The 50,162-nt window shown below is 71.8% G+C and carries 44 protein-coding genes, 1 tRNA gene and 1 pseudogene (1 of these 46 cut by a window edge); 29 read left to right on the forward strand and 17 right to left on the reverse strand.

What is annotated here, in order from left to right:
• Positions 1 to 578, forward strand: the final stretch of a protein-coding gene (locus ACFWYM_RS21075; RefSeq protein ID WP_384839085.1) for a uroporphyrinogen-III synthase. The gene continues 622 nt to the left of window position 1, outside the view; 578 of the gene's 1,200 nt are visible here — the last part of the coding sequence; the start codon falls outside the window, past its left edge; the stop codon is at positions 576 to 578.
• Here ACFWYM_RS21075 and ACFWYM_RS21080 read toward each other — a convergent pair.
• The gene (locus tag ACFWYM_RS21080; protein ID WP_384839088.1) at positions 527 to 1,111 is read right to left on the reverse strand and encodes a DUF1772 domain-containing protein; all 585 of its coding nucleotides are present in this window, start codon (positions 1,109 to 1,111) and stop codon (positions 527 to 529) included. The two genes, ACFWYM_RS21075 and ACFWYM_RS21080, sit on opposite strands and share 52 nt — an antisense overlap.
• Before the next feature lie 121 nt (positions 1,112 to 1,232).
• Here ACFWYM_RS21080 and ACFWYM_RS21085 point away from each other — a divergent pair, with 121 nt between their 5' ends.
• From ACFWYM_RS21085 to ACFWYM_RS21110, 6 genes are all read left to right on the forward strand, one after another.
• Positions 1,233 to 1,853 (forward strand): CGNR zinc finger domain-containing protein, encoded by a 621-nt coding sequence (locus tag ACFWYM_RS21085; protein WP_384839091.1) that lies wholly within the window; start codon positions 1,233 to 1,235, stop codon positions 1,851 to 1,853.
• Positions 1,854 to 1,947: 94 nt separating this feature from the next.
• Entirely contained in the window at positions 1,948 to 2,550 is a 603-nt protein-coding gene (locus tag ACFWYM_RS21090; protein ID WP_384839094.1) for a sigma-70 family RNA polymerase sigma factor, read from the forward strand.
• Positions 2,547 to 3,371: an anti-sigma factor family protein gene (locus ACFWYM_RS21095; protein WP_384839097.1), complete on the forward strand. Its 825-nt coding sequence runs from the start codon at positions 2,547 to 2,549 to the stop codon at positions 3,369 to 3,371. Before ACFWYM_RS21090 ends, ACFWYM_RS21095 begins: the two co-directional genes overlap by 4 nt.
• Positions 3,372 to 3,477: 106 nt before the next feature.
• Complete coding sequence (locus ACFWYM_RS21100) at positions 3,478 to 5,808, forward strand: HelD family protein (RefSeq protein WP_384839099.1); 2,331 nt, start codon at positions 3,478 to 3,480, stop codon at positions 5,806 to 5,808.
• Positions 5,809 to 6,198: 390 nt separating this feature from the next.
• The gene (locus tag ACFWYM_RS21105; RefSeq protein WP_384839102.1) at positions 6,199 to 7,653 is read left to right on the forward strand and encodes an NAD-dependent malic enzyme; all 1,455 of its coding nucleotides are present in this window, start codon (positions 6,199 to 6,201) and stop codon (positions 7,651 to 7,653) included.
• Between the two features lie 360 nt (positions 7,654 to 8,013).
• Positions 8,014 to 8,295 (forward strand): HU family DNA-binding protein, encoded by a 282-nt coding sequence (locus ACFWYM_RS21110; protein WP_384839105.1) that lies wholly within the window; start codon positions 8,014 to 8,016, stop codon positions 8,293 to 8,295.
• A 78-nt stretch (positions 8,296 to 8,373) separates the two neighbouring features.
• Here ACFWYM_RS21110 and murA read toward each other — a convergent pair whose 3' ends face one another.
• Positions 8,374 to 9,717: a UDP-N-acetylglucosamine 1-carboxyvinyltransferase gene (gene murA, locus ACFWYM_RS21115; protein WP_384839108.1), complete on the reverse strand. Its 1,344-nt coding sequence runs from the start codon at positions 9,715 to 9,717 to the stop codon at positions 8,374 to 8,376.
• A gap of 253 nt (positions 9,718 to 9,970) precedes the next feature.
• Here murA and ACFWYM_RS21120 point away from each other — a divergent pair, with 253 nt between their 5' ends.
• Positions 9,971 to 10,528, forward strand: a complete 558-nt coding sequence (locus ACFWYM_RS21120) for a YqgE/AlgH family protein (RefSeq protein WP_384839111.1) — start codon at positions 9,971 to 9,973, stop codon at positions 10,526 to 10,528.
• 1 nt (position 10,529) lies between these two features.
• Here the strand turns inward: ACFWYM_RS21120 and ACFWYM_RS21125 are convergent, their stop codons facing one another.
• Positions 10,530 to 11,387, reverse strand: a complete 858-nt coding sequence (locus ACFWYM_RS21125) for a LysR family transcriptional regulator (RefSeq protein WP_384839114.1) — start codon at positions 11,385 to 11,387, stop codon at positions 10,530 to 10,532.
• Between the two features lie 114 nt (positions 11,388 to 11,501).
• On the opposite strand from ACFWYM_RS21125, the gene ACFWYM_RS21130 reads away from it, so the two are divergent.
• The 7 genes from ACFWYM_RS21130 to ACFWYM_RS21160 all read left to right on the forward strand — a co-directional run bounded on the left by ACFWYM_RS21130 (position 11,502) and on the right by ACFWYM_RS21160 (position 20,701).
• Complete coding sequence (locus tag ACFWYM_RS21130) at positions 11,502 to 12,698, forward strand: MFS transporter (protein WP_384839117.1); 1,197 nt, start codon at positions 11,502 to 11,504, stop codon at positions 12,696 to 12,698.
• Positions 12,685 to 12,984: a DUF3039 domain-containing protein gene (locus ACFWYM_RS21135; RefSeq protein WP_037825937.1), complete on the forward strand. Its 300-nt coding sequence runs from the start codon at positions 12,685 to 12,687 to the stop codon at positions 12,982 to 12,984. The genes ACFWYM_RS21130 and ACFWYM_RS21135 overlap by 14 nt, the downstream gene beginning before the upstream one ends.
• 185 nt (positions 12,985 to 13,169) lie before the next feature.
• The gene (locus ACFWYM_RS21140; RefSeq protein WP_384839122.1) at positions 13,170 to 14,789 is read left to right on the forward strand and encodes a beta-N-acetylhexosaminidase; all 1,620 of its coding nucleotides are present in this window, start codon (positions 13,170 to 13,172) and stop codon (positions 14,787 to 14,789) included.
• 317 nt (positions 14,790 to 15,106) lie between these two features.
• Positions 15,107 to 16,009: an FAD binding domain-containing protein gene (locus ACFWYM_RS21145; RefSeq protein ID WP_384839126.1), complete on the forward strand. Its 903-nt coding sequence runs from the start codon at positions 15,107 to 15,109 to the stop codon at positions 16,007 to 16,009.
• Positions 16,006 to 17,811, forward strand: coding sequence for a 2Fe-2S iron-sulfur cluster-binding protein (locus tag ACFWYM_RS21150; RefSeq protein WP_384839129.1), 1,806 nt, complete (start codon positions 16,006 to 16,008; stop codon positions 17,809 to 17,811). The genes ACFWYM_RS21145 and ACFWYM_RS21150 overlap by 4 nt, the downstream gene beginning before the upstream one ends.
• The gene (locus tag ACFWYM_RS21155; RefSeq protein ID WP_384839132.1) at positions 17,808 to 20,147 is read left to right on the forward strand and encodes a xanthine dehydrogenase family protein molybdopterin-binding subunit; all 2,340 of its coding nucleotides are present in this window, start codon (positions 17,808 to 17,810) and stop codon (positions 20,145 to 20,147) included. Before ACFWYM_RS21150 ends, ACFWYM_RS21155 begins: the two co-directional genes overlap by 4 nt.
• Positions 20,144 to 20,701 carry an AAA family ATPase gene (locus tag ACFWYM_RS21160; RefSeq protein WP_384839135.1) on the forward strand — a complete coding sequence of 186 codons (558 nt, stop codon included), beginning with the start codon at positions 20,144 to 20,146 and terminating at the stop codon, positions 20,699 to 20,701. The genes ACFWYM_RS21155 and ACFWYM_RS21160 overlap by 4 nt, the downstream gene beginning before the upstream one ends.
• A gap of 65 nt (positions 20,702 to 20,766) precedes the next feature.
• Here the strand turns inward: ACFWYM_RS21160 and ACFWYM_RS21165 are convergent.
• The 3 genes from ACFWYM_RS21165 to ACFWYM_RS21175 all read right to left on the reverse strand — a co-directional run bounded on the left by ACFWYM_RS21165 (position 20,767) and on the right by ACFWYM_RS21175 (position 21,663).
• A tRNA-Cys gene (locus ACFWYM_RS21165) sits at positions 20,767 to 20,838 on the reverse strand.
• Between the two features lie 109 nt (positions 20,839 to 20,947).
• A complete protein-coding gene (locus ACFWYM_RS21170) occupies positions 20,948 to 21,397 on the reverse strand; it encodes a type II toxin-antitoxin system VapC family toxin (RefSeq protein ID WP_384839137.1) in 450 nt (149 codons plus the stop codon).
• On the reverse strand, positions 21,394 to 21,663 hold the full coding sequence (locus ACFWYM_RS21175) for a CopG family transcriptional regulator (RefSeq protein WP_384839140.1): 270 nt from the start codon (positions 21,661 to 21,663) through the stop codon (positions 21,394 to 21,396). The genes ACFWYM_RS21170 and ACFWYM_RS21175 overlap by 4 nt, the downstream gene beginning before the upstream one ends.
• A 171-nt stretch (positions 21,664 to 21,834) precedes the next feature.
• On the opposite strand from ACFWYM_RS21175, the pseudogene ACFWYM_RS21180 reads away from it, so the two are divergent.
• The 6 genes and pseudogenes from ACFWYM_RS21180 to ACFWYM_RS21205 all read left to right on the forward strand — a co-directional run.
• A pseudogene (locus ACFWYM_RS21180) lies at positions 21,835 to 21,960 on the forward strand (transcriptional regulator); the annotation flags it as partial.
• Positions 21,957 to 22,208: a DUF397 domain-containing protein gene (locus tag ACFWYM_RS21185; protein ID WP_384839143.1), complete on the forward strand. Its 252-nt coding sequence runs from the start codon at positions 21,957 to 21,959 to the stop codon at positions 22,206 to 22,208. The pseudogene ACFWYM_RS21180 and the gene ACFWYM_RS21185, both read left to right, overlap by 4 nt.
• Positions 22,209 to 22,649: 441 nt before the next feature.
• Positions 22,650 to 24,104: an MFS transporter gene (locus tag ACFWYM_RS21190; protein ID WP_384839146.1), complete on the forward strand. Its 1,455-nt coding sequence runs from the start codon at positions 22,650 to 22,652 to the stop codon at positions 24,102 to 24,104.
• Between the two features lie 147 nt (positions 24,105 to 24,251).
• The gene (locus tag ACFWYM_RS21195; RefSeq protein WP_384839149.1) at positions 24,252 to 26,048 is read left to right on the forward strand and encodes a DEAD/DEAH box helicase; all 1,797 of its coding nucleotides are present in this window, start codon (positions 24,252 to 24,254) and stop codon (positions 26,046 to 26,048) included.
• Between the two features lie 462 nt (positions 26,049 to 26,510).
• Positions 26,511 to 27,152 carry an IclR family transcriptional regulator gene (locus tag ACFWYM_RS21200; protein ID WP_384839152.1) on the forward strand — a complete coding sequence of 214 codons (642 nt, stop codon included), beginning with the start codon at positions 26,511 to 26,513 and terminating at the stop codon, positions 27,150 to 27,152.
• A 234-nt stretch (positions 27,153 to 27,386) separates the two neighbouring features.
• Positions 27,387 to 28,193, forward strand: a complete 807-nt coding sequence (locus tag ACFWYM_RS21205) for a S16 family serine protease (protein ID WP_384839155.1) — start codon at positions 27,387 to 27,389, stop codon at positions 28,191 to 28,193.
• Between the two features lie 163 nt (positions 28,194 to 28,356).
• Here ACFWYM_RS21205 and ACFWYM_RS21210 read toward each other — a convergent pair whose 3' ends face one another.
• The 6 genes from ACFWYM_RS21210 to ACFWYM_RS21235 form a co-directional block, all read right to left on the reverse strand.
• A complete protein-coding gene (locus tag ACFWYM_RS21210; protein ID WP_384839158.1) occupies positions 28,357 to 28,944 on the reverse strand; it encodes a helix-turn-helix domain-containing protein in 588 nt (195 codons plus the stop codon).
• 89 nt (positions 28,945 to 29,033) lie between these two features.
• Positions 29,034 to 30,023, reverse strand: coding sequence for a glycine betaine ABC transporter substrate-binding protein (locus ACFWYM_RS21215; protein WP_384839161.1), 990 nt, complete (start codon positions 30,021 to 30,023; stop codon positions 29,034 to 29,036).
• The gene (locus tag ACFWYM_RS21220; protein ID WP_384839220.1) at positions 30,020 to 30,811 is read right to left on the reverse strand and encodes an ABC transporter permease; all 792 of its coding nucleotides are present in this window, start codon (positions 30,809 to 30,811) and stop codon (positions 30,020 to 30,022) included. The genes ACFWYM_RS21215 and ACFWYM_RS21220 overlap by 4 nt, the downstream gene beginning before the upstream one ends.
• 131 nt (positions 30,812 to 30,942) lie before the next feature.
• On the reverse strand, positions 30,943 to 32,202 hold the full coding sequence (locus tag ACFWYM_RS21225; protein ID WP_384839223.1) for a betaine/proline/choline family ABC transporter ATP-binding protein: 1,260 nt from the start codon (positions 32,200 to 32,202) through the stop codon (positions 30,943 to 30,945).
• A gap of 37 nt (positions 32,203 to 32,239) precedes the next feature.
• Positions 32,240 to 32,887, reverse strand: coding sequence for an ABC transporter permease (locus tag ACFWYM_RS21230; protein ID WP_384839226.1), 648 nt, complete (start codon positions 32,885 to 32,887; stop codon positions 32,240 to 32,242).
• Positions 32,888 to 32,917: 30 nt separating this feature from the next.
• Entirely contained in the window at positions 32,918 to 33,388 is a 471-nt protein-coding gene (locus ACFWYM_RS21235; RefSeq protein WP_384839164.1) for an Lrp/AsnC family transcriptional regulator, read from the reverse strand.
• Between the two features lie 121 nt (positions 33,389 to 33,509).
• Between ACFWYM_RS21235 and hppD the strand changes: the two genes are divergently transcribed.
• From hppD to ACFWYM_RS21250, 3 genes are all read left to right on the forward strand, one after another.
• Entirely contained in the window at positions 33,510 to 34,658 is a 1,149-nt protein-coding gene (hppD, locus tag ACFWYM_RS21240; protein WP_384839166.1) for a 4-hydroxyphenylpyruvate dioxygenase, read from the forward strand.
• 137 nt (positions 34,659 to 34,795) lie between these two features.
• The gene (locus tag ACFWYM_RS21245; RefSeq protein WP_384839169.1) at positions 34,796 to 35,548 is read left to right on the forward strand and encodes a hypothetical protein; all 753 of its coding nucleotides are present in this window, start codon (positions 34,796 to 34,798) and stop codon (positions 35,546 to 35,548) included.
• Positions 35,545 to 37,056: a DUF4331 domain-containing protein gene (locus ACFWYM_RS21250; protein WP_384839171.1), complete on the forward strand. Its 1,512-nt coding sequence runs from the start codon at positions 35,545 to 35,547 to the stop codon at positions 37,054 to 37,056. The genes ACFWYM_RS21245 and ACFWYM_RS21250 overlap by 4 nt, the downstream gene beginning before the upstream one ends.
• 57 nt (positions 37,057 to 37,113) lie before the next feature.
• Here ACFWYM_RS21250 and ACFWYM_RS21255 read toward each other — a convergent pair whose 3' ends face one another.
• Genes ACFWYM_RS21255 through ACFWYM_RS21265 form a run of 3 tightly spaced genes read right to left on the reverse strand, consistent with a single transcriptional unit; the run spans position 37,114 to position 41,596 of the window.
• Positions 37,114 to 38,604, reverse strand: a complete 1,491-nt coding sequence (locus tag ACFWYM_RS21255) for a nickel/cobalt transporter (protein ID WP_384839174.1) — start codon at positions 38,602 to 38,604, stop codon at positions 37,114 to 37,116.
• A gap of 26 nt (positions 38,605 to 38,630) precedes the next feature.
• Positions 38,631 to 39,983, reverse strand: coding sequence for a hypothetical protein (locus tag ACFWYM_RS21260; protein WP_384839177.1), 1,353 nt, complete (start codon positions 39,981 to 39,983; stop codon positions 38,631 to 38,633).
• A 14-nt stretch (positions 39,984 to 39,997) separates the two neighbouring features.
• The gene (locus ACFWYM_RS21265; protein ID WP_384839180.1) at positions 39,998 to 41,596 is read right to left on the reverse strand and encodes a tetratricopeptide repeat protein; all 1,599 of its coding nucleotides are present in this window, start codon (positions 41,594 to 41,596) and stop codon (positions 39,998 to 40,000) included.
• Between the two features lie 98 nt (positions 41,597 to 41,694).
• Here ACFWYM_RS21265 and ACFWYM_RS21270 point away from each other — a divergent pair, with 98 nt between their 5' ends.
• Complete coding sequence (locus ACFWYM_RS21270; RefSeq protein WP_384839182.1) at positions 41,695 to 43,065, forward strand: FAD-binding oxidoreductase; 1,371 nt, start codon at positions 41,695 to 41,697, stop codon at positions 43,063 to 43,065.
• A 40-nt stretch (positions 43,066 to 43,105) separates the two neighbouring features.
• On the opposite strand, the gene ACFWYM_RS21275 is transcribed toward ACFWYM_RS21270, so the two are convergent.
• The gene (locus ACFWYM_RS21275) at positions 43,106 to 43,576 is read right to left on the reverse strand and encodes an SsgA family sporulation/cell division regulator (protein WP_384839185.1); all 471 of its coding nucleotides are present in this window, start codon (positions 43,574 to 43,576) and stop codon (positions 43,106 to 43,108) included.
• Between the two features lie 267 nt (positions 43,577 to 43,843).
• Between ACFWYM_RS21275 and ACFWYM_RS21280 the strand changes: the two genes are divergently transcribed.
• A complete protein-coding gene (locus tag ACFWYM_RS21280; protein ID WP_384839188.1) occupies positions 43,844 to 45,430 on the forward strand; it encodes an RDD family protein in 1,587 nt (528 codons plus the stop codon).
• A 154-nt stretch (positions 45,431 to 45,584) separates the two neighbouring features.
• Positions 45,585 to 46,313 carry an RDD family protein gene (locus tag ACFWYM_RS21285; RefSeq protein ID WP_384839191.1) on the forward strand — a complete coding sequence of 243 codons (729 nt, stop codon included), beginning with the start codon at positions 45,585 to 45,587 and terminating at the stop codon, positions 46,311 to 46,313.
• A gap of 39 nt (positions 46,314 to 46,352) precedes the next feature.
• Here the strand turns inward: ACFWYM_RS21285 and ACFWYM_RS21290 are convergent, their stop codons facing one another.
• A complete protein-coding gene (locus ACFWYM_RS21290; RefSeq protein WP_384839193.1) occupies positions 46,353 to 46,685 on the reverse strand; it encodes a hypothetical protein in 333 nt (110 codons plus the stop codon).
• 498 nt (positions 46,686 to 47,183) lie between these two features.
• Between ACFWYM_RS21290 and ACFWYM_RS21295 the strand changes: the two genes are divergently transcribed.
• The gene (locus ACFWYM_RS21295) at positions 47,184 to 49,604 is read left to right on the forward strand and encodes an immune inhibitor A domain-containing protein (RefSeq protein ID WP_384839196.1); all 2,421 of its coding nucleotides are present in this window, start codon (positions 47,184 to 47,186) and stop codon (positions 49,602 to 49,604) included.
• A 147-nt stretch (positions 49,605 to 49,751) separates the two neighbouring features.
• Positions 49,752 to 50,066, forward strand: a complete 315-nt coding sequence (locus ACFWYM_RS21300) for a hypothetical protein (RefSeq protein WP_384839199.1) — start codon at positions 49,752 to 49,754, stop codon at positions 50,064 to 50,066.
• Positions 50,067 to 50,162: the final 96 nt, after the last annotated feature.

Consider the following 50,162-nt stretch of genomic DNA (forward strand, 5'->3'; position numbering starts at 1 on the left):
TGCTCGACCAGACCGTGGCGCGCGGCGTCGACGCCCTCACCTTCACCAGCGCGCCCGCCGCCGCGTCCCTGCTGGCCCGGGCGGAGGAGCGCGGGATGGGAGGGGAGCTCGTGGATGCGCTTTCGCACGATGTCGTGGCCGCTTGTGTGGGGCCCGTCACCGCGGTGCCGCTGCAGGCCCGGGGCGTCGGCACCGTCCAGCCGGAGCGGTTCCGGCTCGGGCCGCTCGTGCAGCTGCTGTGCACCGAACTCCCGTCCCGGGCGCGGACGTTGCCCGTCGCCGGGCACACCGTGCAGATCCGCGGCAACGCCGTCGTCGTCGACGGTGCCCTGCGCCCCGTACCGCCCGCGGGCATGGCCCTCCTGCGCGCCCTGGCCCGCCGCCCCGGCTGGGTCGTGGCCCGCGCCGAGCTGCTGCGGGCCCTGCCGGGGGCGGGCCGGGACGAGCACGCGGTGGAGACGGCGATGGCCCGGCTGCGGACGGCGCTCGGGGTGCCCAAGCTGATCCAGACGGTGGTCAAGAGGGGCTACCGGCTCTCGCTCGACCCGGCGGCGGACGCCAAGTACGCGGACGGCTGAGCGGCCCCGGAGCCGGCCCGGCGCGCCCTGCCGAAGCGGCCGTGCAGGACCAGCGCCCGCGCCAGGCAGACCAGCGCGATCGTGCACAGCGCCGCCCGCACCGCGTTCCACGCCACCCACGCGTCCTCGAACGTGTCCCGCACCGCCGCCGGATCGGCGATCCGCGCCGGGTCGCCCGCGTCCGCGAGGTCGTTGTTGAGCGGCACGTTCACCCCGGACGTGAGCACGAACGCCACCACGTACACGATCAGCGCCGCCCACACCCACCACCGCCAACTCGCCCCGCGCAGCTGCCAGGAGGAGACCGCGGTCAGCACCAGCGCCCCGAAGAAGCTGAGGAAGAAGACGGGATTCTCGATCACGTCGTTGATGTTCTGCATGACCTCGATGAAGACCCGGTCGTCGCTGCGCCCGAGCGCGGGCATCACCGCGCACGAGAAGACGTAGAAGGCCCCGGCGATCAGGCCCATGGCGACCGTGGCCGCCCCAAGAACCACCCCTGCGGCACTGTGCCGCTCCTTGTTCTCTGTCATGCGGATCAGTCAACCGGAGCGGGCCGGAACCAGCCATGGCCGTGCGGTGCATCTCCATAAGCGAGCGTCCACGCACGGCCGTTGGGTTCCGACAACGTGGCCGGAGGGGCACTGTAAAGGTATGGCCCCCACCGCCACGCCACCGTCCCCGACACCGTCCCAGTCGCCGACCCCGTCCCCGTACGAGCTGCGCTTCGACTCCGGCCGCTGCTGCCTGGACCTCCTCGCGACCGCGCACCCCGACGAACGCCTCGACCAGGTGGAGCGGCTCGCGGCCTGGCTCACCGGCTCCGGACTCCTCCCCGAGGGCACCCCGCTGCGCCACGCGGGCCCCGAGTGGCTCGATGCCTTCCATGAATTACGGGCCGACATAGGCGAGTTGGTCCGCGGCGAGCTCGAAGGGCGGCCCGCACCCGGCGCCCTCGACCGGGTCAACGCCCGCGCCCGCCCGGCCCCGCCCGCCCCGCGGGCCGCCCGCGCCGCCGACGGCAGCCTCACCCGCGCCCTGCACACGGCCCCCACCTGTACGGCGCTGCTCGCGGCCGTCGCCCAGGACGCCGTCCTGCTGCTCACCGACCCGGCGGCCCGCGCCCGGCTGCGGCGCTGCGCGGGCGACAACTGCCCGATCATCTACCTCGACACGTCCCGTGGGCGCCGCCGCCGCTGGTGCTCCAGCGAAGTGTGCGGCAACCGTGAACGGGTGGCCCGGCACCGGCGCCGGGCGGCTCTCGCGCAACCCTGAACCCGCCTCTGCGTAAGAGGCGTTGAACGCACGCACGTCGGCGTACGTAACTCGGGAGTGAGCAGCGACCGAACCGCGGACACCGGAGGCAGACGTGCGCAAGGATTCCGCCGTGGCCGATGAACGCCCGCCACGGGCCCGGCGTACTCGACAGCACCGGCAGCCTTCTCATCGAGCACCCCGACCGATGGGCGCCGATGAGGAGTTGATGCACGCCCTGTACCGCGAACACGCGGGCCCACTTCTCGCCTATGTGCTCCGACTGGTGGCGGGAGACCGGCAGCGCGCCGAAGATGTCGTACAGGAAACACTCATCCGTGCCTGGAAGAACGCCGGTCAGCTCAACCGGGCTACCGGTTCGGTCCGCCCCTGGCTGGTGACGGTCGCCCGCCGCATCGTCATCGACGGCCACCGCAGTCGGCAGGCCCGGCCGCAGGAGGTCGATCCGTCACCGCTGGAGGTCATCCCCGCGGAGGACGAGATAGACAAGGCGCTGTGGCTGATGACGCTCTCGGACGCGCTCGACGATCTGACCCCCGCGCACCGCGAGGTACTTGTCGAGACCTACTTCAAGGGGCGTACGGTCAATGAAGCGGCACAGACGCTGGGCATCCCCAGCGGGACGGTGCGCTCACGGGTCTTCTACGCGCTGCGCTCGATGAAGCTGGCGCTCGAGGAGCGGGGGGTGACGGCATGACCGAGTCCTACGGCCGACCGGCGCGCGGCGAGCGCGTCGGCGACATCCACGAGACGGTCGGCGCCTACGCACTCGGCGTCCTCGACGACGCCGAGGCGACGGCGTTCGAACAGCACCTGGCGGACTGCGAGTTGTGCGCGCGGCAGCTGGAGGAGTTCTCCGGCATGGAGCCGATGCTGGCCGCGCTCGCCGGACTGCCGGACGGGCCGGGCGCCATGGGCCCCGGCGAGCAACCCGTGACCGAGCCGAGCCCGAGCCCGCGCCTCGTGACCGAGCCGAGCCCGCGCCTCGCGGACGGGCTCATGGACGAGGTGGCGGCCAGGCGCGCCCAAAAGCGCAGGCGCGGCCTCTACCTGGTGGCGGCCGCGGCCGCGCTGATCATCGGCGGCCCGCTCACCGTCGTCGCCGTGACCGACGGCGGCGGCACGGACCAGGTCGCCGAGCCGCACTCCACCAGCCCGGCGAAGGACGCCTTCTTCCACCACATGACACAGAAGGTCCACGGCACCGACCCGGACACCTTGGTCACCGCCACGGTCGGCACGGAGGACAAGCCCTGGGGCACCCACACGGTCCTGGAGCTGAAGAACGTCAAGGGCCCTCTGAAGTGCTCGCTCATCGCGGTCGGCAAGAACGGGGAGAGGGAGACCGTCACGTCCTGGTCCGTCCCGAAGTGGGGCTACGGGATCAAGGACAGCCCGCACGAGGACTCCCGCTACCCGCTGTACGTGCACGGCGGCGCCGCGTTCGACCGGAACCAGATCGACCACTTCGAGGTGCAGACGTTCGAAGGCAAGCGTCTGGTGGAGGTGGACGCATAGCGGTGCGGCAGGCACGCACGCAAGACAGGTGCACATGAGGGGTCCCTTTCGCGTACGGTAGACGGCTGCTCAACAGGGGCAGCAGCACGTCAGGAAAGGGGCCCCGGTGGCCGACGTACGCGACCGCGAGATCAGCGTCGAACAGGACCATCTCGACCAGGTCTACCGCCGCCTCGAGGAGAAGATCCACGAGGCGGAGTTCCTGATGAACGACGCGGCCAAGCGCTCCCAGGTCGGCACGCCCGGCGCGCTCGCCGAGCGGGACGCGCAGGTCTTCCGCGCGGGCGTCCACCTCAACCGCCTCAACAACGAGTTCGAGGACTTCCTCTTCGGCCGCATCGACCTGCTCCTCGGCAAGGACGGCAAGAAGGGCCCGGACGGCGCCTACACCTCCGTCGAGCCGGCCGCGGACGCGGTGGGCGAGAACAATACGGCGGACATCGCCGAGACCCTCCACATCGGCCGCATCGGCGTCCTGGACGCCGACTACTCGCCCCTGGTCATCGACTGGCGCGCGCCCGCGGCCGCCCCCTTCTACCGCTCCACCCCGGTCGACCCCGGCCGGGTGGTCCGCCGCCGGGTCATCCGCTCCAAGGGCCGCAAGGTCCTCGGTGTCGAGGACGACCTTATGCGCCCCGAACTCACCGCGTTCCTGGACGGCGAGGAGCTCCCCGTCATCGGCGACGGCGCCCTGATGGCGGCGCTCGGCCAGGCCCGCTCGCACTCGATGCGGGACATCGTGGCGTCGATCCAGGCGGAGCAGGACCTGGTGATCCGGGCCCCCGCCGCCTCCGTCACGTACGTGGAGGGCGGCCCCGGCACCGGCAAGACGGCCGTCGCCCTGCACCGCGCGGCCTACCTCCTCTACCAGGACCGCCGCCGGTACGCGGGCGGCATCCTCATCGTCTCCCCGACCCCGCTCCTGGTGGCCTACACGGAGGGCGTCCTGCCGTCCCTGGGCGAGGAGGGGCAGGTCGCGATCCGTGCGGTCGGCTCGCTGGTGGACGGCGCGGAGGCCACGGTCTACGACTCCCCGGCGGTGGCCCGCGTCAAGGGTTCGTCGCGGATGCTGAAGGTGCTGCGCAAGGCGGCGCGGGGCGCGTTGGAGGGGACGTCGGCTCCCGCTTCCGCGCCCGCTCCCGCTTCCCGCGACGGGCAGCTGGCCTTCGGTGACGAACCCTCAACTCCGTCGACGAGCCGCCTGAGGGTCGTCGCGTTCGGCCGCCGCCTGGAGCTGGAGGCCGACGACCTCGCCCGCATCCGCCGTACGGCGCTCAGCGGCACCGCCCCGGTGAACCTGCTGCGCCCCCGCGCACGGAGGCTCCTCCTGGACGCCCTCTGGGACCGGTCGGGCGCCGCCTCCCGCCACAACGACCCCGAACTCGCCGCCGAACTCCGCTCCTCCTTCGACGAGGACATCACCTCCGAGGACGACTTCATCGCCTTCCTCGACGCGTGGTGGCCCGAGCTCACCCCGCGCGGCGTCCTGGCCGCGATGGCGGACGAGAAGCGCCTGGGCCGCTGGTCGCGCCGCGTGCTCAACCCCGGCGAGGTCCGCAAGGTCGCCCGCTCCCTGAAGCGCGACGCCCTCTCGGTGCACGACGTCGCCCTCCTGGACGAGCTGAACTCCGTCCTCGGCACCCCCGCGCGCCCCAGGAAGAAGCGCGAGCTCGACCCGCTGGACCAGCTCACCGGGCTCGACGAACTGATGCCGCAGCGCGAGGAGTCGCAGCGCGAGCGCGCCGAGCGCCTGGCGGCGGAGCGCACCGAGTACGCCCATGTCATCGTCGACGAGGCGCAGGACCTCACGCCCATGCAGTGGCGCATGGTGGGCCGCCGGGGCCGGCACGCGACGTGGACCGTGGTGGGCGACCCGGCCCAGTCCTCCTGGTCCGACCCGGACGAGGCGGCCGCCGCCCGCGACGAGGCCCTCGGCACCCGCCCCCGGCGCCGCTTCACGCTCACCGTCAACTACCGCAACCCCGCCGAGATCGCGGACCTCGCGGCGAAGGTCCTGGCCCTCGCGATGCCGGGCTCGGAGTCCCCGTCGGCGGTCCGCTCGACGGGCATCGAGCCGCGCTTCGCCGTCGTACGGGACAAGGACCTCGGCCAGTCGGTGCGGGACGAGGCGGCCCGCCTCCTCGACCGGGTGGACGGCACCGTCGGCGTCGTCGTCGCGATGAACCGCCGCGAACAGGCGGCCCGCTGGCTCGCCGGACTCGGGGAACGCGTCGTGGCGCTCGGCAGCCTGGAGGCCAAGGGCCTGGAGTACGACGCGACGGTGGTCGTCTCGCCCGCGGAGATCGCCGACGAGTCCCCGGCGGGCCTGCGCGTCCTGTACGTCGCCCTGACCCGGGCCACGCAGCAGCTGACGGTCCTGTCGGGGGAGCGCGACGAGCCGGACGCGGGCGGGGTCCCGGACCTGCTCAGGGACTGACCGCCACTGAGCCGCCAGGCACGTACAACTGTCTTCCGGGACGGGAATTGCCTTACGGGGATCGTTTGTTACCTTGGATGTGGCACCGGCTCGATCCAAGCCCCCGGGCCCAACCTTCGTCGCTACGAGCGACCACTTGCCGCGAGGCGAGCATGGCGGGTCGGTGTCATAGAAGTACGAGAGAGGTCCACGTCACCTGGTGACGTGGACCTCTCTTCGTTTCATCGTGAACCTCTTTCCGTTTCCGCGCGCTTCTCGTATGGTGGAAGTCGTTTTCCGAAAGCGCATGAACTCAACGATCGCAATCCGGTCCAGCTACCACGTACTCAGAGGTAGGTGCGACTATCGGTGCGTATCAGCGACACAAGGTGAAAGCAGAGGAAGCCCGCCATGGCAACGGCGCCCAGCGTCTCCTACTCGATGACGGTCAGGCTGGAGGTGCCCGCGAGCGGAACCGCGGTCTCGCAGCTCACCACGGCCGTCGAGTCCTCCGGAGGCTCGGTCACCGGCCTCGACGTCACGGCATCCGGTCACGAGAAGCTGCGCATCGACGTCACGATCGCGGCCACCTCCACCGCGCACGCCGACGAGATCGTCGCCGAGCTGCGCACCATCGAGGGCGTCACCCTCGGCAAGGTCTCCGACCGTACGTTCCTGATGCACCTCGGCGGCAAGATCGAGATGCAGTCCAAGCACCCCATCCGCAACCGTGACGACCTCTCCATGGTCTACACGCCGGGTGTGGCCCGCGTCTGCATGGCGATCGCCGAGAACCCCGAGGACGCCCGGCGCCTGACCATCAAGCGCAACACCGTTGCGGTCGTAACGGACGGATCGGCCGTTCTCGGTCTCGGCAACATCGGCCCGATGGCCGCCATGCCAGTGATGGAGGGCAAGGCGGCCCTCTTCAAGCGCTTCGCCGACATCGACGCCTGGCCGATCTGCCTGGACACCCAGGACACCGACGCCATCGTCGAGATCGTCAAGGCCATCGCCCCCGGCTTCGCGGGCATCAACCTCGAGGACATCTCCGCGCCCCGCTGCTTCGAGATCGAGGCCCGGCTGCGCGAGGCCCTCGACATCCCCGTCTTCCACGACGACCAGCACGGCACCGCGATCGTCGTGCTCGCCGCCCTGACCAACGCGCTGCGCGTGGTGGGCAAGGGAATCGGCGACGTGCGCGTCGTCATGTCCGGCGCCGGCGCGGCCGGTACGGCCATCCTCAAGCTGCTCCTCGCGGCGGGCGTCAAGAACGCGGTCGTGGCCGACATCCACGGCGTCGTGCACGCCGACCGCGAGGACCTCGTGGGTGCCGACGCGGACTCGCCGCTGCGCTGGATCGCCGACAACACCAACCCCGAGGGCCTCACCGGCACCCTCAAGGAAGCGGTCGTCGGCGCGGACGTCTTCATCGGCGTCTCGGCTCCGAACGTGCTGAACGGGGACGACGTCGCGGCCATGGCCGACGGCGCCATCGTCTTCGCGCTCGCGAACCCGGACCCCGAGGTGGACCCCGCAATCGCCCGCGAGACGGCGGCAGTTGTGGCCACGGGCCGCTCGGACTTCCCGAACCAGATCAACAACGTCCTGGTCTTCCCGGGTGTCTTCCGCGGCCTGCTCGACGCCCAGTCGCGCACGGTCAACACCGAGATGATGCTGGCCGCGGCGGGCGCCCTGGCCGACGTCGTCGCCGAGGACGAGCTGAACCCGAACTACATCATCCCGAGCGTCTTCAACGACAAGGTCGCGGGCGCGGTGGCCGGTGCGGTGCGCAATGCCGCGAAGGCCGCGGGCGCCGTCGCGGGCGGCGCTCAGGGCGGCGCTGTGACAGGCGCCACGGCCTGAAGCACGGCGCGTCGCGGAACGCGCCGTCCCCGGTGGCCCTCTAGGGTGGCGGGCACGCAAGTCTTCAGGACCCGGCAGCACTCAGGCCGGACCGCCTTCAGACCCTGCGGTCCGCCGCCGAGAGTCGACGGAGCGTCACCATTTCGAGGCAGTGGCGCTTTTCGTGTGACTCCCAGGGGTGCCGGATTGGCTTTCCCGCCGCTGGTGGGGGCAGGATGCGTCTTCGGGCGCGAGGGTCTGACGACGGACCCGGGTCCGGGGACCGACCGAGACCCTGGCAGCATCGGTTGCGCTGTTGCCCAACATGCGGCTCCGCCGCGTGGCACGCCTCAACGGCAAGAAGAACACGGGAGTACAAACATGAACCGCAGTGAGCTGGTGGCCGCGCTGGCCGACCGCGCCGAGGTGACCCGCAAGGACGCCGACGCAGTGCTGGCCGCGCTCGCCGAGACCGTCGGGGACATCGTCTCCAAGGGCGACGAGAAGGTCACCATCCCCGGCTTCCTGACCTTCGAGCGCACCCACCGTGCCGCTCGCACCGCCCGCAACCCGCAGACCGGCGAGCCGATCAACATCCCGGCTGGCTACAGCGTCAAGGTTTCGGCCGGTTCGAAGCTGAAGGAGGCCGCGAAGGGCAAGTAAGCCCCGAGCAGCCAGAAGGGGCGGCCACCCGGTTCGGGTGGCCGCCCCTTCGCGTGCCTGCGGGCGCGCGTACCGGCGTCAGCCGAGCGGTGCCTTGCCCGGCAGCTCGACCTTCGCGCCCAGCTCCACGAGCTTCTCCATGAAGTTCTCGTAGCCGCGGTTGATCAGGTCGATGCCGTGGACGCGGGACGTGCCCTGCGCCGCGAGGGCCGCGATGAGGTACGAGAAGCCGCCGCGCAGGTCCGGGATGACCAGATCGGCGCCCTGGAGCTTCGTGGGGCCGCTCACGACCGCGGAGTGCAGGAAGTTGCGCTGCCCGAAGCGGCAGTCCGAGCCGCCCAGGCACTCGCGGTAGAGCTGGATGTGCGCGCCCATCTGGTTGAGCGCGGAGGTGAAGCCCAGGCGGGACTCGTAGACCGTCTCGTGGACGATGGAGAGGCCCGCGGCCTGCGTCAGGGCCACGACCAGGGGCTGCTGCCAGTCGGTCTGGAAACCGGGGTGGACGTCCGTCTCCAGGGCGATCGCGTTGAGGGAGCCGCCCGGGTGCCAGAAGCGGATGCCCTCGTCGTCGATCTCGAAGGCGCCGCCGACCTTCCGGTACGTGTTCAGGAACGTCATCATCGAGCGCTGCTGGGCGCCGCGGACGTAGATGTTGCCCTCGGTGGCCAGCGCCGCCGACGCCCAGGACGCCGCCTCCAGGCGGTCCGAGAGCGCGTGGTGGTTGTAGCCGCCGAGCTTGTCGACACCGGTGATCCGTATGGTCCGGTCGGTGTCCATGGCGATGATCGCGCCCATTTTCTGCAGGACGCAGATCAGGTCCTCGATCTCCGGCTCCACCGCCGCGTTCGACAGCTCGGTGACGCCCTCGGCGAGGACCGCCGTCAGCAGGACCTGCTCGGTGGCGCCCACGGACGGGTACGGGAGGCGGATCTTGGTGCCGCGCAGGCGCTGCGGGGCCTCCAGGTACTGGCCGTCGGCGCGCTTCTCGATGGTCGCGCCGAACTGGCGGAGCACCTCGAAGTGGAAGTCGATCGGCCGGCCGCCGATGTCGCAGCCGCCGAGGCCGGGGATGAAGGCGTGCCCGAGGCGGTGCAGCAGCGGGCCGCAGAAGAGGATCGGGATGCGCGACGAGCCCGCGTGGGCGTCGATGTCCGCGACGTTCGCGCTCTCCACGTGCGAGGGGTCCATGACGAGCTCGCCCGGCTCCTCACCGGGGCGGACCGTCACGCCGTGCAGCTGCAGGAGGCCGCGTACGACGCGGACGTCGCGGATGTCCGGGACATTGCGCAGCCGGCTCGGCGCGCTGCCGAGGAGGGCCGCGACCATGGCCTTGGGCACGAGGTTCTTCGCGCCGCGGACACGGATCTCGCCCTCCAGCGGGGTTCCGCCGTGGACAAGCAGTACATCGTCGGTGACGGTCATGAATCTCGCGTTCCGATGAGGTGGACAGGTGGGCCAAGGGGCAAGCGTAATGGCCGCGTACCCCCTCTCCGTAAGGGCAAGGACGCAGGGAACATGTCATGAGTTCGCGACAACACGAAACGTACGTATGCGGACGCTCTGGGTCACTGGATCCGGAGTGCGCCGTGGGTGCCCCCATGCACCCTGAGCTGCATTCGCTCACGTACCGGCATTGGCTCCCCGCAGAGGGCGAAGATGCGGGATCATGTCTGGCATGACCGAGGTGTCCTCGCTCACAGGGCGGTTGCTCGTGGCCACACCGGCCCTGTCGGACCCGAACTTCGACCGCGCGGTGGTGCTGCTTCTCGACCACGACGAGGAGGGCTCGCTCGGCGTGGTCCTCAACCGGCCGACGCCGGTGGACGTCGCCGACATCCTCGAGGGCTGGGGCGAGCTGACCGGATCGCCCGGGGTGGTCTTCCAGGGCGGGCCGGTGTCGCTGGACTCGGCCCTGGGCGTGGCCGTGGTCCCGGGCGCCGATCCCGTGGGCTGGCGGCGCATCCACGGCTCCATCGGCCTCGTCGACCTGGAGGCCCCGCCGGAGCTGCTCGCCGCGACGCTCGGCAGCCTGCGGATCTTCGCCGGGTACGCGGGCTGGGGGCCCGGCCAGCTGGAGGACGAGCTGACCGACGGCGCCTGGTACGTGGTCGAGTCCGAGCCCGGCGACGTCTCGGCACCCGATCCCGAGCGGCTGTGGCGCGCGGTCCTGCGGCGCCAGCGCAGCGAGCTCGCGATGGTGGCCACGTATCCCGACGACCCCTCGATGAACTGAACTAGCTCTGCGCCGCCTGTAGTTGGAGGTAGCGCTCGGCCAGCGGGTGCGGGTCGCGGGCCGGGACCGCCAGGTGCACCGGCACCGGCGGCGCGTTCTTCAGGCGTACGCGGCGCAGGCCCGGGTGCCGGTGGCGGCGGGCCACCGGCTCCGGCGCGACGCCCACGCCGTGGTCCGCGGCCACCGACTCCAGCCACTCCTCGACGTTGTCGGCGGTGCAGGCGAGGCGGGGGCGCAGCGGGCCTGGCCACAGCTCGGGGCGGGTGGTCCCGGCGACCGTGTTCACGACCAGCGGGAGCCCGGCCAGCTCCGCCCAGTCCACGACGCGGCGGCCCGCGAGCAGGGCGCTGCCCCGGGCGACGACGGCCACGCGGGGCTCGCTGGGCAGTGCGACGGTGCGCACCGCCGCGTCGGGCGGCAGGTCGCCGCGGACGGCCGCGAGGTCGCAGGCGCCCGCCGTCAGGCCCGCGAGCGCGCAGTCACGGCGCACCAGGCGCACGCGCGCGCCGGTCGCCTCCTTGAAGGCCGTGACGGCCGCGGGGACGGTGTCCGGCAGGAGCGAGGTGAAGCCGAGCCGCAGCAGCGGGGGTTCGGCGGCCGGGGCGCGCAGCGCGGCGTCGAGCCGGGACAGCAGCGGCGCCACCTCCGCGTACAACTGCCGCCCGGCGTCGGTGAGTTCGACACGCCGGGTGGTGCGCTCCAGGAGCCGTGTCCCGAGCGCCTCTTCGAGCGCCCGGACGGTGCGGGTGAGCACGGGCTGGCCCGTCCGGAGGGTGGCGGCGGCATGCGTGAAGCTCAGCTCGTCGGCGACGGCCAGGAAGCCGCGCAGATGACGCAGCTCCACGTTCTCTCGATCCATGCCCCCTCAACATGAATCACCTGGTCAGACATTTCCCCGGCGCCGTTCCGGCTGCCTACGGTCCCAGCCGATCACGTCGGAGCAGGGGACCGGAACAGGGGAGATGACAGGGCTGTGCGCAAGATCTGGCTGCTGATGCTGGGGGCCTTCACGCTGGGGCTCGACGCGTATGTGATGGCGGGCCTGCTGCCCTCCGTCGCGGACGACCTGGGCACGACGGTGTCCCTTGCCGGGCAGATGGTCACCGTCTTCACGCTCGCGTACGCGGTGAGCGCGCCGCTCGTCGCGGGGCTCATGTCGGGCGTGCGCCCCCGCGCGCTGCTCATCGCGGCCCTCGCCGTCTTCGCGCTCGGCAACGCCCTGACCGCGCTGGCCCCGAACGTGGGCGTGCTGCTCGGGGCGCGCGTCGTCGCGGGGGCGGGGGCCGGGGTCTACTCGGCCCTGTCCACGGCGACGGCCGCGGCCCTCGCGCCGGGGGAGCGGCGCGGGCGGGCGCTCGCCCTGGTGATGGGCGGCATGAGCACGGGTACGGTGCTCGGTGTCCCGCTGGGGGTGCTGCTCGCCGAGCAGACCGGGTGGCGGGCCACGATGTGGGTGGTGACGGGGCTCGGCCTGGTGGCCCTCGTCGGGCTGGCCGCCGGGCTGCCCGAGGTGCCGGCCGATCCGCCGGTCCCGGCGCGGGCGCGGCTCGCGGCCGTCACGGACCGGGCGGTCCTGCCGATCGTCGGCGTCTCCTTCCTGGGAGCCGTCGCGAGCCTCGGCCTGTACACGTACCTGGCGCCCGTCCTCGCCGCCTCGGGCGGGGTGAGCGAGCACGGCGTGGCCCCGTACCTGTGGGCCTGGGGCATCGGCGGGGTGCTCGGCAGCGTCCTGGCCGGGCCGCTGGTGGACCGTACGGGCAAGGTCCTCACGCTCGTGACGGCCCTCCTGGTGGTCCTCGTCGTGTCCGAGGGCTCCCTGCCGCTGCTCGGCGCCGCCGCCTTCCCCGCGCTGGTGGTGTGGGGCGCCGCCGGGTGGGCCTTCCAAGTGCCGCAGCAGCACCGGCTCCTGGCCCTGCGCGCCGAGCGGGGCACCGTCGCCCTCGCCCTGAACAACTCCGCGCTCTACCTCGGCAGCGCGGTCGGCTCGGGCGCGGCCGGGCTCGCCCTGTCGGCGGGGCTCGCACCGGAGCGGCTGCCGTGGGCGGCGGCCGCGGTGGCGGGGGCGGGGCTCGTGCTGCACCTCGCCGTGGCGGTCCGGCGGTCGCGGCGGGACGGTCGCTGCCGGGACGCGGCGGGCGTGAGTACCCTTGGCACTTATGAGCACTCTTGAGCCAGAGCCCGAGCGCGGGGCAGGTACGGGGACCCTCGTAGAGCCGACGCCACAGGTGTCGCACGGCGACGGCGACCACGAGCGCTACGCGCACTACGTCCAGAAGGACAAGATCATGGCGAGCGCGCTGGACGGTACGCCCGTCGTCGCGCTCTGCGGCAAGGTGTGGGTCCCCGGCCGCGACCCGAAGAAGTATCCCGTCTGCCCCATGTGCAAGGAGATCTACGAGTCCATGGGCGCCGGCGGGGACAAGGACAAGGGCGGCAAGGACGGCGGCAAGAAGTAGCGGGTCCGCTCGTGCGGGGCGGCCGGCTCTCGCTCGCCGTCACCGCCGGTCGTCCGTAAGGCCCCTGAAGTGTGTAGTCGCACTCTTCGGGGGCCTTGTGCCTGGGGGCGCGCGCCGCCCGCACCGCGTTGCGTGGTCCGCAACGCCCCTTTTGCGCCGTGCGTCGGCGTGACAGCCTCAGCCGCATGACCTTTGAGGATCTGATCCCGGCGCCGAGGCACAGCCGGTCTTTGGGCGGACTGTTCCCCCTCGACCAGGAGACGCAGCTCGAAGCAGGACCCGGTACGGAGGGCGTGGCCCGCTGGATGCGGTCCACGATCGGCGCGGCCACCGGCCTGCCGCTCGCGCCGGGTGACGACGATGACAACCGCATCGTTCTGTCCATCAACGAGGAACGGGCGGTCGAGGGTTACCGCATCGTCGCCGACGACTACGCGATCCGTATCGAGGGCGGCAGCGCGGCCGGACTGTTCTGGGGCGCGCAGACCTTCCGGCAGCTTCTCGGGCCCGAGGCGTTCCGCAGGGCTCCGGTCGTGGAGCGGTCCGAGTGGCACGTACCGCTCTGCGTCGTCGAAGACGAACCCCGCTTCCGCTGGCGCGGCATGATGCTCGACGTCGCGCGCCACTTCATGCCCAAGGAAGGCGTGTTCCGCTATCTCGACCTGCTGGCCGCGCACAAGCTGAACGTCTTCCACTTCCACCTCACCGACGACCAGGGCTGGCGCATCGAGATCAAGCGCTATCCGAAGCTCACCGAGGTCGGCTCCTGGCGGCCGCGCACCAAGTGGGGGCACCGCGCCTCCGAGTTGTGGAGCGAGACGCCGCACGGCGGCTACTACACCCAGGACGACATCCGCGAGATCGTCGCGTACGCCCACGCCCGGCACATCGCCGTCGTCCCCGAGATCGACATCCCCGGCCACTCGCAGGCCGCCATCGCCGCCTACCCCGAGCTCGGTAACCGCGACGTCGTCGACACGGAGCGGCTCGGCGTCTGGGACACCTGGGGCGTCGACCCGAACGTGCTCGCCCCCACGGAGGACGTACTGCGCTTCTACGAGGGCGTGTTGGAGGAGGTCCTCGAGCTCTTCCCGTCGACGTTCATCCACATGGGCGGCGACGAGTGCCCCAAGGACCAGTGGAAGCAGTCGCCGCTCGCGCAGGCCCGCATCAAGGAGCTGGGGGTCGGCGACGAGGACGGGCTGCAGAGCTGGTTCATCCGGCACTTCGACGCGTGGCTCGGCGCGCGCGGGCGGCGGCTCATCGGCTGGGACGAGATCCTGGAGGGCGGGCTCGCCGAGGGCGCGACGGTGTCGTCCTGGCGCGGCTACGCGGGCGGGATCGCCGCCGCCAAGGCCGGGCACGACGTCGTCATGTGCCCCGAGCAGCAGGTGTACTTGGACCACCGGCAGCACGGCGGCCCCGACGAGCCGGTGCCCATCGGATACGTGCGCACGCTGGCGGACGTCTACCACTTCGAGCCGGTGCCGCCGCAGCTCACCGAGGACGAGGCCCGCCACGTCCTCGGCACCCAGGCCAATGTGTGGACCGAGGTGATGGAGCACCAAGGCCGCGTGGACTACCAGGTGTTCCCGCGCCTGGTGGCCTTCGCGGAGGTCGCGTGGAGTGCGCTTCCGGCCGCAGCCGACCGCGACTTCGCGGACTTCGAGCGGCGGATGGCCGCCCACTACGGGCGACTTGACGCGCTGGGGGTCGATTACCGGCCACCGGGTGGCCCGTTGCCCTGGCAGCGGCGCCCCGGTGTGCTCGGACGCCCGATCGACGGGGCGCCTCCGAACGTGTGAGGTGTGCCGCCCGCCCGTGCTTCCGGCGGCCCGCCCTGGGACGGTGGGCCGTCGGGCCGGGGCCTGTCCGGCGGATCGTGCCCTGGCCGGACAAGGGTCACCGGAGAGGGGCAATTCCCGCCGAGCGGTGAGGGCGTGCCAAAACGGCATATCTCCCTGGTCTGCGGATCAATGCCTCCTAGCGGACCCCCTCGTCGGGGGCCGGGGAGAATGTGCCAGAGTTGCCACGTCCGGCCCTTGAGCACGTACCGTACGGCGGAACAGGCGTAACGGTGAGAGCGGCGGAATCGCCGGGCATCGGGAAGGGGCAGCCGGTTTTGACCACGCACGCACCGCAGGTGGCGGGGGCAGCGCAGCCCGTGCAGCTGCCCGCCACGCTCGACGAGGCCGTGGCGGCGCTCACCGCCATGCCCGCCGCCGTGCCCGTCGCGGGCGGCACCGACCTGATGGCCGCGGTCAACTCCGGCCAGCTGCGCCCGGCCGCCCTCGTCGGCCTCGGCCGGATCAGCGAGATCCGCGGCTGGCAGTACCAGGACGGTCATGCGCTGCTCGGCGCCGGGCTCACGCACGCGCGCATGGGCCGCCCCGACTTCGCCGCCCTGATCCCGGCGCTCGCCGCCGCCGCGCGCGCCGCCGGACCACCCCAGATCCGCAACGCCGGGACGCTCGGCGGCAACATCGCCTCGGCCTCGCCGACCGGCGACGCGCTGCCCGTCCTGGCCGCCCTGGAAGCCCAGTTGATCATCGCGGGCCCCGGCGGCGCCCGCCGCGAGATCCCCGTCTCGCACCTGCTCACCGGCATGGACATGCTCCGCCCCGGAGAGCTCATCGGCTTTGTGCGGCTGCCGCTGCTGCACGCCCCGCAGGTCTTCCTGAAGGCGACGGGACGCACCGGTCCCGGGCGCGCGACGGCGTCCGTCGCGCTCGTTCTCGACCCGGCCCGGCGCGGGGTGCGGTGTGCGGTCGGCGCCATAGCGCCGATGCCGCTGCGGCCCCTGGAGGCCGAGCAGTGGGTCGCGTCGCTGATCGACTGGGACGGCGAGCGCGGGATCGCACCCGAGGGCCTCACGGCCTTCGGCGAGTACGTCGCCGCGGCGTGCGTCCCCGACCCGGCCCCCGCGGCGGACGGTTCGGCGCAGCAGCTGCCGCCCGCCGTACTGCATCTGCGGCGCACCGTCGCCGCGCTGGCCCGACGAGCACTGGCGAGGGCGCTGTCGTGAGTGACGAGCAGAACCAGAGGGACGGCGGCTGGGAGCCGATTCCGCAGGGGGAGTACGACGCGGACGCCACGGCGTTCGTCCAACTGCCCGAGGGCCTCACGGACGACGTCCCGCTGGCCGCGCCGGGCCACGGCTATGTCCCGCCGCAGATAAAGGTCACCCCCACCACCGCGGACGCCACCGACCCGGCGGCGACCGGGGTGTGGGTGCTGCCGCCCGAGGTGACGGGCATGGCCGCGCCACAGCAGCCTGTGCAGCAGCAGCCCGTACAGCAGCAGCCCGTACAGCCCGAGGCGGTGGCGTGGCCGGAGGCGGGCGCGCAGAGTGCGGCTGCTCCTGGGCAGGGCCAGGGGTACGAGTCGCATGATCCGCATGCCACCGGGCAGTGGAGTTTCGCCGAGCAGGCGGACGCGTCCGGTGCCGGTGTGGATGTGGGTGCCGGTGCGGGTGGGGATGGGCACGCCAACGTCACCGGGCAGTGGTCCATCCCGGTCGCGGAAGGTGATCTCCCGGACGAATCGGGCGAGTTCACGACCTCGGCCCTGGCCGCGCAGTACGGCTCGCCCCCGACCCTCCCCGGTGGTGCGACGGCGCCGTGGGCGACAGGGGCCGGGGCGGGTGCGCCGTGGTCGACGCAGTCGCAGCCGGAGCCGGGGCTTCAGCAGCCGGAGCCGCTTCCGTACGCGGAGCCGCAGCCCGAGCCGGTCGCGGCCGAGCCCGAGCCCGCACCCGTGCCCCAGCCGGAGCCCGTCGCGGCCGAGCCGGAGCCCGTGGCCGAGCCCGCCGCCGAGCCGGTCGCCGAAGAGGCCCCCGCCGAGGAGCCCGCCCCCGAACCCGTGGCCGAACTCGCCCCCGAGCCCGAGCCTGCCCCCGAGCTCGAGCCTGCACCGGAACCCGAGCCTGCACCGGAACCCGAGCCGGAGGCCGTGGCCGAGGCCGAGGCGGCCCCCGAAGCCGACCTCGCCCCCGGGTCCGAGCCCGAGGCGGAGGCCGCATTCGAGTCCGCCCCCGAGCCCGCCCCCGAAGCGGCCACCGTCACCTCCGCCCCCCTCCACGACGAGCACCCCCTCGTCTCCTACGTCCTGCGCGTCAACGGCACCGACCGCCCCGTCACCGACGCCTGGATCGGCGAGTCCCTGCTCTACGTCCTGCGGGAGCGCCTCGGGCTCGCGGGCGCCAAGGACGGCTGCTCGCAGGGCGAGTGCGGGGCGTGCAACGTCCAGGTGGACGGGCGGCTCGTGGCGTCCTGTCTCGTCCCCGCGGCCACCGCGGCGGGCAGCGAGGTGCGCACCGTCGAGGGGCTGGCCGTCGACGGGCAGCCCTCCGACGTGCAGCGGGCGCTCGCCGACTGCGGCGCCGTGCAGTGCGGCTTCTGCGTGCCGGGCATGGCCATGACGCTCCACGACCTCCTGGAGGGCAACCCCGCCCCGAGCGAGCTGGAGACCCGCCGCGCGCTGTGCGGCAACCTCTGCCGCTGCTCCGGCTACCGGGGTGTGCTCGACGCCGTGCAGGAGGTCGTCGCCGAGCGCGGGGCGTCCGCGGCGGCCGCCGAGCCCTCCCACGCACAGCAGGGGGCGGGGCCGGGTCAGGACGCGGCGGCCGACGCCGAGGCCCGCATCCCGCACCAGGCGGGCCCCGGCGCGGGCGGCGTCAACCCGGCCGCCCACGACGGCAGTTACGGGACTCCTCCGCACACGACTACTCCTCCGCACGGCACCCCGCCCCACGGCACTCCGCCCTACGGCACCCCGCCCTACGGCGGCTCGTACGACTCGCACGACCAGGACGGAGGCCGGGCGTGAGCAACGAAGCCGCCACCGCGACCGACGAGACGGCCGCGGCCGGGTCGCCGTCCGGCGGCCCCGAGCCGCTGCCGCACGGCATCGGCGCCTCGCTGCCCGCGACGGACGTCCGGGCCAAGACGGAGGGCACCTTCCCGTACGCCTCGGACCTGTGGGCGGAGGGCCTGCTGTGGGCGGCGGTGCTGCGCTCGCCGTATCCGCACGCGCGCATCACGGGGATCGACATCACGCAGGCGCAGGAGATGCCGGGCGTGCAGGCGGTCGTGACGCACGAGGACGTGCCGGGCTCGGCGCTGCTCGGGCGCGGCGTCGGCGGGGTCGCCGGGCGGCCGGACCGTCCGGTCTTCGCGTCCGATGTCGTACGGCACCACGGCGAGCCCATCGCCGCGGTCGCCGCCGACCACCCGGACACGGCGCGCATGGCGGCGGCCGCGATCGTCGTCGACTACGAGATCCTCGAGCCGGTCACCGACCCGGAGCAGTCCTTCGCCGCCGAACCCCTGCACCCCGACGGCAACTTGATCCGCCACATCCCGCTGCGCCACGGCGACGCCGACGCCGCCGGCGAGGTCGTCGTCGAGGGCCTCTACCGCATCGGGCGCCAGGACCCGGCGCCCATCGGGGCGGAGGCGGGGCTCGCGGTGCCGCGTCCGGACGGCGGCGTGGAGCTGTACACGGCCTCCACCGACCCGCACGCGGACCGTGACCGGGCGGCGGCCTGCTACGGCCTGGAGCCGGACCGCGTGAAGATCGTCGTCACGGGCGTGCCCGGCGCGAGCGCGGACCGCGAGGACGCGAGCTTCCAGATTCCCCTGGGCCTGCTGGCCCTGCGCACGGGCTGCCCGGTGAAGCTCACGGCGACCCGCGAGGAGTCCTTCCTCGGCCACGCCCACCGCCACCCGACGCTGCTCCGCTACCGCCACCACGCGGACGCGGAGGGCAAGTTGGTGAAGGTGGAGGCGCAGATCCTGCTCGACGCCGGCGCCTACGCGGACTCGTCGGCGGACGCGCTCGCGGCGGCGGTCTCCTTCGCCTGCGGCCCGTACGTCGTGCCGAACGCCTTCATCGAGGGCTGGGCGGTGCGCACCAACAACCCGCCGTCGGGCCACGTCCGCGGCGAGGGCGCGATGCAGGTGTGCGCGGCGTACGAAGCCCAAATGGACAAGCTGGCGCGGAAGTTGGACCTCGACCCGGCCGAGCTGCGCCTGCGCAACGCGATGGCGACGGGCGACATCCTGCCGACGGGCCAGACGGTGACGTGCCCGGCCCCGGTGGCCGAACTCCTCGCCGCCGTAAGGGACTTCCCCCTCCCCGACCTTCCCAAGGACACCCCCGAGGAGGACTGGCTGCTGCCCGGCGGCCCCGAGGGTGCGGGCGACCCGGCGGCGGTGCGGCGGGGCGTCGGCTACGGCCTCGGCATGGTCCAACTCCTGGGCGCGGAGGGCGCGGACGAGGTCTCCACGGCGACCGTCAAGGTCCAGGACGGCGTGGCCACGGTCATCTGCGCGGCGGTCGAGACGGGCCAGGGCTTCGCGACCCTCGCCCGCCAGATCGTCCAGGAGACCCTCGGCATCGAGGAGGTCCGGGTCGCCCCGGTGACCACGGACCAGCCGCCCGCGGGCGCGAGCTGCCACGGCCGGCACACGTGGGTGTCGGCGGGCGCGGTGGAGCGGGCGGCAAAAATGGTCCGCACCCAGCTCCTCCAGCCGCTGGCGCACAAGTTCGGCATGTCCACGGAGCTGCTCCAGATCACGGACGGCAAGATCACGTCGTACGACGGCGTGCTGTCGACCACGGTCACGGAGGCCATGGACGGCAAGGAGCTGTGGGCCACGGCCCAGTGCCGCCCCCACCCCACCGAGCCCCTGGACGAATCGGGTCAGGGCGACGCCTTCGTGGGGATGGCGTTCTGCGCGATCCGCGCGGTGGTGGACGTGGACATCGAGATCGGCTCGATCAGGGTGGTGGAGCTGGCGGTGGCCCAGGACGTGGGCCGCATCCTCAACCCCGCCCAGCTCAGGGCCCGCATCGAGGCGGGCGTCACCCAGGGCGTGGGCGCGGCGCTCACGGAGAATTTGAGGACGCCCCGGGGCCTGGTCCGCCACCCCGACCTCACGGGCTATGCGCTCCCGACGGCCCTGGACGCCCCCGACATCCGCATCGTGAAGCTGGTGGAGGAGCGGGACGTGGTGGCCCCCTTCGGCGCGAAGGCGGCGAGCGCGGTCCCGGTGGTCACGTCCCCGGCGGCGATCGCCTCGGCGGTGCGCGCGGCGACGGGCCGCCCGGTGGGCCGCCTCCCGATTCGCCCGCAGGCGGCGGTGGCGAGCACATCGTGACGTACCCGGTGACTTCTTTGGAGCCCGGCTCGGTCGTCGTGATCACCGGCATCATGGCGGCGGGCAAGTCCACGGTGGCGCAGGCCCTCGCGGAACGCCTGCCGCGCGCCGCCCACATCCGGGGCGACGTCTTCCGCCGCATGATCGTGTCGGGCCGCGAGGAGTACGAGCCCGGCGCCGGACCCGGCAGCGAGGCGGAGTCCCAACTCCGGCTCCGCTACGGCCTGTCGGCGTCGACGGCGGACGCGTACGCGGAGGCGGGCTTCACGGCGATCGTCCAGGACGTGATCCTGGGCGAGGAGCTGAAGCGGTACGTGGACCTGGTCCGGACGCGTCCCTTGTATGTGGTGGTGCTGGCCCCGAGGGCGGAAGCGGTGGCGGCGCGGGAGTCGGGCCGAGGCAAGACGGGCTACGGCGAGTGGACGGTGGCTGCTCTCGACGAGGGCTTCCGTGCGACGACGCCGCGGGTGGGGCTGTGGCTGGACACGTCTGACCTGTCGGTCGGGGAGACGGTGGACGCGATCCTGTCCCGCTTGGACGAGGCCGCGCTCTGAACGACGAAGGGCCGCCCCTCGACGACGAAGGGCGGCCCCTCGCGGGACCGCCCTCGTTCGTTCAGAGGCCGTGACCGGAATCGAACCGGTGTGCTTCGCTTTGCAGGCGAATCCCTAAGCCACTCGGGCACACGGCCAAGGTGCACGTCCGTGTGGGACGTGGTTTCTCGACTCCTCGAACCTAGACGCGGTGGTCGGCGGGCTCAAGGGGATGATCTGCGCCGCAATGGGACTGCCACACCCTGTTCACGAATCGGGGCAGAGGTCGTCCGGCAGGATCCGGAAGTGTGTGTACCTGCCGCCCAGCGGTCTGACGGCCCGGAAATCGCGAATGTCCCGGGTCAGGACAGCGTCGGTGTCGTACTCGGCTGCCAGCGCGACATTCACCGCGTCCACCAGGTCGAGGTCAAGCGATGCGTACCGGCCTCGCACGGCCAGGGCGGCGTCGAGGATGTCGGGTGTGGGTGGCGAGAGGACAAGGCGCAGCTGTCGGGTGCGTGCCGTCAGCGACCGGAGGATGCCGTCGGCCGCACCGCGTCCGGCGCGGCTGGTGGCCACCTGATGCACTTCGGTGAGGGCCAGGGGTGAGGCGACCAAGAGGCCGCACTGGTCCACCGTCTTCCGGGCTTCCTGGTGGGCAGGGTCGGAACGATTGAAGAGGGTCAGGAGCCCTGAGGTGTCAGCGACGACGATCACGCGGCGTCCCCTCTGTTCCGGCGCTCCCTGGCCGTATGGGCCTCGGTCACGGCCGTGCGAATGTCCTCCTGGGTGACGGGCCCACCCAAGTCGAAGGTCTCCTCGTCCGTGACGAACGGCTCGTCCCATACGCGATGCGCAAGGGCCATGCGGTGGATGCCCTCACGGATGAGCTCGGCCTCCGGAACGCCGAGGCGCGCGGCGGCTTCTTTGAGGAGAGCGAGGTCGCTGTCGTCGGCGTAGACGTTGGTGCGCTTCAGAGCCATACCTCCAAGGTACAGGTTGTGTACCACCTGGGCGGTGGGCGAGTAGTGCTGCCGGGTGGTGGATGGGGGTCTCCGGGAGCCCGGCCGTGAGGGTGCGGCGCACCGCGTCGGGGGCGATGCCGCGTTCCAGCCAGGTGGTGACGGCGGGGGTGAGGCGGCGTACGTCGCGTGGGGAGAGGAGGAGCCGACCCGAAACACCTCCGGGTACTTGAGTTGCGTTACGGGACGATCCGCGCGCAGGCTCTCACGCCAAGAGAGTCGCTGGCCTTCATCGAGCAAGTGCTGGGAGAGACATGATCGGCAGTTCCGAGCTGAACTGGTTCAAGAGCAGCTACAGCAGTAGCAGCGAGATCAACGACTGTGTCGAGGTCGCCCTGGAGTGGCGCAAGAGCAGCTACAGCGACAGCAGCGACGTCAACGACTGCGTAGAGGTAGCCACTTGCTCCACCGCCGTCCACGTCCGCGACTCCAAAAACACGCAGGGCCCGCACCTGGCGGTCGCCCCCGCCGCATGGAGCAACTTCCTTACCTTTGCGGTGCGTTGACTCATCTGCCTCACATGGAGTCCGCCTCCAACAATGAGTCTCCGTACGACGACCTGAGTTGAGCCACGCGCACACGCACCTGCGAGCCACCGCCGCCCGGGCGGGCGGGGGGTGGTGGGTGGGCCGAGGCGGCGCCTGGGCTGAGAGCGGGAGCACGACGACGCTGAGCTCAGCACATCCGGCACGGCACCCGGTGCAAGCCGCCCGCCCCGGGTGGAGGGGGTGGTGGGTGGGCCGGGACGGCGCCCGGGTGGGAGAGGTGCAGCAGGACGAGCCTCGTCGCACCCGGCGGGAGAGGTGCGCCACGACGAGCCCCCGCCCCGCCCACTGGGCAGCGCGCCAAGGCGAAACCCCGCCCCACCGGACGTACGACCAAGGGACCAGCACCCGCCCGCCTCCGGACAGGGGTCAACCTCGTAAACGGCCCTTACTCTGGCCAGCATGACCACCGACACCGGCGTCGCCGCCGACACAGCTGAGGCAAGGGCACCTGAGGAGACCGGCTCCGGCGGGGTGCTCGGGAAGAGCTATCGCGCGCTCAGCGTCGGCATCGTCTCCGTCGTGTTGCTCATTGCTTTTGAGGCGACCGCCGTCGGTACCGCCATGCCCGTCGCGGCCCGCGAGCTCGACGGGGTCTCGCTGTACGCCTTCGCCTTCTCCGGGTACTTCACGACCAGCCTCTTCGGGATGGTGCTGAGCGGACAGTGGGCCGACCGGCGCGGTCCCCTCGGGCCGCTCGCCGCCGGGATCGGGCTCTTCGCCGCCGGGCTGTTGCTCAGCGGGACCGCCGTCGGGATGTGGGTGTTCATTCTCGGGCGGGCCGTGCAGGGGCTCGGGGGCGGGCTCGTCATCGTCAGCCTGTACGTCATCGTCAGCCGGGCCTACCCGGAGCGGCTGCGCGCCCCGATCATGGCGGCGTTCGCGGCGAGCTGGGTCGTCCCGTCCGTGGTCGGGCCGCTGGTGTCGGGGACCGTCACCGAACATCTGGGATGGCGCTGGGTGTTCGTCGGGATTCCGGTTCTCGTCGCGGCGCCGCTCGCCCTCGCCCTGCCGCAGATACGGCGGCGCGCCTCCGGGCCCGTCGCCCCGGACGCCGCCGCCGCGCCCTTCGACCGGCGCCGCATCCGCCTCGCCCTCGGCATCTCGCTGGGCGCGGGGCTCCTCCAGTACGCGGGGCAGGATCTGAAGTGGATCTCGCTGTTCCCCGCTGCCGTCGGCGGAGCCGTCCTCGTGCCCGCCGTCCTCGGGCTGCTGCCGCGCGGGACGTACCGGGCCGCCCGTGGGCTCCCCTCCGTCGTGCTGCTGCGCGGCATCGCCGCCGGGTCGTTCATCGCCGCCGAGTCCTTCGTGCCGCTCATGCTCGTCAGCGAGCGCGGCCTCAGCCCCACCCTGGCCGGGCTCTCGCTCGCCGTGGGCGGGGCGACGTGGGCGCTCGGCTCGTTCGTCCAGTCCCGGCCGGGCACGGAGCCGCACCGGCAGCGGCTCATGGTGGTCGGGATGGTTCTCGTCGGTGCCGCCATCGCCGCCGCGCCCAGCGTGCTCTTCGACGCCGTGCCCGTGTGGATCGTCGGCGTCGCCTGGGGCTTCGGCTGCTTCGGCATGGGCATCGTCATCGGCTCGACCAGCGTCCTGCTGCTCCAGCTCTCGCCGCCGCAGGACGCGGGCACCAACTCGGCCGCCCTGCAGATCTCCGACGGGCTGTCGAACGTGCTGCTGCTTGCTGCGGGAGGTGCTGCCTTCGCCGCGCTCGGCGGGGGCATGGTGGGCGGCGCGGCCCATGGGGCGGGGGACGTCAGCGGGTCCCACCCCGGTGCCTTCGCCGCCGTCTTCCTGCCCATGGCCGTCGTCGCCCTGGTGGGGGCGTGGGTCGCGACGCGGCTGCGGGAGCGGGACTGACCCACCGGCTCGTGTGACGCCCGTCGCACCCGTCACCCCCTCAGCGCCGTCAACGGGAGTACGTCACCGGGTCACCGGTAAGGTGGCCCGGTTGTCGTACGTACCCCGAGCCCCTGAGCCCCCGACAGGCAAAGACCAACGGAGACCGTGACTACTACAGCCGCCCACTCCTCGTCGCACCACCTCTCGCCCGCCTTCCCCGGCCGTGCCCCCTGGGGCACCGCCAACAAGCTGCGCGCCTGGCAGCAGGGGGCGATGGACAAGTACATCCAGGAGCAGCCCCGCGACTTCCTCGCGGTCGCCACCCCGGGCGCCGGAAAGACCACCTTCGCGCTGACCCTCGCGTCCTGGCTGCTGCACCACCACGTCGTGCAGCAGGTGACCGTCGTCGCACCGACCGAGCACCTGAAGAAGCAGTGGGCCGAGGCGGCCGCCCGGATAGGGATCAAGCTCGATCCGGAGTACAGCGCCGGGCCGCTCAGCAAGGAGTACCAGGGCGTCGCCGTGACGTACGCGGGTGTCGGCGTGCGGCCGATGCTGCACCGCAACCGCTCCGAGCAGCGCAAGACCCTCGTCATCCTTGATGAGATCCACCACGCGGGAGACAGCAAGTCGTGGGGTGAGGCGTGCCTCGAAGCCTTCGAGCCCGCGACCCGGCGCCTCGCCCTCACCGGCACGCCCTTCCGGTCCGACACCAACCCCATCCCCTTCGTCGAGTACGCGGAGGGCAACGACGGCATCCGGCGCTCGGCCGCCGACTACACGTACGGATACGGGAGCGCGCTCGGCGACGGCGTCGTGCGGCCCGTCATCTTCCTCTCCTACAGCGGCAACATGCGCTGGCGGACGAAGGCGGGAGATGAGATCGCGGCGCGGCTCGGGGAACCGATGACCAAGGACGCGATCAGCCAGGCGTGGCGGACCGCCCTCGACCCGCGCGGCGACTGGATGCCGAACGTGCTGAAGGCCGCCGACCAGCGGCTCAGTGAAGTGCGGAAGGCGATTCCCGACGCGGGCGGGCTCGTCATCGCCTCCGACCAGGACTCCGCGCGCGCCTACGCCAAGCTGATCCGCGAGATCACGGGGACGAAGGCGACGATCGTCCTCTCCGACGACACGGGCGCCTCGAAGCGCATCGACGACTTCAGTGGCAGCACCGACCGCTGGATGGTCGCGGTCCGCATGGTGTCCGAGGGCGTCGACGTGCCCCGCCTCGCGGTGGGGGTCTATGCCACCACCATCTCGACCCCGCTCTTCTTCGCGCAGGCCGTCGGCCGTTTCGTGCGGTCGAGGCGGCGCGGCGAGACCGCGTCCGTGTTCCTGCCGACCGTGCCCGACCTGCTCGGCTTCGCCAACGAGATGGAGGTCGAGCGCGACCACGTCCTGGACAAGCCGAAGAAGGACGGCGAGGAGGACCCGTACGCCGAGTCCGAGGCCGAGATGGACGAGGCGAACAAGGAGCAGGACGAGGACACCGGCGAGCAGGAGCAGTTCTCCTTCGAGGCGCTGGAGTCCGAGGCCGTCTTCGACCGGGTGCTCTTCGACGGCGCCGAGTTCGGCATGCAGGCGCACCCGGGGAGCGAGGAGGAGCAGGACTACCTCGGCATCCCGGGGCTCCTCGAACCCGACCAGGTCCAGATGCTGCTGCAGAAGCGGCAGGCCCGGCAGATCGCGCACAGCAAGAAGAAGCCCGCCGAGGAGGCCGACCTCCTCGAGCTGCCCGCCGAGCGGCGCCCCGTGGTCTCCCACAAGGAGCTGCTGGAGCTCAGGAAGCAGCTCAACACGATGGTCGGCGCCTACTCCCACCAGAGCGGCAAGCCGCACGGCGTGATCCACACGGAGCTGCGCCGCACCTGCGGGGGCCCGCCGAGCGCGGAGGCCACCGGAGGGCAGCTGCGGCAGCGGATCGCGAAGGTCCAGGAGTGGGCCACGCGGATGCGCTGAGGGGTATGGGGAGTAGTCAGCAGTCAGCAGTCAGCAGTCAGTAGTCAGTCAGGGCAGAGGATGCCGGCCCTCGCCACTGACAGCTGCGGTGCCTCCGGAGTGCCGCAGCGCCCGGAACCATGAACTCCATGTGGAGAGTTCATGTGCACGATCCGTGTGCGGAGCTGTCGCGCGACCCACTCCGTACGGACCGCGTATCAGGGCAATGAGGGGCGCAGCCCCCATCGCGATGACCGGATTCTGGACGGAGTCTTCCGCTCAGCGGGACGGCCTCGCTAATGTCCCCGCAACAAATACACGCCCCGTGGCAGCGCCGCCGCGGAGCGCAGCCGGTGCCACGTGCCTGAGCCCGGGAGACCCGGGGCGCTGACCGACCGGCGGCCTCTGACGCGCGTCGCCCCACGGGACCGGCGGCGCAACCGCCGTGGAGGGGGCCGTCCTCACCACTAAGGAGTGGGCGTCGTGACCGCGGAGACTTCCCAGACGCTCGACCGAGGACTGCGGGTCCTCAAGCTGCTCGCCGACACCGATCATGGACTCACCGTCACCGAGCTGTCCACCAAGCTCGGCGTCAACCGCACGGTGGTCTACCGGCTCCTCGCCACCCTCGAACAACACGCCCTCGTACGACGGGACTTGGGCGGCCGCGCCCGCGTCGGCCTGGGCGTCCTGCGGCTCGGCCGCCAGGTGCACCCCCTGGTGCGCGAGGCGGCGCTCCCGGCCCTGCGCTCCCTCGCCGAGGACATCGGCGCGACGGCCCACCTGACGCTGGTCGACGGGACGGAGGCGCTCGCCGTCGCGGTCGTCGAGCCGACGTGGACGGACTACCACGTGGCGTACCGCACCGGCTTCCGCCACCCCCTGGACCGCGGCGCCGCGGGCAAGGCCATCCTCGCCGCCCGCCAGGGCCTCGTCACCGACCCCGGGTACGCGCTGACCCACGGCGAGCTGGAGGCGGGCGCGAGCGGGGCGGCGGCGCCGCTGGTCGGGGTGACGGGGATAGAGGGCAGCGTGGGCGTGGTCATGCTGGCGGACTCGGTGCCGGAGCGGGTGGGGCCGCGGGTGGTGGACGCGGCCCGCGAGGTCGCCGACGCGTTGCGCTGAGGCCGCGCGGGCGAACGGTGCCCTGTGGTGGCCCTACCCCGGGGCTGCGCCCCTGGACCCGCTATCCGGGGCTGCGCCCCTGGACCCGCCTATCCGGGGCTGCGCCCCTGGACCCGCCTATCCGGGGCTGCGCCCCTGGACCCCCATCGGCGCTGGCGCGCCTCGTCCTCAATCGCCGGACGGGCTCAATAGCCTCCGGCCGGGCCTCCGGCTCCTTCACGTTAGATTGAATCCGTGCTCTCTCGTCTCACACAGCTCACCCGCCCCAAGGCCCTCGCCCTCTGCGCCCTGCCCGTCGCGGCCCTGCTCGGCGTCACGGCGTTCGCACCGCTGCCGTTCGCCGTGGCGCAGCCCGGCTCCACGGCGAACGTGCTGGGGGAGTACAAGGGCAAGCAGGTCATCACGGTCAAGGGCGCCCCGACCCGCAAGACCGACGGCCAGCTGCGCATGACCACCATCGTGGCGACGGGCCCGCAGATGGACGTGCGCCTCGGGGACGTGCTCGACGCCTGGTTCCGCGGGGACCGGGCCGTCATGCCCAAGGACTCGGTCTACCCGGACGGCGACGACGTCAAGAAGGTCGAGAAGCACAACCTCGGCGACATGAAGAAGTCCCAGGACGCGGCCACCGACGCCGCGCTCTCGTACCTCTCGAAGAACGGTGTCGACACCGACAAGGTCGAGGTCGAGGTCGACCTGGGCGAGATCGGCGGCCCGAGCGCCGGCCTGTTCCTCGCGCTCGGCGTGATCGACAAGCTGGACGGCGACGGCAGCGGCGGTGACCTCACGGGCGGCCGATCCATCGCGGGCACCGGAACGATCACCCCGAAGGGGAAGGTCGGTCCCGTCGGCGGTGTCGAGCTCAAGACCCAGGCCGCCAAGCGCGACGGCGCCACGGTCTTCCTCGTCCCCGAGGCCGAGTGCTCCGAGGCCAAGGGCAATGCGCCGAAGGGCCTGCGCCTGGTCCCGGTGACTACGCTCCAGGGAACGCTGGACGCGCTCCGCGACCTGAAGAAGGGCGCGGACGTCCCGACCTGCTGACCGGGTCGCTCACCATCCACAGGCCCAACTCGACGAGGGTCCAGCCCAGTTGCGTACGGAGATGGGGGCGTCGTCTGCGTACATGTGCCTCGTTCCGTAACGCGGCGGCGCGGGTGTGGTGCAGGTACAGGTGGATGTCGGGGTGCATGGCGGGTGAGCCCTCTCAGTCGGTGGGGCGGGTCGGGATGAGCTGCGTCTGGACGCGGACGAGAGCTGCCTCCGGGTCGTCCTTGTCCTTCGCCAACGGGCGGTAGCTCTCGATGAGTTGATGGAGCTTCCCGCTCAGCTCGGCGGTGAGCTCGGGCGTCAGGTACAGGTGCGCGTCGCTCATGTCGGAGGCGTCCTGCCACTCTTCGGGCCACTCGTGGCTCGTGCCGATCCATGTCGTCAGCGTTTCGCTGTAGTACGACGCGACCTGGTGCAGGTAGAGCTGGGCGGCCCCGCGAACGGCGGGGTCGGGGTCGCGCGACAACGAGTCGCTGAAGTGCGTCCCCTGGTGCGCCGAACGCCACCACCGCTCCCGCCCCTTGCCGTGCTCCGGGTCGTCCTCGATGAACCCGTGCTCGGCGAGCTGGCGCAGGTGGTAGCTGGTGGATCCGCTGGACTCGCCCAGTTTCGTGGCCAGTTGGGAGGCTGTCGCGGGGCCGTCGCGCCGCAGCGCACTAAGGAGTCGCAGCCGCAGGGGATGTGCGATCCCGCGCAGTGAACGCGGGGTCAGGTTGGCGATCTTGCGAGGCTCCGGCTCCGTCATGCCTCCCACCGTAAGCATGCAAAGACTCCGTTGCAACACCTTCTTTGCAACGGAGTCTTTGTAACTCACGGTCAGGAAAACGGAGTTGGCTACTCCTTCACGAACCCCTCCTGCACGAGCCAGTCCTTCGCCACCTCATGCGGATCCTGCCCCTCCACGTCCACCTTGGAGTTCAGGTCCTGCGCCACGGTGTTGTTGAGCTTCTTGGTGATGGGCTCCAGGATCTTCGCCATCTCCGGGTACTTCTTCAGGGCCTTGCTGTTGATCTCCGGCGCGGCGTTGTAGTTGGGGAAGAAGTGCTTGTCGTCCTGCGTCACTTCGAGGTCCATCGCCTTGATGCGGCCGTCGGTGGTGAAGACCTCGCCGTAGGTGCACGTCCCCTTGGACGCCTGGGTGTAGATGATCCCGGTGTCCATCTGCGTGATGTTGCCCGCGGGAATCTTCATGCCGTACGCCTTCTCCATGCCCGGAAGGCCGTCCGCGCGGTTGGCGAACTCGCTCTCCACGCACAGCGTCACGGCCTTCGGGTCCTTCTTCGACAGCGCGGCGACGTCCGACAGGGTCTTCGTGCCGTACTTCTTGAAGTTGGACTGGTTCATGGCGAGGGCGTACGTGTTGTTGAGGGACGACGGCGGGAGCCAGGTGATGCCGTTCTTCGCGTCGGCGTCCTTCACCGCCTCCCACTGCTCCTGCGAGTTCGGGATGGGCTTGGAGTTGCCGAGGTAGGTGATCCAGGCGGTGCCCGTGTACTCGTACATCGCGTCCGCGTCGCCGCCCTTCACCGCCTCGCGGGCGCCGATGGAACCCTGGATGCCGGTGCGGTCGAGCACGTCCGCGCCCGCCGCCTTGAAGGCGATGCCCATCATCGCGCCGAGGATCAGTTGCTCCGTGAATTCCTTGGACGTGACCGTGAGGTCGGCGCCCTTCAGGGGGAGTCCCTGACCGATCGAGCCCGGTTTCACGTCGTCCACCATCGGTGAACCGCTGGTCAGTCCGCAGCTCGCCACGAGGCCGCCCGCCACCACCGTGGCCAGCGCCGTGCGCCACGTAAGCCAGGTAGTCGTCGTCACCCTCGTCATGACTTCACCTCCAGCCCCCGCGGACTCAGCAGCAGTTCGGCCAGCGACGCCAGCCAGTCCACGAGCAGCGCGAGCGCGACCGTCAGGATCGAGCCGAGCATCAGGACCGGCATGCGCTGGTTGGTGATGCCCGTCTGGATGAGGACGCCGAGGCCGCCGCCACCGCCGAAGGTCGCGAGCGTCGCCGTGCCCACGTTCAGGACGAGCGCCGTGCGCACGCCCGCGAGGATCAGCGGTACGGCGAGGGGGAGTTCGACCTTGCCCAGCACTCCCAGCGGGGACATGCCGATTCCCCGTGCCGCCTCCAGGAGCGTCGGGTCGTTGGCCCGCAGGCCCGCGATGGTGTTGGACAGGACCGGCAGGATCGCGTAGATGATGATGCCCGTCAGGGCCGCCTTCTCGCCGATGCCCATCCAGATGACGAGGAGCGCGAGGAGGCCGATCGCCGGGGTCGCCTGGCCCATGTTGGCGAAGGCCATCGCCACCGGGGCCGCCTTGCTGAACGCGCGCCGGGTCAGCAGGATCCCCAGCGGGATCGCGATGATCAGGACGAAGAAGGTGGAGATGACGGTGAGTTCGATGTGCTGGCGCAGCACCTTCCACACCTGACCGCCCGACAGGGCGTTCTTGGAGATGTCGTCCAGGTCCGCCTCGTGGAACCACCACCAGGTGGCCAGCAGGACGACGAGCAGGAAGGCCGGCAGGACCGTCAGCTTCGCCCAGCCGATGCGGCGCACCCGGCGCGGCTCCGAGCTCGGCGGCGGCGCCTCCTGCTCGCCCTCGCCCACGTCGCGGAAGGCGAGGCCCTTGACCTCGTGCTCGCCCTCGGGGCGCGGCTCGGCGGCCTTGTCGGGGGAGGGGGTGCGGCCGGGGTAGCGGGGGCTGCTCCCCGGCAGCGGATCGCGCGGGATTCGGGGACTCACGCCTTTGCCTCCCCTCCGTCGCCCTCCTGCTCCTGGTGGGTCACCTGGGTCCGCTGCTCCTCCAGTTCGTGCTGGTGCTCCATCGCGTCGAGACGGTCGGCCTCCAGCATTTCGTGCACGGAGTTCATCAGCGTCTCCATGTCGACGACGCCCGTGTACTCGCCCCGGCGGCCGGTCACCGCGACCCGGCCCGCGTTGTCGGTCAACACCGCCTCCAGGGCGTCCCGCAGCGTGGCGTCGCGGGTCACCGTGTCGTGCACCAGGGTTCCGGCCCGTGCGAGCGAGCCCTTCGCGCGCATCAGGTCGCCGCGGCGCAGCCACTTGTAGGGGCGGCCGCGCTTGTCGAGGAGGAGGAGTTCGTTGGTGCCCGCGGCGCGGAGCTTGTTGAAGATGTCCTGCAGCGGGTCGTCGACGGTCACCGTCGGCACGTCGGCCATCTCCACATCGCGTACGCGGGTCAGGTTCAGGCGCTTCAGCGCCGCGCCCGCGCCCACGAAGCCGGAGACGAAGTCGTCGGCCGGGTTGGTGAGGATCGCCTCGGGGGTGTCGAACTGCGCGATGTGCGAGCGCTCGCGGAGCACCGCGATGCGGTCGCCCAGCTTGATGGCCTCGTCGAAGTCGTGCGTGACGAAGACGATCGTCTTGTGCAGCTCGTGCTGGAGCCGGATCAGCTCGTCCTGGAGGTGGTCGCGGGTGATGGGGTCGACCGCGCCGAACGGCTCGTCCATGAGGAGCACGGGCGGGTCGGCGGCCAACGCCCGTGCCACGCCCACGCGTTGCTGCTGGCCGCCGGAGAGCTGGCGCGGATAGCGGCCGTGGAACTCGCCGGGGTCGAGCCCGACCAGGTCGAGCATCTCCTCGACCCGCGACTTGATCTTCGACTTCCCCCAGCCGACCATCTTCGGTACGAGGGCGATGTTCTGAGCCACCGTCATGTGCGGGAAGAGCCCGGACGACTGGATCGCGTAGCCGACCTTGCGGCGCAGCTTCACCGGGTCGATGTCGGTGACGTCCTCGCCGTTGATGCGGATGCGCCCGCTGGTCGGCTCGATGAGGCGGTTGATCATCTTCAGCGTGGTCGACTTACCGCAGCCGGACGGGCCGACGAAGATGACGATCTCGCCCGCCTTGATCTCCATGTTGACGCTGTCCACCGCGGGGTCGCCGCTGCCCGGGTAGCGCTTGGTCAGGTTCTCCAGCTCGATGGTGGCGCCGGTCGCGGTCTGCGCCGAAGGCTCCGCCGCGGCCTCGGCCACGGTCTCGGTCGAGCCTGATGTCGTACCGGATGTCGTCTCAGACACGGATACCCCTCGGAATCGTCAGCCGGCCGATCAGGACGTACGCGGCGTCGAAGAGCAGCGCCAGGACGATGATCCCGAGCGTGCCCGCGAGCACTTGGTTGAGCGCGTTCTTGCTGCCGAGCGAGCCGATGCCGCGGAAGATCTCGTTGCCGAGGCCGGGTCCGGAGGCGTAGGCGGCAATGGCGGCGATGCCCATCAGCATCTGCGTGGAAACCCGGATACCGGTCAGGATGGGCGGCCACGCGAGCGGCAGCTCCACCTTGAACAGCCGGGCCACACGCGACATCCCGATGCCCTTGGCCGCGTCGACCAGTGACGGGTCGACCCCGCGCAGGCCCACGATGGAGTTGCGCACGATCGGGAGGAGGCCGTACAGGGTCAGCGCGATCACCGTCGGCGCGACGCCGAGCCCGGCGACCGGGATCAGCAGACCGATCATGGCGAGCGACGGGACGGTGAGGATGGTGGAGGTCGTGGTCGTGGCCAGGTTCCCGGCCCACTCGCTGCGGTAGGTCACGACGCCGATGAGGACACCGATGACGGTCGCGACGACCATGCATTGGAAGACGGCGCTGGCGTGCTGGTACGCGTCCTGCAGCAACTGTTGGTGCCGGTTGCCGAGGTAGTCCCAGAAATTCACTGAAGTGCTCACCTCGCCTGTAGTCAGGTTCTAGGGGTCTTCAGACGCCTGCTCCACCAGCGGGATGATCCGCAGCGGAACGGGGTTCTCCATGACGATTGCCGTGGAGGCCCGAACGATGCCATCAAAGCCCACCACTCGGTCGATCACACGTTGGAGATCGGCGTTGGAGCGGGCCACCAGACGGCACAGCATGTCGCCGTGGCCGGTGGTGGTGTGCAGTTCGAGCACCTCGGGGACGGTCGCCAAGTGCGCCCGTACGTCCGCGCCCTGACCCTGTTTGATCTCCAGGGTCGCGAAGGCGGTCACGGGGTAGCCGAGGGCCACCGGATCGACGTCCGGGCCGAAGCCCCGGATGACTCCATTCGACTGAAGCCGGTCCATGCGCGCCTGCACGGTGCCGCGCGCGACGCCGAGCCGCCGGGACGCCTCAAGGACCCCGATACGCGGCTCCCGTGCCAGGAGCACGATGAGTCTGCCGTCCAGATGATCGATCGCCATGCCGCCTCCACGGTGGTCATCGTGTACAGATAGCCCGCCCATACTCCCGAGTTGCTGGGCAGATTGCCCAGCGAAAACGCAAACTATTGCGCACCTTGTGGATCGGCGGGAGCCTCGGCCCATGACTGAGACCACCACCCACACCACCCCCGACACCGTGCGCGAGGCCGACCCCTTCCCGGTCAAGGGAATGGACGCGGTCGTCTTCGCCGTGGGCAACGCCAAGCAGGCCGCCCACTACTACTCGACGGCCTTCGGCATGAAGCTGGTCGCCTACTCCGGACCGGAGAACGGCAGCCGTGAGACCGCCTCCTACGTGCTCACCAACGGGGCCGCCCGCTTCGTCTTCACCTCCGTCATCAAGGCGTCCACCGACTGGGGCCACTTCCTCGCCTCCCACGTGGCCGAGCACGGCGACGGCGTCGTCGACCTCGCCATCGAGGTCCCGGACGCCCGCGCCGCCTACGCCTACGCCGTCGAGCACGGCGCCCGCGGCATCACCGAGCCGCACGAGGTGAAGGACGAGAACGGCACGGTGGTCCTCGCCGCCATCGCCACCTACGGCAAGACCCGCCACACCCTGGTGGAGCGCTCCGGCTACGAGGGCCCCTACCTGCCCGGCTTCGTCGCGGTGAACCCGATGGTGGAGCCCCCGGCCAAGCGCACCTTCCAGGCCATCGACCACTGCGTGGGCAACGTCGAGCTCGGCAAGATGAACGAGTGGGTCGGCTTCTACAACAAGGTCATGGGCTTCACGAACATGAAGGAGTTCGTGGGCGACGACATCGCGACCGAGTACTCGGCCCTGATGTCGAAGGTCGTCGCGGACGGCACCCTCAAGGTGAAGTTCCCGATCAACGAGCCGGCCATCGCCAAGAAGAAGTCCCAGATCGACGAGTACCTGGAGTTCTACGGCGGCGCGGGCGTCCAGCACATCGCGCTCGCCACGAACGACATCGTCGAGTCGGTGCGGACCATGCGTGCGGCGGGCGTCCAGTTCCTCGACACCCCCGACTCCTACTACGACACCCTCGGCGAGTGGGCGGGCGAGACCCGCGTCCCCGTCGAGATCCTGCGCGAGCTGAAGATCCTGGTCGACCGTGACGAGGACGGCTATCTGCTGCAGATCTTCACCAAGCCGGTCCAGGACCGCCCGACGGTCTTCTTCGAGATGATCGAGCGGCACGGCTCGATGGGCTTCGGCAAGGGCAACTTCAAGGCCCTGTTCGAGGCGATCGAGCGGGAGCAGGAGAAGCGCGGCAACCTGTAGCCGCCAGGGCTGCGGCAATCTGCAACCGACGGGGCTCCCATGACGGAGGGTTACCCATTCGGCACTTCTGACCTCGCAGAGTGACCGCCCTGGGGTTTCAGTGGCTCCCAGAGCCACCGAAACCCCAGGAGCCCTCCATGCGCCTCACCCGCACCGCCCTCTCCCTCGCCACCGCCGTCCTCCTCTCGGTCGGCCTGACCGGCACCGCCACCGCCGACGGCCGCGGCGACCACGGCCCCGCCCACCGCGCGAAGGCCGCCGAGGGCCCCTGCAAGTCCCGCACCGGCGGCGTCTACTTCTCGCCCTTCGGCCACGCCGACGTCACGCTCAAGCCCGAGGTCAAGAAGATCCTCAAGGCGGAGAAGGCGACCATCAAACCCGTCGCGCCGCTCTCCAACAACCCGGGCAGAGACGACCAGTTCCGCTTCCCCCTCGGTGTCTTCGAGGACAGCATCGAGCCGGACCTCACCCACATCTTCCGGGTCTGCTACCCGGGCGGCATCGTCATCGCCCGCCCCTCCACCGGCGACCGGGCCGTCTGCAACGGCATCTGGCTCGCGGTGCTCCCGAGCCCCGGCGCCTACTGCAACCTCCGCATCAACAAGGGCCCCGAGCGCCGCGTCCAGCTCGCCACCACCACCGCGAAGGACCTGCTCATCGGCAGTCACTCCTTCTACCCGGTGATCACCCCGCGCATCGACCCCAAGACGGGCGAGCTCGGCTTCGGCCCCAAGGACTGGGAGTTCCGCGGCAGCAAGGAATTCCAGGCCGCACTCAAGCAGTTCGACGTCGACCTGCCCGAGGGCACCCCGCTGTTCAACCTCGACGCCACGCTGAGCTTCCTGCCCGGACCCGACTTCTGGGCACGCATCCAGGGCCTCGGCGCATGACCGACGAGCCGAAGGACCGGACCGGCCTCGTCAGCCGCCGGACCGGCCGCGCCGGACGCCGCACCGGCCACGTCAGACGCACGTACGCCGTCGGCGCCACCGTCGCACTCGCCGCGCTCACCGCCGCCGCGCTCGTCGGCCCCGGCACCGGCACCGGACACGCGGGCAGCCACGTCGACGCACCCACCGCCATCCTCAACCCGGACATCAACGGCGCCGACCTCTTCGCCTTCACCAGCCCCGAGAACCCGGACACGGTGACCCTCGCCGCCACCTACAACCCGATCACGCTGCCGCAGATCGGCGGCGTCCTGCCGCCCGCGCTCTTCGGCAAGGACACCCGCTACGACATCAACGTCGACACCACCGGCGACGGCAGCCCCGAACTCACGTACCGCTGGACCTTCGCCACCGAGGACCACCGCATCGGCGGCGTCGCCCAGGCCAAGGGCTATGTCGACCGGCTCGACGACCCCGACCTGCTGCTGCGCCAGCGCTACACCCTCCAGGAGCTCCGGCCGGGGCGGCCCGCCCGGACGCTCGTGCGGAAGCAGATCGCCGCGCCCACCCGGGCCGGGCTCGTCTCGATGCCCGACTACCGGCGCCTCATGCGCCAGGCCACCGTGCGGCTCCCGGGCGGCGGCAAGGTCTACACGGGGCAGGCGGCCGACCCCTTCTTCATCGACGTACGGCAGTTCGCGATGCTCAAGCTGGGCGTGGACGCGCCGGTGCCGGTGAACCCGCTGATCTTCAGCAACGTCAACGTCATGACGGTGCAGGTCCCGAAGAAGGCCCTCGCGCTCAAGGGCGACCCGCGCCGCAACCCGGTCGTGGGCGTGTGGTCCACGGCGGCCCGCAAGTCCCTCAACCTCCAGGGCGGCACGCCCCATTGGGTGCAGATGTCCCGGGTCGGCCAGTCCTTCTTCAACGAGGGGCTCTCGCCGGACGGCTTCCTCCAGCCAGGCGGCCTCCTCGTGGGCGTGCCGGGCGGCGTCGCCGACCAGTTCAACGCGCGCCGCCCCGCCGACGACCACCGCTGGCGGACGATCGAGCGCATGGTCCGTCAGCCTGCGGGCCCGCACCTGGTCAACCTCTTCCACTTCCTCACCGCACCGGCCCCGAAGACGCCGCGCGACGACCTGTGGCAGATCTTCATGAAGGGCGTCGCCACGAGCACCGGCCCGGTCCGGCAGAACCTCAACTCCCAGGCCCTGAACCGGGACGCGAACCCGAGGAAGCTGCTCCCCGCGGAGATGCTGCGCCTCAACATGGCGGTCCCCGTCACCCGCAGACCCAAGCCCGAAGGGTTGCTGGAGGGCGACCGCCAGGGCTTCCCCAACGGCCGCCGCTACACCGACGACGCCACGCTCATCTTCAGCCGCATGGTCCTCGGCGAACCGGCGGGCAAGGGACACCCGGAGCTCTTCCGGTTCAGCCTTGCCCAGGGCCCCGAGCCGCGACCGGGCGGCACCTTCCCGTATGTGGGAGAGCCCAGGGCCCTTCCGTAGCGCCAGGGCCCGTCCGTGGTACGGAAGTTCGCCAGGGCCCTTACACAGCAAGGGAGTTCAGCCGTACAGGAGCGGGACCGCGGCGCGCAGCGCGAGTCCCGCTCCGACGGCTGTCACCAGCGCGGCCGTCACATACGGCACCTTCGCCCGCCACCGGTGCCACAGCGCCGCCGCCCGCCCGCCGAGCAGCCGCCCCGCCCGCTCCCCGAACCGCGCGACGAGCAGCCCCGCGCAGGTCAGCACCGCCGCCATCCCGACGCCGTAGCCGAGCACGAGGGCGACCCCGAAACCGGTCCGGTTCAGCGCGACCGCGCCGAGCAGCACGACGAGGGCGGACGGACTGGGCACGAGCCCGCCCGCGACCCCCATGCCGACGAGGGTGCGGCGCCGGCAGGGGCGGCCGGGCTCCTCGTGTACGTGGGTGTGGGCGCCGTGCGGGTGAGGGGCGTGGCGGTGGGCGTGGTGGCCGTGGTGACGGTGGCCCGGCGCCCGCGCCGACCGCAGCAGCACCACCCCCACCCCCGCCACGAGCAGCCCGCTCACCACCCCGAGCAGATTCAGGAGCCGGTCGGCGGCGAGCGACGCCGACACCGTGAGCAGCAGCCCGATGGCGAGCACGCCCGCCGTGTGGGTGAACGTCACCGTGGCGCCCACCGCGACCGCGTCCCGCACCCGCCCGCGCCGCCCCGCCATGCACGCCGCCATCACGGTCTTGCCGTGCCCGGGCAGCGCGGCGTGCGCGGCCCCGAGGAGCAGCGAGAGCGCCACGGCCGCCAGGCCCATGGGCAGCGTGAGCCGGTCCCGGGCGGTGAACGCGGCGAAGCGGGCGTCCAGGGCGGCGAGCCAACTCCCGCTCCCGGCCGTGGAGATGGGGGCGGCTCCCGGGCCCGCGCCCGGACCGTCACCCGGCGCCACCCGCAGCCGCGCCGCGCGTACGTCCAGCGGGTCGGACAGGAGGTCGTCCGGGTAGCGGCGCAGCTCGCCGGAGACGCTCCGCTCCGGTACGTCGGACGCGGCGAGCCGCACGCCGCCGCCCGCCGTCGCGGTCACCTCGCGCCAGCCGATCCGCCCCTGGTCGTAGCCGTCGGCGAACTCCACGTCGCCGCCCCGCGCCAGGTCCGCCCCGGCGCTGAGCGAGCAACTGATCCGCGTCGTACGCAACTTGGCCTGCCCCGGCGGATAGGCGAGCCCGCTCGCCCGCACCCGCCACACGAGCGGCCGCCCCGCGGCCCGCGCCCGCAGCGCCCCCGCGACGTCCGCGCACACGGCCCCCGCGTCGTCGCGCCCGCCCGCCTGGAGGGTCGGGATCTCGGCCCGGTCCACGACCACGCTGTCCTCGACGCGGTCGGGCAGCACCCGCAGGCCGTGGTAATGGTTGACGGTGAAGTTCCCCAACGGGTGTGCCTGCGCGGGGACTTGGCCGACCCCGAGGAGCGCCCCGCAGGCCAGCGCGAGCCCGGCGACGACGCGGTGAACGGGCCGCACGCGCCGCCCGGCAGCGCACAACGCGGCCCGCACGCGTCGCCCGGCAGCGTGCACGGCACTCACGCGTCGCCCGGCAGCGTGCACGGCCCTCACGCCCCGTCCGTCCCCTCCAGCGAGGCGAGCGCCCGCCGCGCCGCAGGGGCCCGCAGCGGCGAGAAGTGCGGGTTGAGACGGAGCGCCTCACGCAGATGTCCGCGGGCCGCGTCCCGCATCCCGAGCGCCCGCTCGATCTCACCGCGGTGATACGCGAACTCGGCGCGCCGCCACCCCAGTCGACCGGCCTCGCGGGCGTACGAAAGCCCCTCCTGCGACCGTCCCGCCCGATGCAGCGCCCAGCCCAGGGCGTCCGCGACCAGGACGCTCCTGCGCCGCTGCCACTCGCGCTCCAGGTGCCGCACGGCGTCGGCGGGGCGGCCGTGGTCCGCCTCGAAGAGGCCGAGGGTGAGGTCGTCGCCCGCCCCGTTCGCCTCGAACAGCGCCGCCTCGGCGCGCAGCACGTCGTACTGCCGCCGCGCCTCGCCCTTCTTCCCCAGGGACTCCTCCAACTCGCCCCGCTCCAGGACGTATTCGGGCAGCGGCACGCGCTCGGTGAGCCTGCGGTGGTCGGCGAGGGCGCCGCCGGTGTCGCCGAGCGCGGCGCGGGCCTTCGCGCGTCCCGCGAGCGCCGGGTGCGCGTCCGGGTCGGCCCGCAGCGCCTCCTCGTACCGGGCGAGGGCGGCGCGCGCGTCCCCGCGCTCCCACTCCAGCTCGCCCAGGCGGTGCAGGCAGAAGGACCGCTCGGCGGGCACGGTGGCGTCGTCGAGGGCCCGCCGCAGCGCGGCCGCCGCCTCCTCGGTGCGGCCCTGCATCTCCAGTTCGTACCCGGCCCGGGCGAAGGCGGGCAGGGCGGGCTTCAGGTCGAGCAGCCGCTGCACGGCGGCCGTCGCCTTCCCGTACGCGCCGAGCTGTGTGTACGTGTCGACGAGCACCGGGTAGACCGGCCACCGCTCCGGCGCGGCCCGGCGCGCCCGCTCGCCCCAGACGCGGGCGGCGGCGAAGTCGTGCCGGGCGTTGGCGAGAGCGCCCATGCCGATCAGCGCGTCCAGGTTCCCGCTGGGCCGCGCCGCCAGCGAACGCTCGAGCGCGCGCTGGGCCTTCGGGTAGTACGAGGGGTCGGCGCCCCGGCGGGCCTGCTCCACGTAGGCGGTGGCGAGGGCGGACCAGGACGCGGCGTCGGCCGGGTGGCCGCGCAGCCACTTCTGCCGGGCCGCGATCGCGGCGCCCAGGTCGCCGGGCGCCGCGGCCTGGGCGCCCCGCGGCGGGGGAGCGGGCCGAAGAGCGCCGTCCGGGCCGAGCGCGAGCAGCCCCGCGACGGCGCCGCCGACCACGACCGCCCCGGCGACCCCCGTGGCGACGACACGTCGCAGAGCCCCCCGCTCACCCACGGCCCTCACGGCCCTCATCGCCCTCAGCCCCCTCAGCGCCGCTTCGACGGCTTCGACGTCTTCGGCGCCGTGCCCCGCGGCTTCGTGCCCGAGCCTGAACCGGAGGGGGAGGAGCCCGAGTAGCGGGGGCGCGGCGGCGCCGGCGGGTACACCTGCTCCGGGCCGCCCTCCGGGGGCTCGCCCAGCGAGTCCAGGGCTCCCTTCGCCGCCTTGGCGCCGAGCGGCGAGAAGTACGGGTTGATGCGCAGCGCCTCCCCGATGTGCCGCCGCGCGGCCCCGTACGTCCCCAACTCCCGCTCGATCTCGCCCCGGTGATACGCGAACTGGGCGCTGCGCGGACCCTTCTCGTGCGCCTTCTTCGCGTACTCCAGGGCCTCCTCGTCGTCGCCCGCCCGGTGCAGCGCCCAGCCGAGGGCGTCCGCGCTCTGCGGGCTGCCGTGCCGCTTCCACTCCGTCTCCAGGCGGCGCACCGCCTCGTCCGGGTCGCCGTGGTCGGCCTCGAAGAGGCCGAGGATCCGCTCGTCGTTGACGCCGCCCGTGGACTCCTGCCGCACCCGGGCGCGCAGCGCGTCGTACTGGGCGCGGGCCGCCGGGAGCAGGTTCAGGGACTCGTACAACTCGCCCAGTTCCAGCGCGTATTGGGGCTCGGCCCGCTGGGCGAGGGCCGCCTGGTAGGCGCTCAGGGCCTCGCCGGAGCGGCCGAGCGCCGCGAGGGCGCGGCCCTTCCCGGCGAGCGCCGGGTGGTGGTCGGGGTCGGCGGCGAGCGCGGCGCCGTAGTAGCGCAGCGCCTCCACCGGCTCCCCGCGCTCCCAGGCCAGCTCCCCGACCCGGTACAGGCACGCCGCCTTCTGCGCGGGCGCCTCGGCGAGCGCCGCCGCGTCGGTGAGTGCGGCGCCGGCGTCCTCGCGCCAGCCCCGGTCCTGGTAGACCCGCCCGGCCGTCATCAACGCCGGTGCCCCGCCGCCCAGTTGCTGCAGGCTCTCCAGCGCCCTGCCCACGCCCTTGGTGTCGCCGAGCCCCCGGTAGGCGTCGATGAGCACCGGGTACGTCGTCCACCGCTTCGGGGCCTGCATCGTCGCGAGCTCGCCCCACTTCTTCGCGGCGCGGAAGTCGTGGCGGGCGTTGGCGAGGGCCGCGAGCCCGGTGAGGGCCTCCACGTTGCCGGCGCCGTCGTCGGGGCGTGCCTTCATCGACGTGCGCAGGGCCTGCTCGGCCTTCGGATAGGACGCCACGTCACCGGTGCGCAGGCCCCGCTCCACGTACGCCGAGCCGAGCACCGCCCAGGACTGCTCGTCGCCGGGGTGGGCCCGCAGATGGGCCTCGCGCTCCCCGATGAGCGCGGTCAGGTCGGGCAGCGCGGCCGGGGCGCCCGCGCCCACGGCGGCCATCGCGCGCCCGGCGGGACCGAGCGCGGGCGGGGCCGCCTTCCCGCTGCCGTCGGGCAGCAGCACGACCACGCCGCCGAGCACCAGGCACCCGGTGACGGAGGCGATGAGCGCGCGCCGCAGGGCGGGGGAGCGGCGGCGGGGCCCAGTGGGGGCGAGGGCGCTGTCGGTGAGGGCGGTGGTGGCGAGGGGTGGCTCCGGCGCGAGCGCGGCCGGGCGCGCGGATGCGTCCTTCTCGGTCTCCATGGCGCTCACTGTGCGTCAATACGAAGAGCACATCCGGGCTTGTGGTCGGTCGTCGCCCATGGGTTCACACCGATGGCCCCGAGTGGAAGGCTGTGATCATGAGCCGCACCCTCATCGAACTGCTCCGTGAGGGACTGCCCGCGGAGGCCGTCCTCACGGACCCGGACGTCACATCCTCGTACGGGAACGACATGGCGAGCTTCTGCGCGGCGGGCACCCCCGCCGTCGTGGTCCTGCCGCGCACCGTCGAGCAGGTCCAGCACGTCATGCGCACCGCCACCGAGCTGCGCGTCCCGGTCGTCCCACAGGGGGCCCGCACGGGCCTGTCGGGCGCCGCGAACGCGAGCGACGGCTGCGTCGTGCTGTCCCTGATCAAGATGGACCGGATCCTGGAGATCAACACCGTCGACCGGATCGCGATCGTCGAGCCGGGCGTGGTCAACGCCACGCTGTCGCGCGCCGTGAACGAGAAGGGCCTCTACTACCCACCGGACCCGTCGAGTTGGGAGACCTGCACGATCGGCGGGAACATCGGCACGGCCTCCGGCGGCCTGTGCTGTGTGAAGTACGGAGTGACGGCGGAGTACGTGCTCGGACTCGATGTCGTCCTCGCCGACGGGCGGCTGCTCAGCACCGGGCGGCGCACCGCGAAGGGCGTCGCGGGCTACGACCTGACGCGCCTGTTCGTCGGCTCGGAGGGCAGCCTCGGCGTGGTCGTCCGCGCCACCCTCGCGCTCAAGCCGGTACCGCCCCAACAGCTGGTCCTGGCGGCCGAGTTCGCCTCGACGGAGGCGGCCTGCGACGCCGTGTGCAGGATCATGGAGGGCGGGCATGTCCCGTCGCTCCTCGAACTCATGGACCGTACGACGGTGAAGGCCGTCAACTCCCTGGCGAACATGGGCCTTCCGGAGACCACCGAGGCCCTCCTGCTCGCCGCCTTCGACACCCTCGACCCCGCCGCCGACCTGGCCGCGGTCGGCGCCCTGTGCGAGGCCGCGGGCGCCACCCAGGTGGTCCCCGCCGACGATGCCGCCGAGTCCGAACTCCTCCTCCAGGCACGCCGGTTGGCGCTCACCGCCCTCGAAGCGGTCAAGGGCACCACGATGATCGACGACGTGTGCGTCCCGCGCTCCCGCCTGGCCGACATGCTCACCGGCGTCGAGCGCATCGCCGAGAAGTACGGGCTCACCATCGGGGTCTGCGCACACGCGGGCGACGGCAACACCCATCCGACCGTCTGCTTCGACGCGGCAGACCCCGACGAGTCCCGGCGCGCCCGCGAGTCCTTCGACGAGATCATGGCCCTCGGCCTGGAGCTCGGCGGCACCATCACCGGCGAGCACGGCGTCGGGGTCCTGAAGAAGGAGTGGCTGGCACGCGAGATCGGCCCGGTGGGAGTGGAGATGCAGCGCGCCATCAAGGCCGCGTTCGACCCGCACTCACTCCTCAACCCGGGCAAGCTCTTCTGAGAATCCTGAGGTTCGTCTCCCACCCCCGTGGCAGCGTTGCTCACTCACCGTCCGACTCGTCCGACGGCCACGGGTCGCGCAGCCACAGGTCGTCGGCCGGGGTGGGGGCGAGCAGCTCGGCGAGGCCGTCGTCGATGCCGAGCTGCTCGGCCTCAGAGCCCGGAGGGACCACCCGCAGCGTGCGCTCGAGCCAGGCGGACACGGCCGCGGCCGGGGCCTCCAGGAGGGCGTCGCCGTCGGGCGAGCTGAGCGCCATCAGGACGACGCTGCGCCCCTCGACCTTGGTCGGCCAGACCCGGACGTCGCCGTGGCCGCACGGCCGGAACACCCCCTCCACGAGCAGTTCACGGGCGAACGTCCAGTTGACCGGGTGCTCGGAGCCGATGTGAAAGGCGATGTGGACGGCGTACGGGTCGTCGGTGCGGTAGGTGAGGCGGGCCGGGACAGGGATGCTGCGCTCGGGCGACAGGACCAGTTTCAGCTCGAGTTCGCGTTCCACCACGCTGTGCATGATGTGTGCTTCCTTTCGGTGTGCGGGGCCCACTGGAGCGGGCCCGTACCGATGGAGAGCGCGAGGAGCGTCGGGCATTACGCGAGTCCGCGAAAGTTTTTCGTACGGGTTTCACAGAGGCCCTCGCACGGCACCCGGTCGCGGTGAACCGGTGCGGGAACGGTGCCCGGATAGTGGTCCGTACGACCGGAGCCACCCGGGCGGACGCGTACGTCTGATAGATGTGGAGCCCCTATAAGACCCCCGAGCAGATACGGGACGACGGACATGAGCGCCCCAACTCCGGCCCCCGGCGAGGACAGGCCCCGCGAAGGCTATTACCCAGACCCGTCCATTCCCGGATATGTCCGGTACTGGAACGGTGGTGCCTGGGTGCCCGGTACGAGCCGTCCGGCGCCCTCCGACGGCGAGCTGCTGCCGCCGCCCCCCGGTGCGTCAACTTCGGGGCCGCCCGCGGCGGAGGAGACGGGGCCGCACTTCTTCGACGAGGAGCCGGTGGCGCGGTCCACCCCGGACGTCGCTCCCGAGTCCGCCCCCGAGGCCGCGTCCGCGCCGGAGTCCGACGCCGCAGCCGCCGACGCCCGGCACGGCAGCAAGCCGGAGCCCGCGTCGGCCTGGCAGGCGGACGCGTCCCGGCAGTCCGGGCTCGGCAGGGAGCAGGAGCAGCAGCGGGTGTCGTGGGGCGCGGCACCGGGCCAGGACCCGCGCGTGGCGAACGCACCCCAGTCCACGGGGCCGCAACCGGCGGACCCGCAGCCGACGGGGCCGAAGCCCGCCCAGGCGCTGCCCGCCGAGCCGAGGAGCGCCCCCGAGGCGGACGGCCCCGGCACGGTCGCGATCCGCGCGCTCCGGCCCGGCGGCAACAAGCAGGGCGGCAACAAGCCCGGCTCCGCCAAGCCCGGCGAGCCCGGCGGGTCCGGTGGGTCCGCACCCGCCGCGGGCAAGCCGAACGCGCCCGCGGTGCCGCCCGTCGGCGAGGGCACCGTCACCTTCCGCCGCCCCTCGGGACCGGTGCGCCCCGCGCAGTCCACCGACGCCGCGGCCGCCGCCGGGGGCGCCGAGGGCACCATGGCGATCCGGGCCCTGCGCCCCAAGCGCTCCGCCGCCCAGCAGGCGCCGCCCCAGCAGCCCTCCGTACCGCAGCAGCCCGCCGCCCCCGAGCCGGTCGCCTCGCCGGTGACCTCGGGCCCCGGCGGCGGCTCGCCCTCGTGGGCGCAGCAGGTGCACCAGCTCGCACAGCCCCCGGCCCCGCAGCAACAGCAGCCCCCGCAGCAGCAGTTGGCGCCGGGCGCCCAGGGCGATGGCCAGCCCGTCGTGCCGTGGAAGCCGGTGGCCAACGACCCGTTCCTGGCCGCCGCGCAGGCCCAGGCGTCGGAGCGGCCCGCCGGGCTCGGCAAGCGGCTGGTGGCCCGGCTCATCGACACGGTCGTCCTGCTGGCGGTCACCGGAGCCGCCGCGTTCCCGCTCGCCACCAAGGCGACGGACCACATCAACGACAAGATCGACGCCGCGAAGCTCTCCGGAGAGAAGTCCACGGTCTGGCTGCTCGACGGCACGACGGCGGGCTACCTCGGCATCGTCCTCGGGGTCCTGCTCGTCTTCGGCGTCCTCTACGAGGCGCTGCCCACGGCCAAGTGGGGCCGCACCCTCGGCAAGAAGCTCCTAGGCGTCCGGGTGCGCGACCTGGAGGAGCACGAGGCGCCCTCCTTCGGGGCCGCGCTGCGCCGCTGGCTGGTGTACAGCGTGCCGGGCGTGCTCGTGGTGGGCGTCGTGGGCGTGCTCTGGTGCGTCTTCGACAGGCCGTGGCGCCAGTGCTGGCACGACAAGGCGGCGCGGACGTTCGTGGCGGGCTAGGACCTGTCGACGGCGGACGGGGCTGATCAAGCCCGTCCGGCGTTTGAGGACGAGCCACGGCGAAGCCGGCGATACGAGGGCCACCACGTCGGGCGGTAACCCGTACAGCCCCCCGCCGGGTGCGCCGAGCACCACCGCGCGGTGCACTCGGCGCATGAGTACCGAACCGCCGCAGTTCCCGTCCCCGCCCCCGGACGACAACGACCCCTTCAAGAAGCAGCCGCCCCCGTCATCCCCCCAGGGCGGCGGCTCTCCCTACGACGCCCCGCCGCCCGGCGACGGCTCCCCGTACGGCAGCCCGCCTCCCGGCGGCGGTGGCCCCGGTGGCACCCCGCCCCCGCCGCCCCCGTCCTACGGTGGCGGCCCCTACGGCTCGGGTGATCCCTACGGCAGCCCCGGCGGTCCCGGCGGCTACGGCGCCGACCCGCTCGCGGGCATGCCCCCGCTGGCCGACAGCGGCAAGCGCGTCCTCGCCCGCCTCGTCGACATGATCCTCGTCGGCATCGTGGTCGGGCTGCTGTCCTGGGCCTTCGGCACCAACGAGTACGACATCGACCCGGACAAGGTCGAGTACGGCAAGTCCTTCGGGCAGTCGCTCCTCGCCGCGGTGCTCTACATCGCGTACGACAGCTTCATGATCTCCAGGACGGGCCAGACGCTCGGCAAGAAGTGGCTGGGGATGCGGGTCGCGAACCTCAACGACGGTGCGACGCCGACCCTGCAGACCGCCCTGGTGCGCTCCGCCGTCCTCTGGCTGCCGTTCGCGTTCTGCTGCGCCTGCATCTGGACCGCGATCAGCGGTGGCTGGAGCTTCTTCGACAAGCCCTACAAACAGGGTCTGCACGACAAGGCCGCCAAGACGGTGGTGGTCAGCACCACCTGAACTCCCTTGCGGCGGCGGCACATCCGGCGGGCTCGTGATTCACGGGCCCGCCGGTTCGTGTACGGGGGCGGCGTGCGCGGAGGCGACCGGGGTGCGCTGCCCGGGCACGGTGGCGGTGAGGGGCTCCGGGGCGGCGGCGACAGGGACCGCGGGCGCGGCGGCGGCCGTCCGGTCCGCCTTGGGCAGGGGCACGGTCATGGCCACCAACAGGCCGAGCCCGAGGGCGGCAATGGTGATCACCGCGACACCCACCCCTGAACTCGTCTGGGAGAGCAGGAGCATGGCGAGGGTGGAGAAGACGACCGTGATGCTGCCGTAGGTGAGCTGGGCGGCGGTCGGACGAGGCGCGGGACGAGGTGCGGGACGAGGCATGACGTGACCCTTCCTCGGGACAGCTGATGCGGAGGTATTCAGGAGGTATACGCGAGGCATATAAGGGGTGCTGTATGCGAATCAAAGGCCGCTGGGCGTAGACGACTTGGAACTGTCGCCTTACGCTGAAGCGCGCCGTCGATTCACTCTATTCCGCTGCATGCCCCACGGGAACGTCTGGTAAGCGTGACCTAACCCACGGTGCCGGAGCATGGGGGGCGCACAGGATCATTATGTCCAGAGAGTGGACGGTGGGGCGCACCCGTTCAACTGACCGGCGCTGTATGGGCGTTCGGACTTCGGCAAGTCGGGGTAGCGCGTTCGCATAGCGGACTTCCGCGTCTGCATAGTGCAGTTGGCCTGTCCAAGTCAAGGTCTGTCTTTTCTTCCGTATCTCCGGTCGAATGTCGTCACTTGTGACGCGTATTCGCGCGCGGACCTCCTCCGACCGGGACCACGGTCCGCCACTCGCGCGGGCGCGGGGGAGGACAGCATCAAGTGACAGGCAACAGACGGACGTTCAGAGCCACCGCGGTGGTCGTGGCGATGGCCGCGGCCACCGCCACGTTCTCCGCGTATGCCGCGGCGGAGGACGGCGCCGCCCCGGGCCGGGCCGCCGCCCCGGCCGTGGACCGGCAGGACCCGGCGCGCGCCAAGGCCCAGGTCGACCACGACCTCGACGGCCCCTTCAGCAAGCAGCAGGCACAGCAGCGCAAGGCGGCGCTCCAGCAGGTGGTCGCCGGTGACGCGAAGGTGCAGAAGAAGGGGGGCTCGCAGGTCGTCAAGCTGGACGACAAGAAATACGTCGAGCTCGGCCGGGAGAAGACGGACAAGATCTTCACGATCCTGGTGGAGTTCGGGGACAAGGTCGACGACACGACCATGTACGACCCGGACGGCCCCGAGGGTCCGGAGAAGCCCGTCAAGAAGTACGGGGGCAAGCCGGGCCCGGCGCACAACAAGATAGCCCAGCCGGACCGTGCGAAGGACAACAGCACGGCCTGGCAGAAGGACTACAACCAACAGCACTTCCAGGACCTGTACTTCGGCAAGGGCAAGGACAAGAAGGGCAAGCCCAAGCACTCGCTGAAGACCTACTACGAGAAGACCTCCTCGGGCCGCTACTCGGTCGACGGCGAGGTCTCCGACTGGGTCAAGGTCGACTGGAACGAGGGCCGTTACGGCTCCAACTACTGCGGCGACACCAACTGCCCGAACGTCTGGGACGCGGTCAAGGACGGCGTGACCGCCTGGGCCAAGGACCAGAAGGCCAAGGGCCGTACCGACGAGCAGATCAAGACGGACCTCGCCAAGTACGACCAGTGGGACCGCTACGACTTCGACGGCGACGGCAACTTCAACGAGCCGGACGGCTACATCGACCACTTCCAGATCGTCCACGCGGGCGAGGACGAGTCGGCCGGCGGCGGCGCCGAGGGTGAGAACGCCCTGTGGGCGCACCGCTGGTACGCGTACGGCAACGACGCGGGCAAGACCGGCCCGGCGGACAACAAGGCCGGCGGCACCCAGATAGGCGACACCGGGATCTGGGTCGGCGACTACACGATGCAGCCGGAGAACGGCGGCCTCGGCGTCTTCGCCCACGAGTACGGCCACGACCTGGGCCTCCCGGACCTCTACGACACGACGGGCAAGGCCGAGAACTCGGTCGGCTTCTGGTCGTTGATGTCGGCGGGCTCCTGGCTCGGCACCGGCAAGAACGCGATCGGTGACCTGCCCGGCGACATGACCGCCTGGGACAAGTTCCAGCTCGGCTGGCTCGACTACGCCAAGGCGAAGGCGGCCACGACGTCCGAACACAAGCTGGGCGTCTCGGAGTACAACACCCGCCACCGCCAGGCGCTCGTCGTCGAACTGCCGAAGAAGCCCGTCACCACCACCGTCGTGAAGCCCGCCGAGGGCGCCAAGCAGTGGTGGAGCGACCAGGGCGACGACCTGAAGAACACCCTCACCCGCTCAGTCGACCTCACCGGCAAGTCCAAGGCCGAGCTCTCGCTGCAGGGTTGGTGGGACATCGAGGCCAACTACGACTTCCTCTACACCGAGGTGTCGACGGACGGCGGCGCCAACTGGGAGCCGATCGACGGCACGGCGGACGGCAAGCCGATCACGCGCGACGCCGGCGACAAGCCCGCTCTGACGGGCGCTTCGAAGGCGTACAAGAAGCTGGCCTTCCCGCTCGACGCCTACGCGGGCAAGAAGATCGACCTGCGCTTCCGCTACGCCACGGACGGCGGCGCGGGCGGCAAGGGCTTCGCGGCCGACGCCCTGACGGTCACCGCGGACGGCACCAAGCTCTTCGAGGACGGCGCCGAGGGCGACGACAACGGCTGGACGGCGAAGGGCTTCTCGCGCATCGGTGAGTCCTTCACCAAGAGCTACGCGCAGTACTACCTCGCCGAGAACCGCCAGTACGTGTCGTACGACAAGACCCTTGAGGTCGGCCCGTACAACTTCGGCTTCTCGAAGTCCCGTCCGGACTGGGTGGAGCACTACCCGTACCAGACCGGCCTGTTGGTCTGGCAGTGGGACACCTCGCAGAAGGACAACAACGTCAGCCAGCACCCCGGCCAGGGCCTGATCCTCCCGGTGGACGCGCACGCGGCCCCGCTGAAGTGGAAGGACGGCACGCTCCTGCGCAACAAGATCCAGCCGTTCGACGCTCCGTTCAGCAAGTACGCCACGGACGCGTTCACGCTCCACAACGCGGACGTCGCGCTGAAGATCAAGTCCCAGAAGGGCGTCTCGACCTTCGACGACCACAAGGGCAGCTACTGGTCGAAGGAGAACCCCACGGGAAGCGTGAAGGTCACTGACACCAACACTCAGATCAAGATCATCAAGCAGCCGAAGGATGGCTCGACGATCACGGTCCAGGTGGGCCCGTCGGTGAAGTAATCACCATCTCTGCAGGTCAGAGCGCAATCGGCCGTCGCCCTCTAGCGGGCGGCGGCCGATCGTGTTTAGGTGCTGGCTGTGGATTTCTTATTGACGCGGGGCTCACACGGGGGCCTCGCGCGCTGTCTCACGGGGGTGTGACGAACCATGTCCGCAGGAGGTTTCAGCAAGCTGCCGAACGGCAGCGTGGTGGTGGCCCTGACCCTGCCGAGCCCGTCTCCGACGGGGGGCTCGGTGCGGGTGATCGTGCATGCGGTGAACCGCGCGCGGGCGCTGACGAGGCTGCGCAATCTGGGTCTGCGGGCGGTGTACCTCCGGGGGAACGCGGAGCCGCCCACTCCGGATGAGATCTCGGCGGTGCTGTACCACCCGGACGGGTTGATATGGCGGACGGCGCGGGATGCCGACACGGAGCTCTGGCACCCGATCCGGGCGCTCGTGCCGTCGTCTGTGCGGGGGTAAGCCTCCCGGCCGGGCAACCGCCCTGGGGCACCCGTTATCGCCGCTGACGCGGCTAGTCCTCAATCGCCGGACGGGCTAGAGATAGCCCGTCCGGCG

The organism is Streptomyces sp. NPDC059009 (genome assembly GCF_042740175.1).
GTDB lineage: Bacteria > Actinomycetota > Actinomycetes > Streptomycetales > Streptomycetaceae > Streptomyces.

Bases quoted from the DNA above. Each gene is read 5' to 3' on its own strand.
- ACFWYM_RS21080 (WP_384839088.1), bottom strand. From the start codon at position 1,111: ATGACAGAGAACAAGGAGCGGCACAGTGCCGCAGGGGTGGTTCTTGGG.
- ACFWYM_RS21085 (WP_384839091.1), top strand. From the start codon at position 1,233: ATGGCCCCCACCGCCACGCCACCGTCCCCGACACCGTCCCAGTCGCCG.
- ACFWYM_RS21095 (WP_384839097.1), top strand. From the start codon at position 2,547: ATGACCGAGTCCTACGGCCGACCGGCGCGCGGCGAGCGCGTCGGCGAC.
- ACFWYM_RS21105 (WP_384839102.1), top strand. From the start codon at position 6,199: ATGGCAACGGCGCCCAGCGTCTCCTACTCGATGACGGTCAGGCTGGAG.
- ACFWYM_RS21110 (WP_384839105.1), top strand. From the start codon at position 8,014: ATGAACCGCAGTGAGCTGGTGGCCGCGCTGGCCGACCGCGCCGAGGTG.
- murA (WP_384839108.1), bottom strand. From the start codon at position 9,717: ATGACCGTCACCGACGATGTACTGCTTGTCCACGGCGGAACCCCGCTG.
- ACFWYM_RS21120 (WP_384839111.1), top strand. From the start codon at position 9,971: ATGACCGAGGTGTCCTCGCTCACAGGGCGGTTGCTCGTGGCCACACCG.
- ACFWYM_RS21125 (WP_384839114.1), bottom strand. From the start codon at position 11,387: ATGGATCGAGAGAACGTGGAGCTGCGTCATCTGCGCGGCTTCCTGGCC.
- ACFWYM_RS21135 (WP_037825937.1), top strand. From the start codon at position 12,685: ATGAGCACTCTTGAGCCAGAGCCCGAGCGCGGGGCAGGTACGGGGACC.
- ACFWYM_RS21140 (WP_384839122.1), top strand. From the start codon at position 13,170: ATGACCTTTGAGGATCTGATCCCGGCGCCGAGGCACAGCCGGTCTTTG.
- ACFWYM_RS21175 (WP_384839140.1), bottom strand. From the start codon at position 21,663: ATGGCTCTGAAGCGCACCAACGTCTACGCCGACGACAGCGACCTCGCT.
- ACFWYM_RS21185 (WP_384839143.1), top strand. From the start codon at position 21,957: ATGATCGGCAGTTCCGAGCTGAACTGGTTCAAGAGCAGCTACAGCAGT.
- ACFWYM_RS21190 (WP_384839146.1), top strand. From the start codon at position 22,650: ATGACCACCGACACCGGCGTCGCCGCCGACACAGCTGAGGCAAGGGCA.
- ACFWYM_RS21210 (WP_384839158.1), bottom strand. From the start codon at position 28,944: ATGACGGAGCCGGAGCCTCGCAAGATCGCCAACCTGACCCCGCGTTCA.
- ACFWYM_RS21215 (WP_384839161.1), bottom strand. From the start codon at position 30,023: ATGACGAGGGTGACGACGACTACCTGGCTTACGTGGCGCACGGCGCTG.
- ACFWYM_RS21235 (WP_384839164.1), bottom strand. From the start codon at position 33,388: ATGGCGATCGATCATCTGGACGGCAGACTCATCGTGCTCCTGGCACGG.
- hppD (WP_384839166.1), top strand. From the start codon at position 33,510: ATGACTGAGACCACCACCCACACCACCCCCGACACCGTGCGCGAGGCC.
- ACFWYM_RS21245 (WP_384839169.1), top strand. From the start codon at position 34,796: ATGCGCCTCACCCGCACCGCCCTCTCCCTCGCCACCGCCGTCCTCCTC.
- ACFWYM_RS21250 (WP_384839171.1), top strand. From the start codon at position 35,545: ATGACCGACGAGCCGAAGGACCGGACCGGCCTCGTCAGCCGCCGGACC.
- ACFWYM_RS21260 (WP_384839177.1), bottom strand. From the start codon at position 39,983: ATGAGGGCCGTGAGGGCCGTGGGTGAGCGGGGGGCTCTGCGACGTGTC.
- ACFWYM_RS21265 (WP_384839180.1), bottom strand. From the start codon at position 41,596: ATGGAGACCGAGAAGGACGCATCCGCGCGCCCGGCCGCGCTCGCGCCG.
- ACFWYM_RS21270 (WP_384839182.1), top strand. From the start codon at position 41,695: ATGAGCCGCACCCTCATCGAACTGCTCCGTGAGGGACTGCCCGCGGAG.
- ACFWYM_RS21275 (WP_384839185.1), bottom strand. From the start codon at position 43,576: ATGCACAGCGTGGTGGAACGCGAACTCGAGCTGAAACTGGTCCTGTCG.
- ACFWYM_RS21280 (WP_384839188.1), top strand. From the start codon at position 43,844: ATGAGCGCCCCAACTCCGGCCCCCGGCGAGGACAGGCCCCGCGAAGGC.
- ACFWYM_RS21285 (WP_384839191.1), top strand. From the start codon at position 45,585: ATGAGTACCGAACCGCCGCAGTTCCCGTCCCCGCCCCCGGACGACAAC.
- ACFWYM_RS21290 (WP_384839193.1), bottom strand. From the start codon at position 46,685: ATGCCTCGTCCCGCACCTCGTCCCGCGCCTCGTCCGACCGCCGCCCAG.
- ACFWYM_RS21300 (WP_384839199.1), top strand. From the start codon at position 49,752: ATGTCCGCAGGAGGTTTCAGCAAGCTGCCGAACGGCAGCGTGGTGGTG.